This window comes from Motiliproteus sp. MSK22-1 (assembly GCF_001968815.1).
Classification (GTDB): Bacteria; Pseudomonadota; Gammaproteobacteria; order Pseudomonadales; family Balneatricaceae; genus Motiliproteus.
Genome location: NZ_MIEQ01000095.1, coordinates 1 through 57,671, shown reverse-complemented (window position 1 = coordinate 57,671; position 57,671 = coordinate 1). Strand labels below are relative to the sequence as shown.

Below are 57,671 nucleotides of genomic sequence, written 5' to 3'. Positions count from 1 at the left end.
GTCGCTGTGGTTCTTGAAGGGGGAAACCGTAAAATGGAGAAGGCTCAAATAGAATTAAGCCTGGACGTAGGTAAAAAAAAGGCAGCAACCAAAGAATCTCCTCAGCCTTATGGCTTTGAAGGCCGGGTGGAAGGCCCAGCCGGTATAACCTACTGGAAATTTACGGTTACCAGCAAAACAACAGAAGAAGGGAAACGACTCACTGATGCAAGATTGCTGCAGGAAGCCTTTGCTGAGTTCAGCAAAACAACTGAACGAGTGCTTCATGAAGACGCCCAATAGGATATAGCTGTTGGATGACTGAAAACAGACCAGACAGACAACGGCGTAACTGGCGGGAAAACTTTGCTCGCCTATTACGCTTGCGGCTGATTATTCCTTTACTGCGAGAAAAGCACCCACCGGAGTACATTGCCCGGGGGTTGCTGTTGGTAAGGAAAAAGCCCCTCCAGTCCAAGTAAAAGAGCTATCTGACAATGGATGGACTAGCAGATCAATCCGGTTCAGTAACAGATTAGCAGCACCTGCCTAATAAAACAGTCCCACAGATCCTACTGACATACGGTCCTCAGACAGCGAGATTTATATGTATCCGGGTGGCTTTATTGTAGCCTTGCAAAAGACAGCGTTATAAGCTTTGATGAACGGATAATAAACCGCTTTTTAAGTGTCTAATACTTCCCATCAAACCAAAGAGGATTTCGCCCGGTGCTAAAGAGGTGGGTACCAGATATTGTCGTACTATTACTGTGCATAACGCCTGTTTTCAGCACTGAAGGAAGTACTCTGAAAGTCAAAATTGAGGGAGTGAATCAGGCTCAAGAACAAAATATTCTCAGCCTCCTGAGCATTCAGCAACTGCACCAACAGGAAATAACCAACCCGGGTCGAATGCGCTACCTGCACAACAAAGCTAGCGCTGAAATATCCAAAGCTCTTCAGCCCTATGGATTCTACCGCCCAGAAATCATCCCACAGCTAACCAAAAACAACGAGGATTGGCTGGCCCATTACCGAGTAACGCCAGGTCCTGCAATACCTATCGGTTCACTGGATATTCAGGTGCTGGGTGAAGCACAGCAGGATGATCCTTTTAAAAAGTTACTGGCTGCAACGCCCTTGTCTATTGGTGCCCCACTGATCCATGAAGAATATGAAAGCCTGAAGCGTGGATTACTGTCACTGGCGACAGAACGTGGGTATTACCAGGCCAGGTTTATTCAACACTATGTGGAAGTTAATCTTGAACGCTACCAGGCCAATATCAGCTTGCACTTTGACAGCGGCCCTCGTTTTACCGTGGGTGAATTACGATTCACTCCAAACCCACTGACAGAGGATTTTCTGCGACGCTACGTACCCTTTAAAACCGGTGACCCAATGCAGAGCAGTGCACTGATCGACCTGCAATCAAACCTTATCGACAGTGACTATTTTCAACGGGTTGAAGTTCAGCCCCTCTGGAGTCAAGCTGACGGGATTAACGTTCCGATTGAGGTCGCTGTTGAAGCCCATAAGAGAACCAAATATCAGGCTGGTGTCGGTTACGGCACCGATACTGGAGCCCGTGTAAAATTGGGCATGACCCGTCGCTGGGTAAACAACAGAGGACACCAGTTCAATACTCAGCTATTGGCTTCACAGATTCATACCGGGTTGACCGCAGAATATGCGATTCCAGGACTACAACCACAGCATGATCGATACACCGTGCATCTTAAGCTGAATAATGAAAACTCCACGACTGTCGATGCGGATAATTATTCCTTTGGCACCTCCTGGCAACACCAGGGACTACCATGGAAAAGAGTCCTGTCACTGGAATGGCAGCAAGAACGATTCGACTTCGACGGGCCCAGCCAGACCACTCAATTCCTGATCCCGCGAATAAGCCTAACGAGGCTGTCGACCGGAGATCGCCTCAATATTCGCAACGGTCAGCGTTACTCGTTGCAGTTACTGGGTGCCAGTGACGATCTGCTTTCTGATACAAATTTCGTTCAACTGCGGTTAGGGACCAAAGTAGTTCGGAGTCTGACGCCAAACTGGCGTCTACTGGGTCGAGCAGATGCGGGAGTTACGGCTGTAGACAGCTTCGATCAGTTACCTGCCACCCTGCGTTTTTTCGCCGGTGGAGATAACAGTGTTCGAGGTTACGATTATCAATCTCTGGGTCCTCGCAATAACGAAGGAACTCTGATCGGCGGACCCCATCTGCTAACCGCCAGCGCTGAACTGGAATATCGATTGTCTGAAAATTGGGGACTGGCAACCTTCATTGACAGCGGTGATGCCTTTGAAGATACCGATATCCACATGCAGACCGGGATCGGTGTCGGATTACGCTGGTTTTCGCCCATCGGTCCAGTACGCCTGGATCTTGCCTTCCCTCAGAATGATGACGGCGGTTTTCAGCTGCATTTCAGCCTGGGGCCTGATTTATGACCCAGTCCACAACTGAAACAACCGTTGACCCGGCCAATACTGATTCAAAAGAGCCACCGACTTCTGCTCTAACAATCTTCAGACGTGTACTACTTATACTGTTTTTGTCACTATTGTTGCTGATATCCCTTGTTCTAACGACTTCAGCATATTTTTTAGGGACCGAAAACGGTCTTCAGCAGCTGCTCACTCAGAGCCAGCGCTGGCTGCCCGGAAAACTACAGATTGACCGGATGGAGGGCTCCCTGCTTGACACCCTCAGTCTACAGGGTGTCAGCTATCAGCATCAGGACCTGAATATTGAACTGGACAAGTTGTTTCTGGACTGGGAGCCGCTTGCGGTACTTTCGGGGGCTCTGCATATCCGCACTCTGGAAATAGCAGAACCTCAGGTTGAGCTAATTTCCACTCCCCCAGCAACAACAGATAAACCCTTATTTCCCATCCTGATGCCTGAGATCAGGCTACCCGTTAAGCTTAAAATTGACGACCTGCAACTTAGCAACCTACAGCTGCAACATCAGATGACAGATCCTTCAGCCAATCAGCCAGCAATCAACAGCCCCCCGTCGACGCTGATAATCGATAAGGCGCGTTTACAAATTCACAGTGAGCAACAGACACTGGTTCTGGACCATCTGCATCTTATTGCTCCTCAGGGAGAAGCACGAATAAGCGGACAACTGACTCCTGCCGGAGACTACCCACTGCAACTGAATACTCAATGGAAAGCGGTTCTGCCGAACCAACCTCCTCTCAGTGGAGAAGGTCAGGTTTTCGGCGACCTGAGATCTCTCAAGTTGGTGCAAAAGCTTTCCGGTCCTGTCAGTACCAAGGCAACGGGCTCTTTGCAACGGCTTCTCGTCAAACCTCAGGGAACGTTGCGGTTAGATGATCTGTTACTCGATCTGGAACTTATCACACCACAACTCAAGGGCCGTAAACTGAAAGCCAGCCTGGAAGCAACTGGAAATCTACAAGACATTGAACTGAATGGTTTTTTACAGACAAATTTACCTGAAATTGGCAGCAGTGATATGCAAGTACAGTTACGTATTAGCGATCAGCGACTATCTATCGAAAAGATACACCTGCGCCAATCGGCAACGACGGCAGAGCTGCAACTGCAAGGGGAAATATCCGGCGCTGTACAAAACCCAGAGTTTGCCCTTAAGGGCCAATGGAGCGATATCAGCTATCCATTTCAGGTAAACACCGAGCCGGTAGGCACCAAGCCATTTCAGGTAAACTCCGAACCAGTAAGCGCCAAACCATTGCTGAAAAAAGCCAATCAGTCCCGGGCCAGCCTGAGTCCAACAAAAATAAAAGACACCCCATTACCAGCAGAAGCCAGCTTTCGTAGCAGCAAGGGGGAGTTTCAAATCGAAGGTAACTTACAGGACTATCGACTGGGCATGAACGGGGATCTGACAGGCTTAAGGATTCCCAGCGCAGAGTGGCGACTAACAACCCAAGGCAATGAGAGCGAATTAACTTCAGTCAGCATCAGCGCAGACACTCTTGACGGGCAGCTGAATGCTAACGGAAAACTGTCCTGGCTGTCTGATCTGTACTGGCAGATGGAATTTGAAGGTAAACACATCAACCCCGGCAGTTACTGGCCTGAATGGCCGGGTAACCTTGACTTCAAGGGTCATAATACCGGAGCGGTTACTCAGGCTGACAAAACAAACAATAACAGCCCATCGCTGCAGCTGAAGACAACTCTGGATAATCTCAGTGGATCTCTGCGTGGGGAACCCGTGAAAGGACAGGCCAGGGTCAACTTGACTAATGAGGCGATGACTGTTGAGGCCTTACAGCTCAATGTGGCCGGTGCCGGACTGAAAGCTTCCGGTCAACTGGGAGAACAGCTGAACTTTGACTGGAGCCTCGATATTCCGGCTCTCGACCAGCTGCTGACTGATGCTCAAGGAACCCTGAGAGCAAAAGGAACTCTTCGAGGACCCAAAACAGGGCTGCATTTAGTTGCCGACCTACAAGGACAATCACTGCAACTGAAAGATTATCAGGCTGCTGACCTGAAAGCAGATATCAATATGAGTCTCAGTGGCAAACAGGCTTCCGTTATTGACCTTCAGTTAAAGAAAGTTCGCTATGGCGAAACCCTCTGGCAGCAACTGCAACTCAACGGCAGGGGCACTCCCCAGCAGCATCAGCTGGAACTGTCTTTTAATCAAGGTCCAGCAGATCTGGCGTTGGCGCTTCAGGGACAATGGAGCGCACCGCGTTGGCAAGGATCCCTGAGTCGCGCAGATTTGCACAGCCCCTCTGTGGGACACTGGAAACTGAAAAAACCGGTCACAATGGAGGCCACGCAAACCAACGCACAGATTGACGATCTCTGCCTGTTGCTTGCCCCAAAAAAAACAAGCGAACTATGCCTGAACGGTTCCTGGTCAGAAAGCAACGGCATCAGCGGGGAATTGCAAGCCCGGCAACTATCAATCGACACACTATCTCCCTGGCTTCCGGCAGGCACAACAATTCTGGGGCAAATGACGGCTCAGGCACGCTTCGAACAACAACCGAATAAACGCCCTCACTTTCAGGCCAAGGCTAATCTGAGTGGTGCCCAGTTAAGTATTGAGGATACGGAACTCAAATTAATCGCCGGTGACATCAATATTGATTTGCAAGGGGATCAGAAACAGCTTGCCGTTGATATGCAACTTCCTCTGCAGCAGCCAACCGGGTTAATGCAGGCCCGATTGACAGTCAACGATTTGGATCAACAGGCCGAGCTTCAGGGGGAGCTGAATCTGGAGCTGAGCGAATTGGGGGTTATCTCACTGTTTATCCCTCAATTACAGGCCGTCAACGGAAGTCTGACATCTGCCCTGGCGATCGGCGGTTCGATCAACAGCCCCAGGTTAACAGGAGCATTGCAGGTTAATAATGCCAACGCCGAATTACCCGCACTGGGAATAAAACTAAGGGATATAGAACTGAGTTTACGCGATCAACCAAATAGCCCCCGATTGCTGCTCAATGGGTCATTAAAATCCACTGAAGGCAGCCTGATCCTGAAGGGCGAACTTGACCCCTTGAAGCAGACAGGTCATCTGGATATTGCCGGAGAACGCTTCCAGGGTGTCGATACCGCAGAGATTCAGGCCTGGTTCTCACCGGATATTTCTATCGTCGTCAGCCCCAAATTGATCAAACTCGATGGCGAGATAAAGATTCCAGAGGCCAGAATCACTCCACCGAAAATTGCGGCCAGTACCCCCATATCAACCGATGTCGTCATTCTGGACAGTACCCGGACCTCGGCCACCGACCCACCTCCTCTCAAGACACCACTGGATACCCGGCTACGTCTCAGCCTGGGCGATAAAGTGGAAGTTAAGGCATTTGGATTCAAGGGCAAGCTGCAGGGCAGCGTTCTGGTTGAGGATGACGGCAGCCGTGCTACGCGCGCCACGGGTACCCTGAAAGTAGCCTCAGGACAGTACCGGCTTTACGGGCAGGATATCAACATACAGCGTGGTAGCCTGATTTTCAGTGGTGGCCCGGTAGATAACCCTGGGCTGGATCTCAGGGTTTCACGAAAGGTTGATGAAGTCACTGCCGGAGCCAGAGTCGGCGGGACTCTTAAGCAGCCCCGTCTGTCTCTGTTTTCGGTGCCTTCAATGCCTGAGAATAACCTGCTGTCCTACCTGCTATTCGGCCGTCCTCCGGGCTCGGCAACCACCCGCTCAGAACAGGACCTGTTACTAAGAGCCGCCTCATCTCTGGTGATGATGGGCGGAAATATGCTGACTGAAAAGATCTCTGACTCTCCAATGATTGATGAGCTGGGACTGGAAGCCGGAAACTCATTTAATGAAACCTCATTGTTTATCGGAAAATACCTGTCACCCAAGCTTTATGTAAAGTACGGTGTTGGGTTACTGGAACCAACCAGCACCTTCTTCATGCGCTACCGCCTGGCAAAACAATGGAGCCTTGAATCCCAGACCGGAACCAAAGGCAGTGGTGGAGATATAATCTTCACCTTGGAGCGATAAACGGTAACTCGGTAAACGGGTATACCAGCATCAGTTGACGCTGGTATACCCGTTATTTCTCATCTCAAGACACTCTTTCTGCTACTATTTTTAAGCAACTACAATCTAAACCGCTATACTCAACGGACTACCGCAATAAACCAGGAATATCTTCATGAAACTAGCCATTCTCTCGTGCGGCCCCAATTCTTATAGTACCCAGCGATTGAAAGAAGCTGCCGAGTCCCGAGGACATAAGGTCAAAGTGCTAAATACTCTGAAGTTTTCCATTGACTTGGAACGAGGCTCTCCGGACCTTTATTACCGTGGAAAACAGCTCAGTGATTATGATGCAGTTTTACCGCGTATCGGCGCTTCCATCACTTATTTTGGTACTGCCATCGTCAGGCAGTTTCAGGAGATGGATATCTATTGTGCAAATACGGCCCACGGTATCCTAAACTCCCGTGACAAACTCAGAAGTCTTCAGATTCTCAGCCGCCATCATCTTGGCATTCCCAAAACCAACTTTGTTCGAGATAAAAAGGATGTACTGCCTGCCATCAAACGTGTCGGTAATGCCCCCGTTATTATCAAACTGATTGAAGGAACCCAGGGAATTGGTGTGCTGCTGGCGGAATCAACTAAATCCGCCGAAGCAATTATTGAACTGTTACAAAGTCAGAAACAAAATGTTTTGGTTCAGAAATTTGTAGCAGAAAGCAAAGGTAAGGATATACGCGCACTGGTCGTCGGAGACCGGGTGGTTGCAGCAATGCGACGTGTCGCTCAAGGTCAGGAGTTTCGCAGCAATGTCCACCGAGGTGGCGTGGCCGAGCCGGTTGAACTGAGTGAGCAGTATCGTGAGACGGCAGTACGCGCAGCGCAGATACTAGGCTTGCAAGTAGCCGGGGTCGATATGCTGGAAGGTGCTGATGGCCCACAGATTATGGAGGTCAATTCCTCTCCGGGGCTGGAAGGGATCGAAACTTGCACTCATTTGGATATTGCCGGCGCCATTATTGATTTTATCGCCGCTCAGGTGGATTTCCCCGAAATAGACATCCGACAACGCCTGACAGTAAGTACCGGGTACGGTGTCACCGAGATCTATGTACCTGAAGAGTCGGCTTTTGTTGGAAAAACAATTACCGAATCGGGCCTGCCTGATCAGGACATCAACGTATTGACTTTATACCGGGGCAACAAGGTCATCCCCAACCCCAAATATTCCCGTACACTTGAACCTGACGACAAGCTACTCTGTTTCGGAAAACTACAGGCGATGAAAATGCTGGTACCGCTGAGTGCACGACGGAAAAGAAAGCCCAAAGTCAAACCTCTGGAAGAAGACTCCTGAGTTCTTTCTGTTCCACATAACACACTAGCCGGCCTCCATAGACTCATAAAACCATCGAGAGCAATACTACTGGAGGTCGGGCAAGGCTGTTTCTGTAAACAGAGAAGCTAAGAGTCTTGCTGAGATAAGTCAAAGTCTTCCGGGAGCGAGAGAGCCTCAATCTGTTCGTTGATCAATCCAACACGCTTTTCTGCTTTCAAGCTCGCATCAAAACGCGCCAAATGATACAAAGCATCCCCCTCATTGACTAAAGGAATATTATTCTGGCCAATAATAATACCCGAACTCGGAGCATTGACCTCAACTTCCTGATCACCAAAAGGCGAGGCAACGATCCCCATTAGCTGCCCCTTGCTGACCCGCTGCCCCAGATCTACGATGGATCGAAAAACACCATCGGATTGCGACCGAACCCAGGACGATGAATTAGCCACCACTGGTGTCAAGGGAGGCTGCTTACGTTTTGGCGTCGTAAGCATGGATAACGAGCGCATTATATTAATGGCACCACGAACACCACCTTTTATCGCTTGCGGGTCAAACCGCAACGCTTCACCAGCTTCATAGAGAATGAGGGCAATACCGGCTTCATCAGCACACTGACGCAGAGAGCCATCGCGTAATTTAGAGTCAATGATCATCGGGGCACCAAATGCCCTTGCCATTTCACGAGCACTTGGATTATCAAGATTGGCTCTAATCTGGGGCAGATTGCTACGATGAATAGCCCCCGTGTGCAGGTCCAGAACATGGGTGCAATGACAAAGCACCTGAGTACGAAAGATATTAGCAATTCTTCCCCCCAACGATCCTTTTTCACTGCCAGGGAAACAACGATTCAAATCACGTCGATCCGGAAGATAACGGCTACGATGAATAAACCCAAAAATATTGACCACTGGAACAATAATTAATGTACCGGCAATACGCGCTAACGATTTATGTTTTAACAGCTGTCGGCAGATTTCGACGCCGTTCAATTCATCGCCATGAATAGCAGCGCATATCATCAATGTTGGGCCAGGACGCCGACCATGAATGACCTCAATATCCAGATCCAGATGTGTATTGGTATACAACCGGGCCAGATCCAGATGAAGTGTTTTTCTTTCCCCTGGTTGCAGCGTATTGCCGGCAATTGTTATCGGCTTGTTGCGCGGTGACATAAGCTCTACCCCTTGCCTCTTGTTCGGGCACGATTTACTTTGGCATTTACGTTCTTCTCAATAAAGGTAATGATACTTCCGGCAACATTTTTTCCGGTTGCCTTCTCAACACCTTCCAGGCCCGGACTGGAGTTAACTTCCATCACCAGAGGGCCTCGTTCAGACCTCAGTAAATCGACCCCGGCCACATTCAAACCCATGGTCCGGGCAGCCAGTACCGCCGTTGCCCGTTCCTTAGGCGTGATTCTTATCAGAGATGCTGTTCCACCTCGATGTAGATTTGATCGAAACTCTCCCTCCTTACCCTGTCGCTTCATTGCAGCCACAACCTTATCACCAATAACCAGGCAACGAATATCGGCACCATCCGCCTCTTTGATAAACTCCTGGACCATAATATTGGCTTTAAGCCCCATAAATGCTTCCAGCACACTCTCTGCAGCTTTGCGAGTTTCAGCCAGAACAACCCCAATCCCCTGAGTTCCCTCCAGAAGTTTCAACACAACAGGGGCACCACCCACCATATCCAGCAAATCGGGGATATCAGTCGGCTTACTGGCAAATCCGGTAATCGGCATTCCGACCTTCTTGCGTGACAGCAACTGCATTGATCGCAGTTTGTCCCGTGAGCGGCTAATCGCAACCGACTCGTTAAGCGGATAGACACCCATCATTTCAAATTGTCGCAATACAGCAGTACCGTAGAAAGTGACGGATGCACCTATGCGCGGGATCACTGCATCAAACCCAGCGAGATTCTCCCCCTTATAGTGAATACCAGGATCGTCAGAGTTGATGTTCATATAACAGCGCAGGATATCAATGACCCGCACTTCATGTCCGGCCTCTTTTGCCGCCTCCACCAATCGGCGTGTTGAATACAGGGAAGGGTTTCTCGATAGAATAGCTATCTTCATACAGTTGATCCTTCAAAATACATCAGTCTGTTGGTAATTGATTATTGGGAAACCAGGAATGATGCATCCGGATCAACTAAAAAGCGTCCTTCCATTGCGGTTCTTCCTAAAAGCATCCGAAAGCGCATGGTATCACGCGCCGTCAACGTCACCTCAATAGGAAACTGCAGTTCTCCCATCATGGCCGTGGTAGAGATCACATAGCGCATATCCCTGTGACCACCGGAATCAGTCACCTCTCGCTGGTCCAGAAGAGGGGCTTCACAGGATATAACCGTTTCCGTCTCCGATTGATTGGGATGAAGATCAAAACTCACCCAGGGTTTTCCATCTCGTTCAATCTGAGAAACGCGAAACGCATGCAAAGCAGAAGTACGGGCACCGGTATCCACTTTAACTTTCAGGCGTTCTATCCCGAGATCGGGCAACCCGATCCATTCCCGCCAACCGATTGTCTGTTTATTGCTTTTACTCAAGGCGATCCCCTTCTAGCAACTCAAAACGGGTAATAATTGCATTTCCAACAACACCTGATTACTACGTGCAACATCGTTGTTGTCCACATGAGGTACACAACCAACCATAGGTACCAACTAACCATAGGTGCACTTCAAACTATAGACGCCTGCAAACGATAGATGCCATTCAAATAATCGGTGCTGTCCAAATTATCGATATTCTTTAAATTAATAACCTGGTTAAAGTAAGTGGTCTGGACCATCTGCAGAACCGGTTGAAATAATCATGGCACTGTTTATCGTGCAATTCCAGCAACTTGTCAGCTAACAGACTGATTTAGAGTGAGGAAAATAGAAGATTAGAGTTTTAACTCATCCTTTAAAGGACAAACATCCACAAAGCCAGCAATGACAGGTTCTGAGCGACTTTAATCATTGACGCCAAGCCTCCCCTTACGGAAAATACCCGGCGACAGCACTTCCCTAAAAGCGACTGGTTTGTACTCTGTGCTGCATATTCATTAGAAAGTGGCCGCCAACTGTAAATCGTCATCCCAAATAAACCACCGGATAAGGTATATCCATGATGAACCCTGTTGCCATCGAGTCCAGCGCCATTAACGTAGATAGCGTTATTCAGGATATTCGCAGTAACAATCTGCCAGCGTTGCAGCAGTTTATCGCACAAAGTGAAGCCGGGGATATTGCCAACCTGCTCGCAGCGCTGTTACCGGAACAACGATTGATTGTTTGGGGACTGCTAACCGAGCAACAGCAAACAGAAGTCATGCCCCTGCTCCGAGCTGAAGTGCGTCCAGGAATACTGGGCGAAATGAACGATCAGCAACTGATTCATGCCGCCGAGGAGATGGATGTAGATGACCTGGCTGTCATTATTGGTGACATCTCTGATCAGGTAACTGACTCGATCATTGATGCATTGGAACGAGACCATCGCCAACGGCTGGAAACCGTACTCAGTTTCACAGAGGGCACTGCCGGCCGACTGATGCGCACAGAGGTTCTTAGCGTCCGCCAGGGAGTTAATTTTTCTGTGGTGTTACGCTGGTTGAGAATGCATCAGAAATTGCCTCCTCTGACCGATTCACTGATGGTTATCGATGCAGAAGGTCTGTATCTGGGTAAGCTTCCTCTGGCAGATGTGGTGACCGGCGCTGCAGACACTCTGGTTAAGGACGCAATGATCGGCAAAGAAGAAGCTGTTCGCCTTGATGCTCCTGAGCACGAAGTCGCGGTATTATTTGAAAAACGCTCATTAATCTCAATCGCCGTAGTTAACGACGAAGGCAAGCTCTGTGGAAGAATAACCGTCGATGACATAGTTGATGTTATTCGCCATGAAGGGGATCAGGCGCTACTCAAATCAGGGGGTATCTCCACCGAAGAAGACTTGTTCGCTCCAATCGTGCCCAGTGCCAAACGCAGAGGTATCTGGCTCGGGATCAATCTTCTGACCGTTTTTATTGCCGTATGGGTCATCGGCCTCTTTGAAGAAGCACTGGAACAGATTGTCGCTCTGGCTGTACTGATGCCAGTGACGGCCAGCATGGGGGGAATTGCCGGTAGCCAAACCCTGACATTAACTATTCGTGGAATGGCGCTTAATCAGATATCACGCGCCAACACGCCCTGGCTGGTACGCAAGGAGCTGGCGATTGGAGCCTTAAACGGGCTGGTATGGTCTCTGCTGGTAGCCGCAGTTTCACTGATGTGGTTCCACGATCCGAAATTATCGATCATTATCTCGCTAGCGTTAATCCTGAATTTCCTCGCAGCCTCTTTTTCTGGTGTAGTTATTCCTTTGATACTAAAGCGGATAAATATTGATCCGGCTTTATCTGGTGCTGTGATATTGACAACGGTTACCGATGTAATCGGCTTTCTGAGTTTTCTTGGAATGGCATCAATATTTTTACTTCAAAGCTAAAAGCCGGGCAACAGATCGACTCAGTTCAGTTTCTACGCGGTTCACTTTCCGGGCCGCGTGAGCCCACCTAAATTACCATCAATAAGCACCTGCGTGAGCATATCCCGAATAGCGGAGGCCTTATCGAGGACAAGAGCCTGCTGGAGTATGTCCCAGCAGCGCGTCTGAGAAAAAGAACGCACCAACCACTTCACTCGCGGAAGATCACTGGCATTCAGACTCAGACTGGTAACCCCCATCCCCAACAGAAGCAGCGCAACCGCCGGATCACCGGCAGCCTCACCACAGACGCTGACGGGTTTGTTATGTCGCTTACCCGCCTCGACAATCTGAAGCAAGGCAGCAATAACCGACGGATGTAATGGATCAAACCACCTGATGACCCGCTCATTATTACGATCCACAGCGAGCAGGTATTGAATTAAATCATTGGTGCCGACAGACATAAAATCAACGCGCTGGGCAATCGCGTTCGCCAGATAAACGGCAGCAGGAACTTCAATCATCGCTCCGATAGGGGGCAGGGTCACATCGAACCCTTCTTCCTTCAACTGCTCATAGGCTCTATGAACCAGGGCAATGGCCTGATCAAGATCATCGATCGAACTGATCATCGGTAGCAGGATTTTCAAATTTCCCAGGCCAATATCCGCCCTGAGCGCAGCGCGTATCTGAGTGAGAAATATATCAGGATGGTCCAGTGAAATACGTATTCCACGCCATCCAAGAAAGGGATTACTTTCCTGAATGGGAAAATAAGGCAGTGCCTTATCCCCGCCGATATCAAGAGTGCGCAAGGTTACCTGCTGAGGTGCAAGGGGCTCCAGCAGCTTGCGATAAAGGTTGTACTGGTCATCCTCGGTAGGGAAGCTGTTTCGAACCATAAACGGAAATTCTGAGCGGAACAGACCCACACCTTCAGAACCAACGGATTGTGACTGATTGATATCCGATAGCAATCCGATGTTGGTGTTAAGTACCGTTCTGACGCCATCAAGAGAAATTGCCGGTAAGTCTCTTAAGCGCTTAAGCTCATCTGTCAGTTCCCGTTCCTGTCGAATCAGGCGCCCATATTCCTTCCTGACAGCGTTAGTCGGCTCGATATAGATTCGTCCCTGATAGCCATCAATTATCAGCTCCTGACCATCAAGCGCGCTGGTCGGTATGTCCGTGGCAACCCCCATCACCGCAGGCACACCTAAGGAACGGGAAAGTATGGCCAGATGAGACATACTCGAGCCATGGCCGGAAACCACCCCAACCAGCCGCTCCCTTGGAACAGCAGCTAAATCAATTGCACTGATATTATCTCCGATCAATACCGTTTTTTCCGGATAAACCACCTGTGTCTGCTCCTTTTCGAGCAGCTGTGTAAGCAATCGCCTGCCAATATCCCTGATATCATTAGCTCGTTCCTTCAGATAGGGATCTTCCATCGCCTCAAATACCTGGGCATAATCCCTGATCACATCCCTTAAGGCTCCGGGAGCCCAGTTACCCGCTTTAATCCGGGCAATCGTGGACTCAACAATCTCATCGCTACGGGCAATCATTGCGTAAGCCCCGAATAATGCGCGATCCTCAGGGGAAACAAGGCTGCCCAGATTATTGCCAATATCCTCAAACGCTGTTGAGACCTGTTTTACCGCAGATACAAACACCTGCACTTCTCTTTCAATATCCTCAGCGTCTCGATCTGGAACCTGATCCAGCTGCGACGGAGAATAAAGAACAACGCCTGTCCCCAACGCTATACCGGGGGCACCGACGCCCCCTTCGATATAGGGTCGTACTGAAATCTGGGCGGGCCCATCTCCACTGACCGCACTGCGAATCCTGGCAAGAGCAAACCCGCCCGCCAGCTGTGCAGCAAGGGTGGCAAGAAAAGCAACTTCCAACTGCTTAAAACGACGTTGCAGCAGTTGCTGTACAACAAGGATACCAAGCAACTTCCCCTGATGAACGATAGGTACGCCGAGAAAGCCATGGTACAGTTCATCGCCGGAATCAGGGACAAAGTAATTGCGTGGATGGGACGGTGCATCACGAATATTAACCGGCTCCGAACGCTCGCAAACCAGACCGACAAGGCCTTCATTTAAGCCCAGCTTGAGCTGACCGACGACATCCTGACTGAGGCCCTCGCTGGCAATTAACAAATGGAACTCTTGCTCCGAATCGGTCAGATAGACTGAACAGACATCAACCCGCATTGCTTCTCGAACACCTGCAACAATAACCTTTGAAGCCTGTTCTATAGTGGTTGCTTGACTGACGTCCTGAACAATTTTATATAGCCGCGCCAACCGCCGTTGTGAGGTTTTGATATCTTTACTGGCTATATCTGCCTGGAGAATAGAAGCAGTAGGGTCCGACGGCTGTTTCATTTGAAAACCTGTAATTAAATCCTGCCTGTAAAAAGACCAACAAACTAAAGATCATTCGAGCATATAGCAATTGGTTTATCGGCAACTTCAACCCGTTATTGATGCACCATAGACTCAGGATAATCACTTTCATCCACGATAACCACTCGATCTCTCCCTGCTTCTTTGGCACGGTAAAGTGCCAGATCCACCTGCTCGATAAACTTTTCAACAGGAAAACCCAACCCCGGAACAACGGCTCCCACCCCGATGCTAACGGTAATCACCTGGCTGACCTTTGAACTTGGATGAAGAATCGCTTCTTCTTTCACCGCTGTATTAATTTTATGACTGATTGACAGGCATTCCTCCCTACCAGTGTTCGGAAGTAAAATAGCGAATTCCTCTCCTCCATAGCGAGCAACCAGATCACTCCCCCGCCTACTGTAAGTACTAAGAACAGTTGCCAACCGATTGAGACACTTGTCACCAGCTTGATGACCTAATTTATCGTTATATAGCTTAAAATAGTCAACATCGAGCAAAATTAACGCAATCGGTGAACCAGTCCTCATTGCGCGTTTCCATTCACTATTTATGCAATTATCGAAAGCACGACGATTGGCAATCCCGGTCAGTGAATCTTCCATTGATATTATTTCAAGCTCAGAGTTTAATTTGGTCAGGTTGGCATTGGCAGTGGTCAGCTCCAGTGTTTTTTCCCTTACCCTATCTTCGAGTAACTTATTAGCTTCAATCAATTTATCCGCCATCTGGTTAAAAGCGATACTCAAGACACCTATTTCATCTCTTGTGAAGGTTTGTATCCTTCGGGATAAATCACCTTCGGAAATCATGGTAGCCACATAAGCAATATCGATAACAGGCTTGGTAATCGACTGACCAATAATAAAAGCAATGATCATGACCACCAGACTGGACAATAATGCGGATATCAATAAAAAGCTCTTTTGGCTGTCGACAATATGCATGGCTTCTTCAACATCAACCTTGGAAATAAATCCCCAGTTAATTTCTGGCAGAACATGAGTAACCGCCAAAACCTCCTGCCCACGATAATCAATAAGAGGCTGTAAACTGTCGCGCTCCTTTTTTGAAAGTTCAAAGGGATCTATATTTACAGTTTGGCTGACGGAGCCAGCACCTTTCAGCGGCAACAGCGATTGTAGCTTACCCTTCTCGTCTTTGTAGACAATAAGAAGCTCTTCAGAACTGCCTACGTCTTTTTGAGAATTCATCAAGTTCTCAAACATTGACAGGTCTGAGTAAACGATAAGTAACCCAACCCGAATACCGTTGTAGAATAACCACTGGGTAAGCACCAACTGGTTCTTTGAACTACCCATCGACTCAACAGTAGTCGTCACATAAGAATGAGAGTCATTTTTTTGATAGTACTTTTTGGCGACCTCAGTATTGATAGTTTGAGGAGAGGTAGAAACAACTATTTTTCCATTAGAATCGGCAATGGTTAACTTGTTAAAATCGGGAATAGACTGTTTAGCATCAAAAATTATTTTATTTATCCGCTCAAGATGCTCCGTTCCTGGGTCATTTTTATCTTTCTCAGCATACTCCAAAAGTGAAATTCGAAGTTGTGTCCGACTGGAAATAAGGGCTAAACGATCCCGGTTACTCTCTATCGCCTGATGAATTTGAAAAACCTGATGTTTTGACAGCTTTCGTAGATGATCCACAACAACATCGGATAATTCACTTTGAGTTTTGAAAAAATATATTGATCCGATAATAAGAATTGAGGTTAATGTAGTTATTAAAAGAACAATAGCCATTTTGTAACTAATGCTAACACCCTTTATATCCAGGTGAGACTGCTTTTTATTCATTAATTTTTCCTAACATCCGCAACTAATTAATCCCAACGAATAAAAACTCCATATAATCAATAATATTTCCCCAGTAACTAAAAAATTCTTTATTTTACCTCTTAACTCCCCCACCCTGCCAAGGAACCTTATTAACTAGCGTTAAACAACCACTGTAAAACACAGAAATAGCGCCAGCCACATTAATGGTCATGCCCAAAACCAAAGAGTATCCATTAAAGAAAACCAGAAGGAGCAAAATGATCACCGGAAAGGGATTTTTCAGCTTACTCTGATGTGCACACAGTCTTCCCCAGCTTAAGCTGGAAAAAACAGCAGATGGAGATAAGCCTGACAGCGCTAAATCTGTGATTAGCATCGTTCCTATCAACGCGAACCTGCAGGATCCTTGCTAACCCGTCGCGACAAAATTACTGACATTTCCCAGCCAGCAAAAACAGCACCGTTAAATCATATCTAAAACTATAGCATAGACATGGAAGGTCCGGACACCGATATGCCCCCTGTGCGGGCTTCCAGCCAAAAATGTAATCTAAAAAGAGCTGAGGCCCAATGGAATTGTTCTCAGATCCCTTAGACCGACAGGGTAAAAATCAACCACTGGTATCGCGACAAGTTTATAATTTTGAGCAGCTTGAACTCTCTCAAAAACCGACTAATATTTACTTATATTGGCAGGGATGGCCTGTTTTATCGCACCAGCGAGTAGCTCTAATCCCCCCACGTAATTTGAAATCAAGTGCTGTATATCCATAGGTCCTGAGGCCTTAAAGCGTATGGATAGCACCGCAAAAGTCTGCTGGGTGGGTTTTATGATATTAAATACATCCATATTGGTAACAAACGTATCTAATACCAATAAGGTCAGAAAACAGTTAGCCGCTAAGCTTTCAGACCTGGCAATCTATACAGGCCCAAAACTGACAGTTTTGAAACCTCTACCCTCCCTGCCATGTTCATTCCGGGAAAGCAGTGTTGCACACACGGGCACTGGCTGCTCTATAAGGTCAGTCCCCCCCTGATCATCGATTAGCAATACATTCAACTGACAAACTCTCAACAATTTCTAGCAGCGGTATATCACAAAACCAGACAGATCAAAGCTCAATAGTACAAAACGGTATATAGCAGAAGGCAGATTCGATAAATGCAAAACGAAAAGTTCGAAACCTCTCTGGGGCACGTACTGGTAGTTGATGATGATCCCTTTGTTCTAAAAACCCTCTCGTTTTCACTGATGGCTATGGGTTGTCGGTATGTTGTTACTTCCACTGATGTAAGCCAGGCTCTGCTGACAATTCAAAATTCCCAGCCGCCAGTTGAGATAATCCTCAGCGATCTCAATATCCCGGGTATCGATGGCATCGAATTCTTTCGTCGCCTGGTGGAAGCTAACTTTAGCGGCGGTATTATTCTGATCAGTGGCGAAGGTTCCCGAACTCTGTCGGTGGCAGAAAACCTGGCCAGGGTGCGTGGACTGAACGTGCTCGGATCTGTTTCCAAACCTGTCAAAATGCAGACATTACGATCCCTGATCCGCAATAACTTCACCCCTGAATCACGCACAACAGACAGGAATGTACCGGCACCAAGACTGGTATCGGCTGAAGCACTGAAACATGCTATCACAGCAGGGAAGATTGAACCCTGGTTTCAGCCAAAGATCGATCTGTTAACGGCACGCTTAGTCGGTGTCGAAGCCCTTGCCCGCTGGATTGACCCCTCTGAAGGAACGATTTATCCCGATCAGTTTATTCCGGTAGCTGAGCAGCATGATCTGATGGACGAGCTGACTATGCTGATGCTGAATAAGACGCTGGAACACAGAAAGCGGTGGAAACAAGAGGGACTGGAACTGTTCGCCGCGGTCAACGTATCCATGAGCAGCCTTTACGATCTTAACTTTCCAGATCGAGTCGAAGCCGCAATCAAGGCCGCCAATGAGGAAAACTCAAATATTGTACTGGAGGTTACAGAAAGCCAGCTAATGAGAGAGCTGGAAGGACCGATGGATAATCTGGTCCGTCTTCGTCTTAAGATGATTGGCCTCTCCATTGATGATTTCGGTACCGGCCACTCAAACCTCCAGCAACTGCGGGACCTGCCCTTTGATGAATTAAAGCTCGACAGAAGTTTTGTTCATGGAGCAACGGTAAGTGACACTACCAGGACTATTCTGGAAGCCTCTTTTGAACTGGCCAAACGCCTGAACTTAACAGTCGTTGCTGAAGGCGTGGAAAATCAATCGGACTGGAATCGAGTCCTGGAGATGGGTTGTGACCAGGCTCAGGGCTATTTTATCGCACGCCCCATGCCCGGTAGAGAGATCATTGATTGGGCCAAATCCTGGAAGGAAAGAAGCGCGCACCTGATTCACTTTGATTTGGCTCACAGGCTATGAGACTGACACCTGTGACTAAGCTCGGACGCTGGCTACGTAAGAATTCTCCGCTAGCAGGATTTATATTATCAATAGGACTGACCCTGCTGGCATGGAAACTGGCATTACATAATGAAAAACACCACACGAAAAGTGAACTGGAATACCATTCGTCTTATATAGTACTGGCGCTTGAACGGACCCTGGCCGCTTCAGTTGGGGCAGTAAGGACACTCGAGGGGAAAGTTCACTTCAATAGTCTGAGAACCCAGGATGAATTCAAATTCATAACAGAAAGAATATTAAATCGCTATCCGGGTCTGCATGCTATTGCATGGGCTCCCCGGATAAATCCGGACTCCGGACCTTCGAATCAACTTAATACCTCGACAGAACTTAGCACCCCAACAGAACTTAGTGCCTCAATAGATAGCCAGGACAGCGCCGCATTCAAAAGTAAGGATAGCTTTCCCGTTTTTTACACGGTCCCTCATTTAAAGGACAGCAATCTTGTCGGATCAGATCTGGCGTTAAAACCCAGCCACCAGAGAGCAATCGAGCAGGCCCGTGACACCGACTCGCCCATCGCCACAGGCCCGATTGATCTGGACGGGAAAACTAACGGCCAGAAAGCAATTTTATTGTTTGTTCCTGTATACCAGCCTAATCAGACTATTGAAACCATAGATCAGCGACGTCAGCACCTGCTGGGATTTACCCTGGGCGTGTTCCAGCTGGAACGACTCATTGAAACAGCCCTTGCCGGAGATGCCGGAAAGAGTGAAGTTCACCTTAGGATAACCGACAGGGATACCGAAGGGGAACAATTACTGTACAGCACTGATCATCAGGCTCACGGCACAGAGCATGCTGTTCAGCAGAACCAAACCGGGGACGTTTATCACCACCACTTATCCGTTGGCGGTCGAAACTGGGAAATGGAGTTTCACCCTCGAAATCACGAATCCAGTTCACACTGGCTGCAACTTCCCCTTTTGCTGCTGATTGCAGGTCTTCTGGCTTCCTGCGTGATATACCTCTACCTGAGATCCTTGATCAATCGCACAGAAACTTACCAAAAGTACGTCACAGAACAAGCCAGACGTGAAGACAGCGAACTGTTCAGCAGCTCAATTCTGAAGACAGTAAGAGATGGTGTTATCACCGTTGACTCCCGCGGAATCATTCATTCTTGCAATCCGGCAACAGAAAGCATTTTCGGCTATAAGACTGACCAGCTGATTGGCCAGAAAATCAACATACTGATGCCTGAGCGCTACGCGGAACACCATGATGATTATATGAACAGGTACTTACAAACCCCGGGAGCGAAGCTTCTTGGCTCCAGCCGGGAGTTGGAAGCTTTACACCATGATGGCAGTGAATTTCCAATAGAAATACGGTTGACCAAAGTATATATACAAAAAGAGTTGTTTTTTACCGCTGTGGTTCGAGATATTACCGAGCGTAAAAGAGCTGAAAACCTTCTGCTGGAGGAAAAAAACGCATCGGAAGCGGCGAGTCGTGCAAAATCTGCATTCCTGGCAGCGATGAGTCACGAGATTCGAACGCCGATGAATGGTGTTATAGGCATGGTTGAAATGCTGGGAACAACCCAAATGAGTCCTAACCAGAACGAGCTTCTCGCAACCATTCGCTCTTCCAGTTTTGCCCTCCTGCATATTATTGAAGATATTCTCGACTTCTCCAAGATAGAGGCTGGCCGCCTGGAAATGGAGCGAGTTGCTGTCGATCTTATCAGCGTGGTGGAGGAGACCGTCGACACGATGGCTGAGACAGCCCGCAAGAAAGGGGTTGAATTGCTGATGTTTTGCGATCCCGAATTACATGAAGTCTATGCAGATCCGGTACGATTGCGCCAAGTTCTGCTTCATTTAATCAGCAACGGTATTAAATTCAGCTCCAGTGAACAGCAAAAAGAAAGCCGAGTCGTCATATCTGTAGAACTACTGTACCGGAAGTCCGGCAAGCAAGTTGTCATGTTCCGGGTTGAAGATAACGGCGTGGGGATGACGGAAGCCTCACAGAAATTATTATTCCAACCCTTTATGCAAGCTGAAGCATCCACAACCCGTCGTTTTGGTGGTAGTGGTCTGGGACTTACCATCTGCCAACGTCTATTAGATGCAATGGGAGGAACCATCAGTATCGATAGCAGCGAAGGCAACGGGGCGATTTTCAGCTGCCGAATCCCTTTCGAGGAGGTACTGACTGTGGACCAGAAAAACCAGTTTGACCTGAGTGGCCTGAAAGTACTGCTGGCAAGCCAGGATCAGCAGATGGCCAGTTATATGAAACGCTATCTTGAATCAGCTGGGGCACAGGTAAGACTTGTCGCCAAAGAAGAAGATCCTTTGAAACTGGCAGCTATCGACTCAACAGGACCCGTACCTCTGCTGATGGTCGATGATAAAAGTATCGATATTCAGGCAATGAAGAATCACTGCAATAAAGACTCAACCTTAAAGAATCTTCGTTTCATCATTCTGAGCCGAAATACGGAACAAAGAATGCACTTTCAGGACAGATCAGCAACACTGGATATCACCAGCCTGCATCGCAGTGACCTGTTGCACATAACAGGAGTGGTCGCAGGCCGACTGTCATTAAACGCAGACCCCGAGGACAAAAAAACGCTCCTTCAATCAAGTGAACTCCCGGCCCAGCACGCGAGTAACGCCTCTCAGAGGCGAATACTGGTGGCAGAAGACCACAAAACCAATCAGAAGGTAATTCGACATCAGCTTGAGCAACTTGGCTATAACGTAGAGGTGGCAGACAATGGCCGCGAAGCGCTGCTGCGTTGGAAATCCGAGGTATATGACTTGCTGTTAACAGATTGTCATATGCCCGAAATGGATGGTTACGAGCTGGCCCGAACAATTCGCAATGAAGAGAGTGAACGTCAGTTAGTGCCCATACCCATTATCGCTATCACCGCTGATGCCCTGAAAGGCACCGCACAGCTCTGTAACAAGGCAGGAATGGATGATTATCTGACCAAGCCTATTCGAATTAAAGACCTGCAGGTTGTTATGACTCACTGGTTGCCTTTAACCGAAACAGCAGACAAATCCAATACAGCTGATCCATCCGACACAGCCCCCATCAAAACAGCCGATATAATAGACGCCTCTGCGTTAGAGTCGGTACTGGGCACCAGCGACCCTTCGATACTGGCCGAATTTTATCGGGATTTTGTCTGTAACGGTGAAGGTAATCTCAATGAAATTCTGAATGCCTACCAAAAAGGGGATTTTCAAACCTTTGGAAGTCTTTGTCATAAGCTCAAGGGATCTGCTCGTTCAGTGGGTGCCCATGCCTTGGCCTCCTGCTGTCAGGAGCTGGAGTCAGAAAGCGCTGGCAAAGAATCGAGACAGCTTGATGCCTTGGTTAGTCAGCTATCACAGCATTTTGATGCAGTAAAACAGTGGCAGCAGAGAACCAACAGCAGCTGACCCCTAATAGTTACTTCCATTTTATTTATCAAATACAGATAGCGATTTATCAGAACGAGAACAGCTGGCAGCACGTAGATAGATAAATAGATAGTAAATTGATAAGCGACCTTATGATGCAGAAAAGCAATCAAGCTGACAGTTCGGCCAGGGCATTAAACCTGCCAATAACGTCAGACTACTGACAAGAGATCAACTGAATGGTGAACAGCAAAAATATCATTCCAGATCCAGAGAAATTACCGAACTCCGTTTCGGGGCCTTTTTTCGCCACCAGTACTCTGTCATCCCCCACACTGATTCTCCTGCTGGGGTTGATCCTTTCCTTGCTATCTTTCTGGCAACTCTACCAAGCAGAAACAACACTACTGCAAAGAAAGCTCGACACCTTGGCAGCAGAACGGACAAAACTGTTAGATTATCGCTTCGATCTGGTATTGCGTGAACTCAAGTTGCTTTCCAGCAACTCGAAAATCGTCGGTGACTGGGACCAAGCGAAGTTTGAGCAGGTCACCGAGACACTGGTGGCCAATGATCCAGCCGTCTACGCCTTTGAGTGGATCCCCGTGGTACCGGCTTCAAAACGGGCCCTGTTCGAACAATCAGTGAAAGCAGCCGGCTCCCCGGCATTCTATATAGCCGAACCCAATACAGAAGGACAGCTGGTTCCTGCAGCTGACCGCTCAGGATACATGCCCGTCCTTTACTATTGGCCAAAAGAGCGGAACGCATTCGCTCATGGGCTCGACCACGGCTTCTGGGATGATCGACGCCAGGCCATGGAGCTGGCCCGTAACAGCAACCGACCCGCGATAACACCTCGTGTCCCCTGGATCAGGGACGCACAAGTCAACTGGGCCTTGCTCGCCTTTATCCCCATATTCCGCGCAAACGCGGCTATCGAAACCGTCGAACAGCGGATGACAGCACTGACGGGCTATGCCCTTGCTGCACTGGATCCGCAGAAGCTTCTTGAAAGAGCATCTGAAGTGCAAACCCCATCCCCTATCGATTACACACTGTACGATACCAGTGAAAGCAACCAATTCCTTGCGATCTATGGATCTCGACTCAGAAAGGAAACCTTATCTCCCGATAATGACCTTTTGACCGAACCATCAGAAGGGCTGTATTCAATACAAAGCTTCGGTTCTGCCGGTAGACAGTACAGTCTGTTAGCCAGCCCGCTTCCACAATTTGAAGCCGATAACCGTACAGCCTGGCCATGGATAGTCGCCATATTCGGACTGATCCTGACGATATTGATGGTCGCACTACTCAGAAATCATCGTCGTCATAACAATGATCTGGCCCGCGCCGTACGTGAGCGAACACAAGAAGTGGAAGAATCCGCCAGAACTCTGCGTGAAAAGGAGCTGTTCAATCGTCTGTTACTGGAGAACCTTGCGGAGGGTGTAGTCGCCTGTGACGCCCAGGGCCAGCTAAAACTGTTCAACAGAGCCGCTCGGGAATGGCACGGCACCGACCCAAGTCAGACTCCGCCTGAAGACTGGGCCCAGTACTATGACCTCTTTGAAGAAGATGGAACCACTCCCTTGGCAACCGAGCGTATTCCTCTGGTCAGAGCATGGCAGGGAGAGACCGTAACCGACGCTGCAATGAGCATCATTGCAAAAGGACAGCCGCCTCGTACCCTGGTGGCTAACGGCGGCCCTCTGCTGGATGAAAATGGCAATAAGCAAGGCGCCATAGTCACCATGTATGACGTCACCAAGCAAAGAGAAGCCCAGCTTATCGCTGAGCAAATGCAGAACCGTTTTCGGGACCTCTTCGAGTTCGCCCCTGATGCCATGATTATGGTTGATCACCAAGGAGTAATCCGACTGCTGAATCGACGCTGTCAACAACTGTTCGGCTGGTTAAGCGAAGAGTTGGTAGGACAGAAGATAGAAATCTTAATCCCCCAGGAAAATCATAAACAACATATAAAGCAGCGCGAAAATTTCTTAAACACCCCATTAACCCGACCCATGGGAGTAAGTGGCGCCAGCCTCAACGCGGTTCGTAAAGATGGGACATCATTTCCGGTAGAAATCAGCCTTGGCCCCATGGAGACAGAAGAAGGCCCCATGGTAGCCGCTGCGGTACGCGATATCACCGATCGATTGCAGCAAGAAAAAGACCGCCAGGAGTTATTGCTGGCCCAGCAGGCAACAGTTGCCAAATCAGCGTTTCTCGCCACCATGAGTCACGAGATTCGTACTCCAATGAATGGCGTCATCGGTTGCGTAGACCTGCTTGCCCGATCCAGTCTGAAACCTCACCAGGCAGAACTGGTTGAAACCATGCATGATTCAGCCTTCACCCTGCTTCGGGTGATCGATGACATTCTCGATTTCTCAAAGATCGAAGCGGGTCAGCTGGAACTGGAACATCAACCCGTATCATTAGAGCGTATCGTTGAATCGGTCTGTGCCACAATGAAGCAGGTTGCCTTGCGCAAGGGGCTGAAGCTGGATATTTTTACCGATCCGAATCTACCTGGCCAGATCCTTAGCGACAGTGTACGCTTGCGACAGATTCTCAATAACCTCCTCTCCAACGCCATCAAGTTTTCCAGCGGTCAAGGGCACCGTGGCCGGATTCTGGTAAGAGCAGAACTCAAGGCTGAATCACAAGTCTCTCTCTCAGTGGCAGACAATGGCATTGGCATAACGGCAGAGGCTCAGAGCCGTCTTTTCAAACCCTTTGCTCAAGCGGAAGCTTCTACAACAAGGCGCTACGGTGGGACTGGACTTGGCTTGTCGATCTGCAAGCGACTGGTAGAAATGCTCGGAGGAGAGATAGGAGTAATCAGTGAACCCGGCCAGGGCTCTACCTTTACCATTACTCTACCGATCGAGCGAACAGCAACTCCTTGCTTACCGCCTAATGAGATGGATCTGACGGGCCTGAGCTGTCTGGTTATTTTACAGGCCAGATCACAGGCCAAAGACTGGTGTATTTATCTGCAACATGCTCATGCAACGACTGATATTTTGCCGACACGGGAGCTGGCCGAGCAAAAACTGAGTGCCTTACCAGCAGCAGCTACCGTCGTACTGCTGGAAGCTCAAGACTCATCTGTACTGGATTGGTACAACAAGCTGACAATCGATCCGAAACCATCTCTTGTTATTGTCGGCCGTGGTCAACGCCTCGCACCACGTCAGCTCCAACCGGGCATCGTTATGCTCGACAGCGATGCCGTGACCCGTGGAGCACTGCTACAAGCAATTGCAATCGTTACCGGCCGCGCAGAACAGAAGGCCGATGAAAAAACCAACGAGCACCTGACCGCAATGTTAACGCCACCGGATAGAGACTCAGCAATGAAACAGGGGCGCTTAGTCCTCGTTGCAGAAGACAACCATACCAACCAGAAGATGATTCGCTGTCAGTTAGCGCTGCTTGGTTATGCGGCTGATTTTGCCGATAACGGTCAGGATGCGCTCGATATGTGGCATCAAAACTGTCACAGCTTACTGCTGACTGACCTTCAAATGCCTAAAATGGATGGTTATGAGCTGGCACAAGCCATCCGTAGTGCAGAAAACGGCAGCTCCGGTAGACGACCAATCATTGCAATCACGGCTAATGCCCTCAAAGAGGAAGCTGAACGATGCCGGGAGGCTGGCATGGACGACTACCTTTCCAAACCACTTATACTTGATAAGCTTAAAACCAAACTGGCAGAGTGGCTGCCAGAGAAACCTGTTGATGATACCGGGACCAGCCCCGCAGAAACGGATCAGCCTGAGGATATTTCCAATCAAACTGTAGTTGATACCCAGACTGTACTTGACACCCAAGTACTTAAGCAGTTAATCGGAGACGAACCGGAATTGGTTAAAGAGTTTCTGCTCGATTTTCGGCATTCTGCGGAGGAAGCGATCACACAAATACGCAGGGCAATCTCGACCGATAACTGGGAAGCCGCCGGAGCCGCAGCTCACCGATTAAAATCTTCCTCACGGGCGATGGGCGCAATGATCCTGGGGGAATACTGTGAACGAATAGAGAATGCCCAACAACCCGATGACGACAGGCTGCTCAAGGAGTTTGATAGCGCTCTTATGGCTGTATTCTCTGCAATAGATAAGATATGCGGACCCGCATAGTCGCTAAGGGTACGGCTCCATAACCCGCCAGCAGATAACCGGCGTCACCTCCAAATAAACCTTATATTGCGGCTGAACCCGGAGTATTTGGAACTTATTGATAGCGCTTATTCAGAGCTTTCTTGATCCCTGATTTTTTATTCCTCAGTCTACAACAATTTAATTGGTTCTAATTTAGAGATGCACCATAGGAGCGGTTGCAATATGCGACTTCATCAACTATTACAATTAGGACTGTTTCATTCGTTGTGGAGACACTGCCCACCGATGAAAAGAAGATAAAACCTGTATAAAATCGCTGGAGCAGTATCTGTTGTTGATTAACCGTACGGACGGGTGTGGTGTAGTTCGAAGGACAGTGCAACTGCATACAGGGGACGGAAAGGAATCGAGTTATGCAAAACCCGGCACCAATCAAAAATTCAATCCTGACGGCCAGCACCCGCTTTAAACCCGGTTACACACCACTGATTGTACTATTGGTCACCCTGATGTTTACTATTGGCGGCTGGCAGTATGCCAGTGAATATGTCTATCGTACTGCCGAGTTGCGATTCAAGGCCAATACTCACCTCATCGAATCCCAGATCACCAATCAAATGGCAGCCTATGAGCAAGTGCTCCGGGGAGGCAAGGGGTTGTTTGACATCTCCCGGGAGGTGGACCGTCAGGCCTGGAAAAAATACTTTGAAACACTGAAATTAGAAGAAAATTTCCCCGGTATTCAAGGCTTGGGATTTTCTCTCTTTCTCCGCCCTGGCGACCTGGACAATCATATTCAGCAAATCCGTAGTGAGGGGTTTAGCAATTATAATCTCAAGCCTTCGGGTGTTCGTGATGAATACACCTCGATCATCTATCTTGAGCCATTTGATGAACGCAATCGCCAGGCCTTTGGTTATGATATGTTCTCACAGTCTGTGCGTAACGCGGCCATGTCAAAAGCCCGCGATACTGGAGTGGCGGCCTTGTCTGGCAAGGTTGAGCTGGTACAGGAAATAACTGACGATAAGCAAGCCGGTTTTTTACTCTATCTTCCCGTTTACACAACCTCGGAGACACCTGCTTCAGTACCGGAACGCAGGCAGGCATTATACGGCTACGTGTACAGTCCGTTTCGGGCAACAGACCTGATGCAAGGAATTCTCAGGGAACAGACCTCCACGGTCAGCTTTAAAGTTTACGATGGCACTGAGCAAAACCAGAACGCATTGCTTTACGATGGTGATGCAGAACTGGGGCTCACTGCTAAAACCTGGAAACCGGTATTCCGGACCGCCCAAAAGGTTCAGGTTGCGGGTCGATTATGGACAATCAGCTATTACTCAACTCCGATTTTTGAAGCAGGACTCGGCTTCACATTACCAATATGGCTGCTTATCGGAGGTTCTTTGTTCTGCATACTGCTATTTATCATCAGCAATATGTTTACCATAACAAGACTTCGTGCACTGAAACTCGCAGAGCAAACAACTGAACTTGGTGAAACCAACAAACAACTTGAACAAGCGAAAGCGGAAGCGGAGCACGCCAATCGGGCAAAATCATCATTTCTTGCTGCGATGAGTCATGAAATCAGAACACCAATGAATGGCGTTATTGGTATGGTCGATGTCCTGGCCCACAGTCGTATTAGTGAACAACAGGCCGATGCCGTAAAAACCATTCGCGAATCAGCGCTGACACTGTTGGATCTGATTGATGATGTCCTGGATTTCTCCAAAATAGAGGCTGGTCGACTGGAACTTGAGCGAGCCCCGGTATTTGTGGTCGAAATTGTTGAAAATATTTGTATTACCCTGTCGACCGTTGCCGCCAGCAAAGGTACAGATATCAGTCTTTTTACCTCTCCAGAGATACCTGATCAGGTCTGGTCCGACCCGACGCGATTGCGCCAGGTGCTGTACAACCTGATCGGAAACGCTGTCAAATTCAGTGGTAATCAATCCGATAAACGAGGTCAGGTAAAGGTGCGGGTGGAAGTTTCTGACCAATCAGCAGGCACCATCAGATTCAGCGTTGCGGACAACGGTATCGGTATGACAAAAGAAGCTCTGGAGAGTCTATTCACTTCTTTTACACAGGCCGAATCATCCACAACCCGGCGCTTTGGCGGTACAGGGCTTGGCCTGGCCATTGCCGACAGACTGGTTAATCTGATGGAAGGCAGCATAAAAGTAGAAAGCCAGCTTGGCCAGGGCTCGACATTCATCATTACCTTACCTGCGGAACCCGTGGAAACTCAAACAACCTCTCCACAGCAGGGCCTGAGCGGACTGACCTGCATTCTGGTTGAAAGCCCTCACTATGATGCCGACGACCTTACCGTATACCTGCAGCATGCTGGTGCCCAGGTTCAGTCAACCACAGACCCTGAATCAATATTCCTGCAAGCGGCCACTACCGGCAAACCTTTGGTGGCAATCATGGATACAGATCACATTTCTACCTTTGGGAAGCTATGTGACGAAAGCCGGAACAACAACCCGCATATTGGCCAGATCTATATATCGAGGAGCAACAACAATACGGAAGAGGAGACCAGCGGAGACACCACTTCAAATGCCATCATTGTAAACAGCCAAATCATTCGACGACAGGAAATACTCGATGCCGTGGCCGTTGCAGCAGGGCGGGAAACTCCAGTTAAAAAACGCACTGATACCAATGTGGTTCAATTTGAAGATAAGCCCATTACAGTATCGGAAGCCCGTGAAAAAGGCCGCCTGATCCTGGTTGCAGAGGATGATCTGATAAACCAGAAAGTTATTTTACGTCAACTGAGCCTGCTGGGATATGCAGCAGAAATTGCCGGAGACGGAAAGATTGCCTTAGAGATGTGGCGAACGGAAAATTATGCAATGCTTCTCAGTGACCTGCATATGCCCCATATGGACGGCTACGCCCTGGCCAGGAGCATTCGCGCCGAAGAGAGCAATGGAACACGGATACCGATTCTGGCGCTTACGGCTAATGCATTACACGGTGAAGCTCACCGGGCTAAGTCAGCAGGAATGGATGGCTATCTGACCAAACCCGTTCAGCTTCATCTGCTAAAAGACCAGCTGGGAAAATACATGTCGAAGGTCGGCACCCCCTCATCGGACCAGTGGGTCACCGATACTGACGAGGCAGCAGTAACCGCAACTAATGAAACCGAAGTCCTGAACATGGAGGTATTAACAGAAATCGTAGGTGACAATCCAGAGATCATCAATGATTTGCTGATCAGCTATCGGGAGTCGGCTCAACAGCAAGCTAAAGAATTGCGTAAGGCATTTAAACAGAGGGATAGCCGACAGCTCTGCTATATCGCCCACAAACTAAAATCAGCATCCCGTTCAGTTGGGGCTGTTACTCTTGGCGATATCTGTGCTGAGCTGGAAAATGCAGCAACAACGGAGGATCAGGCTGCTATCACCAAGTACTTCGAGAATGTTGAGAACGGACTGAAAACCCTTATGTCTGCTCTGAGCCACAAACTGGATCAGGGGAATTTGTTCTCTGAACGACCTCAACATCAATCACCTCAAACTGAATCGCCTCAAACTGAATTACCTCAAGATTAAAGCTAACCCTTGATTCAGTGTACGGAACAACAAGCCCACTCCTTTCTTGAACCCTTCATCCAGCGACAATTGATATGTAGAACAACCTTTCTATGAAAAATCTGAGCCTTAACCGGAACCTCTAAGAAGAAACTACTCTTTTTTGATAGTTGCTTAAAATTGATATGCCGATAGATAGCCAGTCATTCTGAGATAAAAATAGTGCTGCCGATAGTCAATCTGCTGGTACACTTCAGGGCGTTTAACGGTATGGATTAGCTGTAATCCATCGTCATGATCTAGGAGCTGAGAAACAGATGGATCCACTCTGGTTATTGATTGCTTTGGTGTTAGGACTTGGCGCCCAACAACTGCGCCTGCCACCATTAGTAGGCTTTCTCACGGCAGGTTTCGTTCTTCATGCTATGGGCGTTGAAGGCGGTCCCTTGCTTCAGAATCTGGCCGACCTGGGGGTTACCCTGCTACTGTTCACAATCGGTCTTAAGTTACGACCACAAAACCTATTGGCACCTGAGGTTTGGGGAAGTGCCAGCGTTCATATGATTCTGAGTATTACCCTGGTCTCAAGCCTGTTGATGCTGTTTGGTCTGGCCGGATTCGGAGTTTTTGAATTATTGGATTGGCGCGCAGCAGCCATTATTGCTTTTGCTTTAAGTTTCAGCAGCACTGTGTTTGCAGTGAAAATCCTCGAAGAACGCAGTGAAATGAAAACACGGCATGGTCAAATAGCCATTGGCATACTGATCATCCAGGATTTAATGGCCGTTATATTTCTGACCCTGGCCACCGATAAAGTCCCTACCCTTTGGGCACTGGGACTGCTGGCACTGCCCTTAATTCGACCCATACTTGGAGAGATCCTGCAACGCAGTGGTCATGGAGAGCTGCTGGTATTATATGGATTGTTTGCAGCTATCGCCGGAAGTGAGCTATTTGAATTAGTCGGCATGAAAGGCGATCTGGGAGCGCTGGTGTTCGGCGTTTTACTGAGTCCACACACTAAGTCCACAGAGCTTGCGCGCTCATTACTAAGCTTTAAAGATCTGTTCCTGATCGGTTTTTTTCTTTCCATAGGGATCGATGCACTGCCAGGTATAATGGATCTGGTGGTAGCAGCGGGATTGGCTTTGTTGATATTACCGATTCAGACTCTGCTATATCATGCTTTGCTGGCCGGTTTCAGATTGCGGGCGCGGACAGCGCTGTTAAGCTCTCTGGCTCTGGCCAACTACAGTGAATTTGGCTTAATAGTGACTTCCGTTGGCGTAACCGCTGGTTGGATCAGTCAACAGTGGTTGATGATTATGGCTTTGTCTCTGTCCATCAGCTTTATCCTGGCCTCTGTCCTCAACGCACGGGCGCACTCAATATACCCTGCACTTGAACACATTTTAAGACGTTATCAGACTCGAAAGTGCCTGCCCGGTGATGAACCGGCGGATATAGGCGCTGCTGAAATCCTTGTTATCGGCATGGGACGTGTTGGCAGTGGAGCCTATTTGTCCATGCGGGAAAAGTATGGGGATAAAGTCTGTGGTATTGATGCCGATGCTCTCCAGGTCGCCAGACGCCAGCAAGCAGGATACAACGTCATTGCTGGTGATGCAGAAAACATGGATTTCTGGGAATGTATTGATCCGGCCCAGGTTCGGCTGGTGATGCTGGCCTTGCCAACCTTGGTGGATATGGAGCAAACCGTCGAGCGCCTTCGGGCTATCGGATACAACGGACAGATCGCAGCAGTCGCCAAGCACGAGGATGAACTGGCCAGACTACAAGAAATCGGTGTACATGCAAGATTCAACTTTTATGCGGAAGCGGGAGCAGGTTTTGCTGCGCATGTACAGCAAACTCTTGGAGAACAGAATCCCCCCTTACCCTCCACCCATTCTGAAACTGACAAACACAGCGATGATGTCATTCCGATGCCATAGCAATCTGAAACGGTTGATAGCCTTCTGAGATCAGATTGATAGCCCTCCGAGATCAGCAAAGTTACTGCTATTCGAGATTCCCCTGACAGGCGCACAGCCACAGGAAATACCCTCGGATAGCAGCAATGGCTGCCGTTACTTGGGTATCGACACATAAGAGGGTATTAGAGCGGCAATCCAGCCAGAATAGAATCACCCGAATATAAGGCCAGGTAGCCAGAGCGCTATCTGCGGAAACGCGACCACTAATCCAAGTCCGATCACCTGCAGAATCACAAATGGAATCGCAGCCCAGTATAAATCATAAATAGTGACATTGGCTGGAGCAACCGAGCGCATATAAAACAGGTTATAGCCGAACGGAGGCGTCAAATAGGCCGACTGCATACTAAGGATAAACAATACTGCAAACCAGACGGTATCAAAACCCAACTCCTGAACAATAGGAACGAACAGCGGCACGGTGATAAAGACGATGGCAAAGTCATCCAAAAACATGCCCAGTACAAAGTAGCAGGCCAGCATCGCAATGATGACCATATAGGGGGCCAATGAAGAATCCTCGACCAGCTCAGTAATCAGAGAGCCTGCTCCCAAGCCGATATATATTTTGCTGAAGAAAACCGCAGCAATGGTGATCCACAGCAACATCCCCATCAGTTTAGCGGTTCCCTGTAAGGCTTCTCGGAGCATTTTCATATTGAGCGTGCGATAGATGGCGGCGCAGACGATCGAGCCTGCCGCTCCCACCGCCGACGCTTCTGAAGGAGAGGTGACCCCCATAATGATAAATCCAAGCACTGTTCCTATCAGTATCCCCGGCAAGATCAGCGCCTTCAACGACCCCACCTTACCGAAAAAATCAACCCGCTCCGTTGCAGCTATTGCCGGAGCCAACTGTGGCTGAAGTCTGGCCCGGACAAAGATATAAAGCATGTAAATAGCTGCCAGCATCAACCCTGGCAACAGTCCTGCGGCGAAAAGCTTGCCAACAGATTCGCGCGCCAGAAAGGCATATACAATCATTAATACACTCGGTGGAATCAAGAAGCCAAGCGCCCCGCCAGCCATAATCGTGCCGGTACAAAGTCGTTTATCGTAGCCCCGCTGCAGCATAGACGGCAGCGCAATAATCCCCAGACTCACCGTCGCCGCCCCAGAAACACCGGCCATGGCCGCAATCAGCGCACAAATCACGACCGTCCCCATTCCCAAACCGCCCGGCATTCCCCCCATCAACTTATGGATCATCTCAAACAGGTCATCGGTAATGCCGGAGCGCTGCAGCATCAGCCCCATAAAAATAAACATCGGCAACGCCACCAGTAAAAAGTTATCCATCGCAGCAAAGGCACTGGTTGCCATCAGCTCAAGTCCACTGGGTCCCCACAGGAAATACGCAGCTCCGGTCCCCACCGTCAGCAACGCCCAGGTCAAAGGAGCCCCCATTGCCAACAAAACCAGCATGGAGGAAAACATGCCAAGGGTAATCATCAGGGGATCAAGATCTAACACGACGAACTTCCTTTGTTGATATTCTGAACACGCACTGAATACCCTCGACTAAGCATCAGAGGTCTCTTTAGTTGCTTCGGCGGAATAGAACTGAGGGGGCAAAGACTGCAAATCAAAAATCACCGCTACATTGCGCAGCACATGTACCAGGCTTTGCAACATCATTAATGCAATAGCCAGAGGTAACATAGCCTTAAACGGATACACCGGCGGTGCCCAGGTGCTTTTGGAGGAAACCTCTCTCATTAACCATGAATCCCACGCATAGTTGAAGGTGATCCAAAAAAACACGCCAAACACCAGCAGGCCGATAGACCCGGTCAACAGATCCAGAACAGCCTTCCCTCGTGTGGGGAACAGATTGTAGATCACTTCACTACGGACGTGGCCATGCAGCCTGTGAGTGTAGGCACCCGCCAGAATGCAGAAAGTGCCATAAAGCATGGTGGTACTCTCATGTGCCCAGGCTGTGGGGCTGTTAAACAGGTAACGCGCCGCAACCTCGTAGATCAGAACCAGGATCATGGCAAGGCACAGCCAGGAAATAGCCTTGCCAATTCCCTCGGATATTCTATCGACAGCAGCAAGATATCGAGTCAATAATTCCATCAAGCTCGACCAGTTGCCTTCGCAGCATCAGTCAACGCCTGAATAGCCTTAGCATTACGCTCAGATTTTGACGCCTCCTCTTTCCAGACATCCATTGCCGCAACGGTAAGAGCCTTGGAATCTTCAGCGGGTAACGCACCAAATTCAAAGATTCCTTCACCGTTTACATCAAGGCATCCATTGACGTTCCAGGCATGCATTTCCCGCGAATGTTTGGCAACCGCCAGCTCCAGAATTTTCTGATGCTCAGGAGGCATCGCATCCCACTTGGCTTTGTTGATCAACATGCCATCCGCATAGCCGGGGTTAATCATATTGAGGTAGGTGTAGTGTTTTGCAGCCTCGTGCAGTTTGAGTGCCTTGTATTCCAACGAGCCACCATAGATCACACCATCAATCGCTCCCGTTGAAAGCGCTATATACAGCTCCTGGCTTGGCAGATAAACCGTAGGAATATCAAGTTTCTGCAAAATGGCACCCACGGTCGCAGTTGCCCGAATTTTCATGTTCTTCAAATCAGCCAGGCTATTAACGGGCTCTTTGGTCAATAAATCATAAGGACCGCCAAAAACAGGCCCCAGATAATGAGCCCCTTTCTCGGCATAGGCTTCCCTGATCAAATCACCCAGACCTTTGGCTTTATGGACATACATCGCCTCATCAAAACTGGTCCAGGCACCAGGAATACCACTCTCAATCTTAGCGATATCCAATTGACCGGCCCAATACCCTCCATATCCCTGACACATATCCAAGGTGCCTTTACCGACTGCATCCAGCATCTGGTCGTTAGGTACCAGCTCAGAACCGCGAAAGCGGGTAATTCGCAAACTTTTGTTAGAACTTGTTTTTACATCTTCTGCAAACGACTTATAGAGATCATCGGTCTCCGTACCATAAAGCGTCTGCATCCGCAGTCGAGTAGTACTGGCAGCTTGAACAGAACCGGCCGCTAAAGACAGAGGGGCTGCAACAAATCCAGTGGCAGCAGCTTTGATCAGGTCACGTCTTTTCATCATTAATTCCTTTGTTGTTATTTGCTCTTAAATATCAATCGGGTCGATTCATCAAGATATTGCCCAAACCATTTGTTCGCTATTTTTAACACTATTTTTTATTCTTGAAAAGAAAAACAACCAAAACAAGTCCACAAAATCAAACACAAGATAGCTATAAAGTAGTATTTACAATTTTTTACAGAAAGATAAATACCACCAAAACAAAACCTAATGGTCTGTTTTTATTAAATTTAATTAACAATTAAAATATACTAATATTCTTAAGCTAACTTAATTTTTTTACTTTATACAATTTTACAGTTGATATTGTTCGTTATAACGAACAATATCGCATCTTTACACAGAACTCAGATCAACCACAAACGTTCGATAAAAAGCACAATACTGAATTAGTAATCACACGATGAGGTAATTGCCATGGCCCAGCTTGCCAGCACCTTCTCCCTTACCCGACTCGGCTCCGACTGCAGGAAGCTGCAGTTGATGAAAAATAAACTCAGCTTCATCCGGGTGTTCCATTCATGAAAGGTGCACTGACTGGAATACGAGTACTGGACCTGAGCCGCATCCTGGCTGGTCCCTGGGCTACTCAAATGTTGGCGGACTACGGTGCAGAGGTGATCAAGATCGAACGTCCCGGCAAGGGAGACGATACACGTAACTGGGGGCCTCCATTTGTCAAGAATGCCGAAGGAGAGGACACCCGGGACGCCGCCTATTTTCACGCAGCCAACCGTGGTAAACGATCCTTAGCCATCGATATCACCCATCCTGAAGGACAAACACTGATCCGTACCCTGGCATCCCAGTGCGATGTTGTGATCGAGAACTTCAAGGTTGGCGGATTGAAAAAGTACGGCCTTGATTACACCAGCCTTAAGGCAGTAAACCCCAGACTGGTGTATTGCTCCATTACCGGTTTCGGTCAGGACGGCCCCTATTCTAATCGTGCCGGCTATGATTTTATGATCCAGGCCATGGGCGGGTTGATGAGCGTCACTGGTGAGCCGGATGGAAAGCCGATGAAAGTGGGAGTCGCATTGGTGGATGTCATGACCGGGCTCTACGCCTGCAATGCGATTCAAGCGGCCCTGCTCTACCGTGAACGATACGGTAAAGGGCAACATATTGATCTCGGCCTGCTGGATGTGCAGGTAGCAACGCTGGCCAATCAGGCAATGAACTTTCTGGCCAGTGGCATGCCGCCCGGAAGACTCGGCAATGCCCATCCCAATATCGTTCCTTATCAGGCCTTCGCCACCCGAGACAGTCATATCATTCTGGCGGTGGGTAATGATAGTCAGTTTGCCAGGTTCTGTGAATTAGCGGGCCAGGCCAGCCTTGCCCACCATAAGGATTTCGCCAGTAATCGAGCCCGTGTGATCAATCGTAAAGACCTGGTACCCATTATTGAACAGTTGATGAGCACACAGACAAGTCACTGGTGGCTGGAGAAGCTTTCCGAGCATGGTATCCCCTGTGGTCCGATCAACAATCTGGAGCAGGTATTTTCCGACCCTCAGGTAAAACACCGACAAATGCAGATTGACCTTAATCATCCTGAGGCAGGTATCAGTCCATCGGTTGCCAATCCGGTTAAGTTTTCTGAGACTCCGGTTCGCTATCAAAATGCCCCTCCCACTCTGGGACAGCACAGTCAGCAGATATTGCGGGAGCTACTGGATTTACCCATCAGCTCAATCAACAAACTGAAGGCCCGTGGCATCGTAGAGTAGCCGTCCAGATTGATAGCACTGTTCAGATTTACAAGGCCCGTTAGATTTACAGAAAGATTTCAGGTTTATAGAGAGGAAAGAGCCATGCAGTTGAACGACCAGAGCCTGCTTAAGCAGCGAGCTTATATTGACGGTGAGTGGGTGGATGCAGCCGATAGCTCCACCTTGCAAGTGACTGACCCGGCCACCGGTGAAACTATCGCAACAATTGCTGATATCGACGCTGCCGGCACCCGCACAGCCATAGCTGCTGCAGAAAAAGCACTACCGGCCTGGAAAGCAAAGACGGCAAAGGAGCGGGCCGCCCTGTTGCGCCGCTGGTACGAACTGACCCTGGCCGCTAAAGATGATTTAGCAGTGATAATGACCAGCGAACAGGGTAAACCTCTGTTTGAGTCAGCTGGAGAAGTTCTTTATGGCGCCTCCTTTATTGAGTGGTTTGCCGAAGAGGGCAAGCGTGTCTACGGTGACATTATCCCAACCCACGCCCATGATAAACGGATTCTGGTAACCAAGGAGCCCGTCGGAGTCGTGGCGGCAATCACTCCCTGGAACTTTCCCAATGCGATGATCGCCCGTAAGGCTGCTCCTGCATTAGCGGCCGGTTGTACCATCGTCATAAAACCAGCCAAAGAAACACCGCTATCTGCATTAGCAATGGCCGAACTGGCTCACCGGGCAGGTATACCCGCCGGTGTCATCAACGTTGTTGTCGGCTCCAGTTCCAGTGCCATCGGTGCTGAATTAACCGCCAACCCGGCTGTACGCAAGCTCAGTTTTACCGGCTCTACCGCTGTCGGCAAGATGCTGCTTAAGCAATGTGCCGATACGGTTAAGAAAACCTCCATGGAACTGGGCGGCAATGCTCCTTTCATCGTTTTCGATGATGCTGATCTGGATAAGGCAGTCGAAGGGGCTCTGGTATCCAAATACCGCAATGCCGGCCAAACCTGCGTCTGTGCCAACCGCATTCTGGTTCAGGAAAATATCTATCAGCAGTTTATCGACAAGTTCACCGCTAAAGTCGCTGAATTCAAAATAGGCCATGGTTTGAACGCCAGCACAGTTATTGGCCCGATGATCAATAGCGGTGCAGTCGCTGACGTCCATGCAATGGTAAAGGATGCTCTCGACAAGGGGGCCAAGGTGACTCTGGGCGGACAACCTTCAGATCAGGGTGAATGCTTCTACCAGCCAACAATCCTGACCCAGGTCAGCAGGGAAATGCGCGTCTATAAAGAAGAAATTTTTGGCCCTGTTGCGCCGGTGTTTTCATTCAAGGATGAAGCAGAGGCCATTCAGATGGCCAACGACACTGAATACGGTCTGGCGGCCTACTTCTATGCCCGCGATCTGGGACGTGTATGGCGTGTAATGGAAGGACTGGAATACGGCATGGTAGCCATAAATGAGGGTGTACTTTCCACCGAGCTTGCACCTTTTGGTGGCGTAAAGGAATCAGGCTCAGGCCGGGAAGGCTCCAAGTACGGCATTGAAGACTATATCGAAATCAAATATGCGCTGATCGGCGGCGTAAATGACTGATCTGGAGACAGTAGCCATGAAAACCAACCAAGAACTTCAAGCCCGCAGAGAAGCCTCCGTTCCCCGCGGCGCTGCCAATGTGACCCGGTTTTATGCCGAACGAGCCGAAAACGCTCAGGTTTGGGATGTTGAAGGCAACCGTTACATCGACTTTGCCGGCGGTATTGGAGTGCTTAATACCGGTCATCTGCACCCCAAGGTGGTAACAGCTGTTGAACGGCAAATGCAGAAAATGATGCACACCTGCTTCCATGTAATGCCTTACGAACCCTACATTGAACTGGCTGAAAAGCTCAATGAGATCACCCCCGGCGACCATGCTAAAAAGACCCTGCTATTGAATACCGGTGCAGAAGCGGTGGAAAACGCCATTAAGGTTGCCCGCGCTGCAACCGGTCGCTCAGCCGTTATTGCGTTCAATGGCGCCTTCCACGGCCGAACCCTGATGGGTATGGCACTGACCGGTAAAGTGGTTCCCTACAAAAAAGGCTTCGGCCCCTTCCCTGCTGAGGTCTATCATGCTCCCTATCCCAACAGCTATCACGGCATCAGCCTCCAGGATTCCCTCACTGCTCTGGATAACCTGCTGAAGAGCGATGTTGATCCAGACCGTGTCGCAGCAATCATCCTTGAACCGATTCAGGGTGAAGGTGGTTTCTATCAGGCCCCTGTTGAATTCCTGCAGGCTATCCGTGAACTCTGCGATAAGAACGGTATTCTGATGATCGTCGACGAGGTGCAATCAGGCTTCGCCCGTACCGGGAAAATGTTCGCGATTGAACATAGTGGCGTCGTCCCTGACATGATCACCATGGCTAAAAGTCTGGCCGGCGGCATGACCCTTTCCGCCCTTACCGGTCGGGCAGAAATAATGGATGCTCCTGATCCTGGTAGTGTCGGAAGTACTTACGGTGGCAGCCCTATGGCCTGTTCCGCAGCGTTGGCCGTGCTCGAAGTCATCGAAGAAGAACAGCTCTGTTGCCGCGCCGATCAGATTGGTCAACGCATCACCAAAGGCTTTCTGGATCTGGCCGAGAATAGCTTTGATTGCGTTGCTAATATCCGGGCAGCAGGTGCGATGGTTGCCTTCGAGCTGGTCAGCAACCCTTCGCAACGAACCCCCGACCCGGACCTGGCCAAAGCACTTGTCGCTAAAGCACAGAGTAAAGGCTTATTGCTACTGTCTTGCGGTGTCTTTGCCAACACCATCCGGGTGTTGGTACCTCTTACTGCTGAAGACAGCCTTATCGACGAAGGACTGGCTATCATCGAGGCAAGCTTGAAGGAAGTACTGGCCTAAGGAGCCAACCGACAGATCTCACCCGGGCAGCGGGTGAAATCTGTCCTGTTTGGGTTATACTCGTTCAGAAATAAAAACAGGGGAATCTTTTTGTGGATGTAGGTGAACGTCTTAAAATCTTGCGTAAAATAAAGGGGATATCACAGCGAGAGCTCGCCAAGCGTGCCGGTGTCACCAACAGCACTATATCAATGATTGAAAAGAACGGTGTCAGCCCTTCCGTTAGTTCACTTAAAAAAGTGCTGGCCGGAATTCCAATCTCGATTGGCGATTTTTTCACCATTGACCTCGACAATATCCAGCCTGATCAGGTCATTTTTCGCCCGTCAGAACAGCCGGAAATCGGCTCTAACAACGTCAGCCTTAAACTGATCGGTGCGACGGTGAAAGGACGTAGCATGGACATTCTGCGCGAAGTTTACGCCCCCGGTGCCGATACAGGCACGGAGATGCTACAACATGAAGGTGAAGAAGGTGGCATTGTCATCCGCGGTGAAATTGAAATTACCGTCGGGCTGGAGGTCTATCATCTCAAAGCGGGTGACGGCTACTACTTCAATAGCAATCGCCCCCATCGGTTCCGCAACATAGGCACAGTGGAATGTGAAATCGTCAGTTCCAACCCTTCTGCCTGATAGACAGTTAAAACCTCCCCTCCGATCCTTCATCAGCGTACTCCATCGCAGATCTATCTGATCAAAATCCGACCATTGTTCGGTTTTGCTTATGAATTGCATTAAAAACATCCATTTTACTAAATAAAAAATCAGGGCGACTATACGCACTCACTGTTCTCAACTGAATTTCTCAACTGAAATAGTGTTTGGAAGTTGAAGGATTGATCGACCACGAATCAGACATTCACTGATTCAGTGGCTGGAGATCAGTTCCAACTGCCGATGTATCGCTTAAGTAGGTGGAAAAAGATGATTTCTTCCAATCAAACCCTGTTGGCTAACCGAATTTCGGCACTGCGTGAACAGATAATAGAAATTCTCCCTGGATTTATTCTTTGTCTGGTGGTGGGTATGGCGTCCAAGTTCGTGTCTGAACATTATGGCGGCCCAACAATTCTCTATGCAGTATTAATGGGAATGGCCTTGAACTACCTTTCACTCGAAGGCCGCTGCGTTGCGGGTATTGTCTTCTCCGCCAAAGCGGTCTTACGTTTCGGCATTGCCCTGTTAGGTGCAAGAATCACCATTGAACAATTGCTCGGTCTCGGTATGACCCCCATTGCCATTGTTCTGGTCGGCGTACCGGCAACAATCGGTTTTGGCTACCTTTGCGGAAGATGGCTAAAGATGAGCAGATCCCAGAGTGTTCTGTCCGGGGCATCAGTCGGTATCTGTGGCGCTTCAGCAGCGTTGGCAGTCTCTGCGGTATTACCGGAGAACAAGGAATCAGAAAAAAACCTTATTTTTACCGTCATTTCAGTAACAGCCCTCAGCACGCTTGCCATGATCGCCTACCCGCTGATCGTTAATATGCTTGGTTTTAACGAATCAGAAAGCGGAATTTTTCTCGGTGCCACCATTCATGACGTTGCCCAGGTAGTGGGGGCCGGATATATGGTATCGGACAACGTCGGCGATATAGCCACCTTCTCCAAGTTGTTACGAGTAGCAATGCTTGTGCCTGTTGTGGTCGTGATTTCTGTTATTGTGGCACGAGCAGGGGCGGCGAAAAAAAATCAAACCGCTTCAAAACTGCCACTCCCCGGATTTCTTATCGCCTTTGTCATCATCGTTGTTATCAACAGCAGCGGTTACGTACCGGTGATCATCACTGATGCCATGACAGAGCTTTCGCGCTGGTGTCTGATCATTGCGATGGTCGGTTTGGGTATGAAGGCTTCCTTTAAGGAACTGGCAGAAATGGGCTGGCGTCCGATGTTTTTAATGGTTGCAAATACGATTTTTCTGGCGCTGCTCGTTGCCATTTGGTTGTTTCTCGCACGCTAGCCATAAACCGCAGATTTGTCTCCGTAAATAAAGATCCGACCGCTCAATAACGCAGATTAAACGGATAATGAGTCCAACATACGGGATAATTTCTGACGAAATACAGCAGCGCTTGCACAGGTTCGGATAAATAGTCATCTGAATCTTATCCTCCACACGCAGCCCATCTGATCCTGCCCTATACTGACCTGAGGTAATCTGCGAATAAGTCGATGGTGGTCTCAGCCTGACGCCCGGGAGACTTGTCCGTGGGTTCTCTCATACCAGGGAGGAGGGTTTATCATGGCAATGAACAAGTTTACTCAAGCATACGATAAATTACGGGCAGAAGTGGTGACTGATGCCAAATATGAAAAAGATTGGCAGAAATTTCTTAAAACGGAAATATCACCCTTGCTTGCTGCCGATGGACCCAACAGCGCACATGCGGCCGGTCTGGACAAACTGCGGGAGAAGCTGGCAGAAAATAACCGTGGCGCATTTGCATCATTTTTTCTCGGTAGCGGCGTGGAAAAAACCATTGTGGAAGCGGCCAGCAATGACAGCTCCAAGGCTAAACTGGCAGATCGCTGCGCCGCCATTAAGATGCTCAAACACTTCTACCGGGCAGAGAAGACAGGCGCACAAAGTGTCTGGATTCTGGCAACACCCAAAGCCTACTCCAAGTGGGTTTTCGATGAAATAAGCGGAGCGGAAAAGGATATCAAGGCTAAGTTAAAGAGCGAAAAGGAAGTCTATACAGAAAACAATCGCAAAACCATGTGCACCGCACTGCATCAGGCCAAGGCCAGTTGTCAGTTTGCTGCCAGCAAACTGGGAAAACCCGATGACACCACCACTGCAACATTTAAAAAATGGTTTGATGACGGTAACACGACCGATGCCGTAATGAAGGCTAAAATGGCAACCATGGGGACCGGCTTCACAAAAATAGCCGCCATGCTCGGTTCCACTAAGCTGGTGTTGTCCGATGAACCCACGGACCGTACTTCAGGCGGCTGGAAGGACTGGGGATTTGTCTATTCAACCGAACGTATGAATGTGGTTTATATTCAAAACGCTTTTCTCAAAGCCAGCAGCAACTCAGGTAAGCTATGGCAATGTGTATTAACACTGGTACATGAAGTATCGCATCGGGAGATCAAAACCGACGATAACCGTTACGACGACGGCTCTTCTGCGGATGTAGCCGGTATTGGTCTTAAGCCGGACAGCACATTTACATTTGCCAAAGCCACCAATAATGCCGATAGCTGGGCCTATTTCTGCGTCGATCTGAAGGGTATGCTTTCTGCCAACGACCGCAAAAAAGCATTGGCTGGAAAAATGTAGTCAGCCACAATAGCAGGCCATCTGAATGGATCAAGGGATTAGTGGCTAACAGGCAGGAGGACAGATCATGGCCATTCACAAGAAACGCAAAGCGCCGGATCCGGTAAAACCGGTCAGTAAAGCAGGCATCAGGTACGAAGCACTGGTATGGGGCCGAGAAAGAGATCTGGGCCAGAACGGTGGCTATATTATCGCCTTCGACGAAAACTCCGGAGATGAACTCTGGATATTGAAAATCTATAACGTCGACTATGATAATGATATGGAGCAGGACAAACAGGATGTCTTTATAACCAAGCTGTCTCTGAGCTGGATTAGCAATCAACTCAAGGTAAAAAATGAGCGAGGTGAACAATACCGGGTAGATTTAAAGACCCGGGAGGTAACTCAGAAATGAGTCACTCGAAGACAGACCGACCCTCCCCCTTGAACAGCCGTATCACTGCGATATCTAAAAAACACCCGTCGTTCTCTCTTGTCTTGCTCGCTCTGATCACCACATTCTCTTTGCCATCGCCCGCGTGGGCGCAAACAACTCCAGTCGATGCCTCCAGCACAGCCGCAACAGCGGAGGAAAAACCCAGTAAAAAACGGTATCTGGAACCAGCCCCCTTGCCATCGGTAACAGTGGATGGAATCCAGTATCGGGCATTGCGCTGGGGTAAAGAGCGAAACCTTGGTCAGAATGGTGGCTATATCCTCGCTATTCAGGAATCCAGTGGTGAGGAGCTATGGCTTCAGAAAATTTATGATGTTCAATACAACAAGGAAATGGAAGCAGACAAACAGGACGTATTTATAACCAAAATCTGCTCCAGCTGGTTCAGCAATCGACTGAAGATTGAAAATGAGCGAGGACAACGATTCGAACTGGATTTAGACAGTCGGGAAGTAGAGACTATTGAAGACTGATTCCCTGATAGGAGCGACTCCCGTTCCTCTGAAGGTTGCTAAGAGACAAAACGAAAAAGATACCGGATATCCATACGGCGGGGCTGCTATTATCATCGGATCATCCTGCTGCATATTCCGTCGTAAGGCACTGTCAAAAAAGAATAGCGAGCAGCCAAACGAAGGAACCCACGAACAAGAAAGAATCAGAGTTGCCCCCAACTCAACAATTGCTCGGGCTGCTCATCAAGTGCGATGATTTTCCGACGTAACTGCTCGGCAAATTCTTGAGTGATGCGGGACCTGACGCTGTTAGCGGGAAACAAAATACCTATCTTAAGTAGAACCTCAGGAGTAAAAGGGCGAAATACGACCTTGCCTGGCTGTGCATATGAGCAGTAACTGGCCACCGAAATGGGGTCCATAACACAGACACCCATACGGCGTTCCACAAGCCGTAATGCGGGGATAAAGAAGCGTGTCTGTAGCCGAACATTCATCAAATGACCGGTTGATTCGAACAACTGCTGCAAGGCACGAAAGATCATATGGTCCGGGTGAAGGGTAATCATGGGTTCAGCATCAAGTAGAGAGGGTGTGATAACCGCTTCGTTAGCAAGAGGATGGTCCGCCGGTAGAGCACACAGACAAGGAAGCGCGAACAGCTCCTTATCAATGGCCGGATCAAGTTCGGTTATTTCTGAGAGACCGATATCATATTGCCCTGAGGCTACCCATTCTCGCACTGAATTCGAAGTACGAGTCTGCAACGAAGCCTGAATTTTTGGATGTTCCTCAAGAAAATCTGCTACAAGATCTGGCATAAAAAAATTGGACGGCCCAGGCATGCAACCAATGCGCAGAAAGCCATACTGCTTATTCTGAATATCCTGTAACGTCTGGCTGACATCGTTGATACGAGAGAAAATTTCCTCAATCTCTGCATACAAATACTTGGCTTCGGGTGTTGCATAAAGTCTTTTTTTGCGGCGCTCGAACAACTGAAAACCGATCTGCTCCTCCAGTGAACTAATCACCATGCTTACCGCGGGTTGGGTCCGGAACAGCTGTTTGGCAGCTTGCGATACCGAACCAGTCAGCATCACCGCACGAAATGCTTCCATTTGACGGAGGTTCATTATTACACCTTTATGTTAACTACACCTTTATATTAATTTATCTGATGAACCTTTAAAAAAAACGCTCACAAATTATGTTCGTAAGCATAAACATTGATCATATCAATACTCAAATAAAAAATACTGGAAGGTAAATTCAAGGTATCGACCTAGCGACAACCTCAACAGGAAGGTAACCTCATCCTCAATTCAGCGGATAAATGCAGCAATAGGCTTATCCATCAGAAAACAAAAAAACCCTGTAAAACCCAGCCAGTCCAAATACTTTAGCCAGATTTTACAGAGTGATGGACAAAGCGGTTAGGAGAACCTACTTATCTGCAAGATTATCAATATCAAACATCGTCAAATATCGTGTTTATATACTATTTCTTAATTTTGCCAGCCGCATCTTTCATAACCTCATAAGTAACTTTCATGTCCGCAACCCAGTCACTACCATGACGGAAATCTACAACCGCACCGATATTTTCATAGGCCTTGAGAACCTGTTGTTTTTTCATGATTTTGATCGTTGCAGCAGTCAGCTTTTCAACCACTTCCTGAGGCACACCCTTAGGGGCAAAGATACCAGACCAGCCTTCAAAACTACCCTTGATGCCGTAGGATTCGAAAGTTGGAACACCTGGAAACTGATCCATTTTCTGGTTCATCACGAGTGCAACAGCACGGCCGGATTTAACATGTGGTCCAAAGGCTGGAGGAAATGAAACCGCCGAATCGATATGACCGCCAACGACTGACACCATGGAAGCTGCCGTGGTATTGGAGTGAACATACTTTGGCTGGTAACCCATCTGATCTGCGATAATGTTCGCCAGAATCGTACCCGATGAAGAGGCACCCCAGGAGCCCTGGGTGATGCGCTTTTCTTTTGCAGCAAGCACGAACTGATCAAAGTTTTTGTACGGGCTGTCTTTTGATACAACCACCGCCAATGGGACGGCCGTCATCTTTACAACCGGCTCAAAGCTATCAAAATCGTAAGGTGTTTTACTGAAGTTAGGCGTTACCAGCATGTTACCTAGTCCAGCATTTATAAGTGTATAACCGTCTTTTTTGGAATTAGCTACGAAAGAGGTTCCGACAACACCGCCGCCGCCCGCTTTGTTGATGACCACAACGGGAACACCCAACTCCTCTTCTACCGCATCGGCCCAGATTCGAGTGGTCAGGTCAGAGTCACCACCTGCACCATAAGGTACGATGACATTGATCGGCTTTTCAGGATATGCAGCAAGCGCTGACCCCGCAGAAAAACTGACTGCCAATGCTCCAATAAAAGTTAATAGTGATTTGGTTGGCTTGTTCATATTAAATTCCTAAGAGTTATTTTTAGCTAGGTTTTATGATCTGCACAGTGTTGTAGAGCTGTTTCAACATTTTTGAGACCGAAATGTTGAGACAAGATCGACCGCCCTGTGAAGAGGGGTTCTTTATCATTTGGGTATTTGAACGGCTTCCCCTGAGGTCGTTGCTGACGGATTCTTGGTTATTCCATCTGCGGCATTATTTGCCGCTTTCTTTCGCATGCGGATGCTGGAATAAACAAAGAATATCGACAGGGCGATAAACACCCATGAAAAAGGTGAAGCAAAGAAAAGATGGTAGTCAGTACCGACAATCGATATCGCTTGGTCGAGGTTCTGCTCAAGAAACGGCGTTAGGATAAAGCCAATGATGAATACCGCAGGATTAAGACCAACGAGGCGCATTGAGTAGCCCAATACCGTAAAGACAATCAGTACCAGAATGTCGTCCATATTTTGGCCGGCAGTGAAAGCACCGGCAAAAGCAAATACGGTCACACAAGGGAATATGTAGTAGCGACGCAGCGAGGCAATTTTAACAAAGGATTTAAAGCCCGCTTTGGCAATGCCCAGCAAGAACAGATCGGTGATCAGGAAGCCGGCAAAAATGGCGTAAATCGTGTCTGGATGCTCGAAAAAGATCATAGGCCCTGGAGTTAAACCATGGATGAGAAAGGCCCCCATCAACAAGGCCGCTACATCATCCCCTGGAATACTCAGGGTTAACATCGGAATTAGACTCGACCCGCAAACCGCATTGTTAGCTGATTCTGCTGCAGCAATGCCTTCCACAGATCCTTTGCCGTATTCCTCCGGCTTTTTAGTGGTCCGTTTTGCCTCTCCATAGGCAATAAAAGCAGCTGTACTTGAACCCAGGCCAGGTAAAGCACCGATAAAGGTCCCAATTCCGCTGGATTTCAGAACAGTACCAAAGACTGAACGAAACTCTTTCCAACTGATTCGATTATCAGCGGGATTGGGAGACCGGGTTATCGCCATCTCATGATGTGGGACTTTCCTGCGCCTAATGGTATTAATAACTTCAGGCATCACTAATATACCAATCAGCATAGGAGTAAAGGTGAATCCCGCCATGAGCTCGGTATAACCAAAAGTGAAACGAGAGGCCCCGGTAATTGTCGACATGCCTACCATAGCGAACAGCATACCCAGACAGCACGAGAGCAAGCCACGAGGTATAGACTCACCCGCCAGCGAACCAATCACAGTGAAAGCAAACAGCAGCAGAAAAACCTTTTCAACAGGCCCAGCTTGTAAAGAAATAGCCGAGATGGGAGCGGCAACAAAGATAAGCACAAGAGTGGCAAGCATTTCGCCGGAAATTGACGAATACAAAGAGATATCGAGTGCTTTCCCGGCCTTACCTGCCTTTGTCAGCGCATGTCCGTCAACAGCGGTAAGGAAGGATGCAGCAGCACCTGGAGTATTGATCAGAATGGCTGATATGGAGCCCCCATATATACCAGCTTTATACACCGCCAAAAGCATGGTTATACCAATGATGGGATCCACGTAAAATGTGAGCGGCAAAATAATTGCTATCGCCATGATGGCCGAAATACCAGGGATAGCCCCAAAGATAATGCCGATCATAACGCCGGCAATAATGCCTAAAATGGGACCTACAGCAAAGATTGAAGCAAAACCACCTAGAATATTATCAAGCATGTCATTTCCCCCTCAGGATAGCGTCCAAGTGGGCAGAAAAACCCGCAGAAAATGACTGGAACCGTAGAAAACCAGAACCGGCGTAACAACGGACAAGGCTATCAATGGCACCCAATTACGTCCGCCGAGGAGCAGCGCAACGCTGAACATGACAAAAGGGGTGGTCATTAGAAAACCGGCATGGGGTACGATCAGCCAATAGGCGATAAAAATCCCGATATAGATAAAAATACCTGAGAATCCATCCGTAACAATTCGTTCTAAACTATCAATTTCAGTTCGCTTAAGAAGCCTGCGAAGAGACTGGATACCGATGGTTGCTGAGAAAATGATAATTAAACCCGCGGCAATCCTGGGCAAAAACATAGATCCAAGATCAGACTCTGCCCCCCCTTCTACTAAGGTGTCATCGGTCAATATGATCAGTGAGGCAATGATTAAGATGGTCGATAGAACGACATCAAGTTTTCTTCTATCCATTGTTCCTCCTAAATTATTTTTATTCTTACTTTGCCAGTGCTTTAAGCTTTCATTGGCATTGTTCAGGGCAACGATAGCGGTCAGCTTATGATCAATTCATGATTGAACCGATGATGTTAAGGATGCCTGGTTTTATTCAGTGTAAATCAGCCAAACATATATGCAATTCGAAAAAATTTCTGATTTCATAAGTTTTTCTTATGTTTTTAGTGCCGCTTATAGAAACGGATTTCTCCGTGCAGACACCGACTCAAACATAGAAATCAAAAAGTTGGGGCGGCTTTATTTCCGCCTTAGGGCACAGACAAGAGACTCATCCTCGATGGATCGGGATAGGCAGAGTTGCTATTCCGATCTGATCATCATATTGACTATCTTCTGAGTCTTGGAAGTCGGGTTGACGGAATGGAAAACCTAGTCGCTTAGTTGAACTTCACGAAAGATTTTCATTTGCTTCAGTTTGATATCTGTCTTGCCAGATCCCTACTTATATAAAAATAACTGATGACTTGGTAAGAAAATTCGATTTGCGATTATGTTTGCAGAGGAAATAATAGTTTTATCAAAACTCGACCAGAACCACCTTACGAAGCAGTCGCCTATAACAACAACATGAGACCCACCACGTAACCTGACTATGCAGAACTCACATATTGGAATAATCGGTGCCGGTGTCGTCGGCCTCTCGACCGCGCTTTGCCTGCTACGAGCGGGCTATCAGGTCACCCTCATCGATAAAGCAGATCCTGGAATGGGGGCCTCTTTCGGTAATGCCGGCTTATTTGCTGACTATGCTCGATTGCCTTTTGCCCGTTTTGCCATGATGCGCAAAATGCCAGGAATGCTGCTGGATAACACCAGCCCGTTATCGATGCAGGCAAGTTATATCCCTTCGCTGATGCCCTATGGCTGGCGTTTTTTCAAAGCCTGCTTTCCAACTAATTATGAACGTGGCAAAGGGGCATTAACCGCTTTGCAACACAATACACAACAGGCAGATCGGTTACTGCTGCAGGAAACTGGATCACAGGATCTGGTTAAATCTCAAGGCTGCCTTGGCTTATTCGCTACAGAAACGGGCTTCAGTGACGCGCGGGCAGGAGATCTCCATGAACGTCAGCAGCAAGGAGTTAACCTACAGTTTCTCAGTGCTGACGAAGTGAAAGAGCTTGAGCCTGATCTGGCGGAATTCCACGCAGGAGGTGTGTTCTATCCGGATACCCGATTTACTGTGAGCCCGGTATCCCTTAGCCGTCAGTATGCCAGCCACTTTTCAAAAAATGGCGGCATACTACTTCAAGATGAAGTACAAGCCATTAAGCCGAACGGAACCAGTGTTGTCTTAACGTTATCAGATCAAGAAATCAGCTTTGACAAACTGGTAGTCTGTGCCGGAGTGGAATCGAAAATGCTACTTAAAGCACTGAGGGTTAATATTCCTCTGGTCAGTGAACGTGGCTATCATCTGACATTGAATGCCGGTGACAAGAAGCTTAACCGACCGGTTGGCTGGCTTGATAAAGCGGTATTTATGACACCGATGTCTGATGGCATGCGACTGGCAGGAACTGCTGAATTCGCCGCTGCTGACGCACCACTGAATCCTGAGTGCACTACGACCATGCTGGAGCACGCTAGAGTGATGCTGGGCCAAGACCCTGAGATCAAATCAACCTGGGTCGGAAGTCGGCCATCGACACCGGATTCATTACCCGTCATCGGTCCACTGGAAGACTATCCCCAGATTAGCCTGGCATTTGGTCATGGCCACCTGGGTCTGACACTGGGCGCAATAACCGGCCAGTTAATCAGTGAAAGCATACAAGGTATCACTACTTCGGTCGATCTGGCGCCATTTGCTCCAGCTCGTTTTAATTAGGGAACCTACGAACAAGTCCCTTCGGCCTCTGGCTTTCAGAGCGATTAGAGATCAAGGCAACGATTACAGGCATACTGGTTATCTGTCGAAAATCATTAACGCTGATATCTTGTTGCTCTGAAAGCCCCAAAGGGTGGGCTCTAGAATGATCACCTGCGGTGTCAGACAGCTTGAAAAGGACTCGTCATTTCGCTGCGCAGCCTTCCTAGCATCTGACCGTTCTAGAGCCCCAGAGAACACAATGGACTTATTCATAGGTTCCTTAGATGACAAGCAGATGACTGCGCGCTAAATCGGCGGCCTGTACATTAGATGAGAGCGCATTAGGTGAGTGTATGATTTTACAAGGTGGTATCAATATCTGTGGTGTTCCGCTCGGCGTGATTTCACTGGAATCCTATTTTCCGAAACCGGATGGTCATATCAAATATCCGGCCAGCTTTGATTTTCCTGTTCTGTATAAAACAGTTCAGGGAGCAACGATTGATCGTCTTATCCGCGAACGGGATCCGGAGTTGCTCAAACCATTTATTGAAGCGGCACAAGAACTGGAGCGGGAAGGTGTAAAAGCAGTCACGGGGAGCTGCGGTTTTTTGGCATTACATCAAAAGGCCCTGGCAGATGCGGTCAGTATTCCGGTTTTTATGTCTAGTCTGATCCAGGTGCCACTGGTATCGCGAATGCTCAAGTCCAGTCAGAAAGTTGGTGTAGTGGTTGCCAACAGTGAAGCCCTAACCCTGGATCACCTGACCGGAGTCGGTATTGCTGATGAACCGATGGTGATCACAGGTATGCAGGACCAGTCACAGTTCGTTGATGTGATCCTCAAGGGAAATAATAACGACCTGGACATGGAACTGTTCGAAAGAGAGTTAAGTCAGGTGGTGGCTAAAATGCTGGAGACCAACCCAGAGGTCGGCGCACTGGTACTCGAATGCACCGATCTTTCACATTTTGCACCACAGCTACATAAGCAATTTAGGGTGCCGGTGTTTGATTTGACCAGTTTGACACGAATGGTCGCTGCTACCGTTAATCGCACGCAAGCTTAAGTCATATTGATTTAACTGATGGCCATTGAATGACAAAAACAAGAAAGCCAGAGCCAGACTCTGGCTTTCTTGGTAACTCATTGTCTAGCAATAAAAACGAACTGTTAAGAAGTGAAAACTAACTATCGGTATCTAGTATCTATACTGACAATCAACAGTCTGTGGTTTTGCGCATAAGTTGTCCTGCAGGTAACGCTACTATGCGGCCTGCAGGGTACCCTTTTGCACATAAGTTGCCGTCCCAGCAACGACGAGGGGGGGGCAGGCTTTCCCTGAGGCGCCTCCGAATACTTCGTCATTCCCAAACAATGCCTTCTGCGCCAGATTGGCATCGGGGACATTTGCGCTGGAAGATATCTGAACCATTGGCTCCATACTCATGCCCACATCCATCTTGCTCACAGATCATTTTATATGCCAACTGCATATGATCAGTACCGGCAAGCCCTATGGTCCCATGGTTTCGCTGCTTGTTTCGGTTAAGGTAGCCAACTTGAGTTGTAGTTGCGCTGCCTGATCTTAGCTCCGTCAAAACATTTCCTCCTTCAGATCTCATTCCTTGGGGCGGAAAAGCCATTGGGTACCGCCTTTGGCCACCTCTTCCTTCAGCTCAAACACTTCCGATGATTCGATCAACCCCTTAAGATTAGCGAGCTTTTCAGTTCCCCTTTCTTCACAGATCTTATCGATCTGTTCAGGCGGCTGCCGAGCAACCCACTGGCCGGCTGCGTGCAATGGTGCCCAACCATCGGCCCTTGCTGCTAACGAGGCGATTGATCTTAGAAAACCATCCAAACGACTTTCTCCTGGAAGTAACCCTTCGACAATCAGCCTGTGCCCATCCTCCGAGTGCATGAATTCAGACATGATCCTTCTGCCTTCATCAAGAGAGCGGGCCATAGCTTTGAGATTATTCAGCTCAGGAAGGAGCTTCTCTCGTTGCTGCTCTAGCTCTATATCAAGTGCTAGACAGTTTTCAAGTGACTCAGGGTTGTACTTAGGCAGAAAGTGGTGGATCAGATCATTTCGCTCCGAAACAAGTTCAGCCATTACCTGCTTCTGAGTCTCGTAATAATCCACTTCGCACTCAACTCTAAAGCTAAAGCTGAAATACGCCTTATCAATTACTTCTTCAGAGTTGGCATCCTGTTCATCAGCATAGGTGCTGTCGACAAACTCCCCAACAAGCTGTCCCATCGTTCGTCGTTTGATATCTTCGACTCGAGACTCTTTTTTGGCCTTCAGGTCCTCTACTGTCCCGGCAATAGAACCATTAGCGATCAAATATTTCAGTAGACCTTCTATCTGCTGAAAAAGCAGCATGTTGCGGCCTATCTTACGCATGACCTCGTTGTTAGCGGACTGTAGCGCTGTTTCTTTTTCCATTACATCATTGTCATCGGTCTATTGTTGAGAGGAAGTTTACTGCGGCTTCCATTAAGTCATCCATTAACGTAATCCGTTACGAAATCCCTAAAGTCGACCAGCCCATGGCATTTCGGATAGTTCGTGCAGCCGAAAAATGAAAAGGATCTCGCCCCCCTCTTTTTTCTTGCCTTCATATCCGAGCTACAATCGGGGCAGCGGATCTGCAAAACAGCTTTCAAGTCGTTCGCGACGGCATCTGTAATGAATGTTCTCTCACCACAGTTTGAACAACGGAGTACACAGCAATATCGCGTATTGTCATAAACGAGATCCTTGTTACTTCCACATCTGCCGCAACTAAGAACATGTGTGTTACGCCGGTCTGGCTCGGCTGTATCAACCAAGTGTCCAACTGAGATTTTTTTCAGGACTTCAGCGGCCATTCGCTGACTAAATGAAAGATCACCTCGTATCGATTTGAGAACAATCTGCTCCCCCCATATCAGGAAGTCTGGGAACTTGGTGCTGTTTACTGTTCGACCTGTAACCCCTTGGGTTAGAGGGATCTGAAATGTCGAAACATACACCTTCTTCTCGGCCTTGCTTTGAGCCATTGCCTCCAAATAGTTATGCCGTCCTTCTATGTCCACAGCCAGAGCAGACTTCTCCTCGCCGAAAGTCAGAGAGAAGTTTTCGAGACTATCGAGGAACAGATTCAGATTTTTTGTGGAAAAGTGGCTCTCAATTTTAGAATAGAATTGCTTCCAAAACGAAGACGTTGCAGCCATCTCACGAATGGAGTGTTGATTCCCGATAATCACCAGCTTCTTAATAGCCCTCGACATCGCGACATTGACAAGGTTGGGCGTAGAGCTGGAAGTAAACATTTTGGCGAGTTCGAATTTGCTCGACTTCGCATGCGTGGTGAGGTCAAAGACAACAACATCGGCTTCAGCCCCCTGTGCTCTGTGAACGGTTAGCGATGAAGCGCTATTCAACTTTTCATCAATAAAGCTGTAGCTGATCAGATTTTGCTGGGCCCTGTAAGGTGAGATAAAAAGAAGACGAGATCCACCAGTCGCCCAGTCCTTCAGATTGGACTTGATAATGCCAAGGCTTATCGGGTTGTAATAGCTTCTATACTCTACGCTGTAATACGAATCTGCATAGCCAGAGGCTTTGTTAACGTCGATAAATTCTAACGAACCTTCATCACCAGCCGTTCTTCCGCACTTTAGCAATCCGTTGTAGAACAAGTCACTAACTACCTCAGAGATAGCAGGACTCATACGATACTGAGTGTCCAACATCGCCATATATGGCACGACTTGCCCAGCATCAATTGCCGAAGGAACATCCAGGTAATCAAAAATATTCTCTCCCATCACGCTTCCATCTACATGAGAAATGGGAGGAAGCTGTCGAAAGTCCCCCGAGAAGATGATGTTGCGTTGAGCTAACGAAGCAGCCACCAATGCGTATGGCATTGAAACCATAGAAGCTTCATCGACAACAACCAGATCTATGCCTGCACCTCTTAGCTGATCGCCCTTTAGCACGGCTGTCGCCAAGGTTGAAAAGATTATCGAGAAGCCCGTAAACTCTGGTCGTTCTTGTATATACCGGTGGCAAACTTCGTTATCCGTATATCCTAGTCGGACTATATATCGCTGCTCATCAGCGTAAATATGTTTATCCAAATACAAGAGAACTTGGTCGATAGCGACATTTGATGTGGATAGTACTAAGACAGTATCATCACGTAGATAGGCTCGGTAGATCGCATGAGCAAGGGTATGCGTTTTACCCGTTCCTGGGGGTCCCCAAACTAGGCTTAACTGCTTTTTCTCAGCAAGCAAAATAGCTTGCTGTTGTGCCGTATTCAGTTCTTCTACGAAGTCTGAATCATCGTCAATCGCTAAATCTAAGTTATCACCCAGTCCGGCACACAGGCTCTTCAGTATCTTACTGTTACCTGACGCGGCATTCGCGAGGGCTTCACCGAGCGCCCTTAGTATGAACCCTGAATTGAAGTTCCAACTAATGTTGTAAACATCCTGGGTAAGCTTCTGAGGTAGTCGGGCGCTGAAGCATTGAGCGTCTTCTACAGAAATCACAGTCGCAGTTAAGGTCTGCAGTGGTGCTTTCAGAGTAACTTCGGCATCTTCGCGAAGCTTTAGGTCGTCCGAAACCCATATGCGATAAATCTGATACTCACCAACTTGTTTAAGCCACTCGTAATAATCAACTTTACATCTTCTTGTGGATGCTCCTGTAGACTGGGCTTGTAGCTCCGCATCCACTGCTTTCAATGCTGCATTCAACGCTTGCATCTATTATCCCTCGCATCCTTGCATCTGTTTTGAACCGCCCCGGGAATGCCGGGGGGTTCAGTTTCGCAGACAACAAAGCTAAGTAAACAAGTGAAGCTCATGTTCTTGATAATACAGCTCATGTTCTTGATAATACAGCTGATGACCTTTAGGGCAACGCCACTCAGAGGTCCAAGAACTCCAGTTTCCAACACTCTGATGATCACAATCATCAATGCAAATGTGCTGATGATGCTCTAAGCAATCAGGGCACCAGAAAGTCGTCCAACCTCGATGCACCAGATCTAAGACATAGTGGTCCAATACATCTACAAAATATGGAGGAAGGTAAGAAGGCTGCGGATTCTCGAGATCAGCGCCTCGAATCCAAAGGGGTAGAGAAAGGCGTGCTGCTTGGTGCTCGCTGCCTACGCTCCAGACATTTTTGGCATGCATTTCAACCCATGAAAGGATTTGGGCAGCATCCGCCCAAACTTCTCCCCGGTAGTGTGAGCCATCATAACGGGGGCTAGCCACCACTACATTGCGGGTACAGCGAGGTAGCTCCAGCAAGTACTCACCGACTCGTTGCTCTATGTTAAGAGGCGGAGGATAGCTTCGTGCACGCCAGCAATTTAGAAGCTTCAGCATACGTCCTTGTACCTTTCATGATGTAGACCCATTGCTTGAACAAATGGCTCTTAACTTGATGATAGCTTTATAACTTGCTGAAATCTAAGGCTGGAAACCTAGGGCAAAGCAACATATGATCCTGCCCCAGCGAACAAAACACCATTATTATCATGCAGTTACATTAGCATGATGTTAATGTCATCCACGATATATAGGATTAAAAAAGCTTTGCTGCTTTTTTGAGGCCAATTTTCAGACAGGGAATAATGGATAAATGAAAGTTTTCTACCACAAAGGCGACAAGTGGCGTTGGACACCAACCAGGCTTGAGACTGAACAAAATATGCTCGCCCTGTCGTTTAATAACTGGGATGACTATGGAATTGGCACCACTTTAAATGCGGTTTTATATATTGACGGCAAAAACTTTCTTGAATTTGCACTTAAGCTTCTTATTGAGGACGACAAATATTCTCCTAAAAAACTAAACCAGCTTAGAGATGAAGGCTGGGATGGTTTCTTTCCTATCCCCAATACAAACTATGTATCTGTTCCTAGCGACATTGACTTTTACCAAACGATTATCGTAAAGCTAGGTATTGATGATGCCAAACAAGTATTAGTGGATATCAAAGATGCTGGATACCTTACTAATATCGTAAACGACTCTGACGCTAATAAACTTGTTGGACACAATGACTTTGATACATCTCCTCTAAGAGAAGCAGGTGCAAGAAAAGCCTATAGTGATGGGTGGAGAATTTTTGAGCAGCAAGAGTCCTCGATAAATAACTTCACACTATTCACTAGAAAGTACAATGGCTCTTCGGAACCTATAAACTTTAAATTCAACTCAAATAGCCTTCCTTATGATATCAATATTTTAATTGGACCTAACGGTATAGGAAAATCATACACGCTAAAATCCTTGGTAGAATATTGGCTAGGAGTGGACAGCGGAAGTAAAACAACACTTGAAGAACAAGAGCACACACCTTTTGACACTGACCTTTCCCCCATATAGATCACCCATAATTAGTTACCAGGTCCTAGGGGAACTTCCTGGAGAACTAAAGAGCTTGGTTGAAAATCATTTGGAAGGGATTGGCTTTTTAAGTCGTTACAAAGCTTTTTTCAAAACGAAATTGACCTTTCCCCTGTCTTAGTACCAATCCTTCGATGAGATTATTCATCCTAAGCCGCCTGGTTCTTAAATGCTACTGGAGCAATATATCCAAGTGAGCTGTGGGGGCGGATATGGTTGTAATGGTGCCGCCATTGACTGATTTCCCAGTCTGCTTCTTTCATGCTTCTGAACCAATGTTGATTCAGGCACTCATTTCTGAACTTCCCATTTAGGCTCTCTACAAAAGCATTCTGCGTTGGTTTTCCTGGCTGAATAAAGCTAAGTCTGGTGCCATTTTCTTTACTCCAAAAGAACATGGCCTTACTGGTAAATTCCGTGCCGTTATCGCAGACAATACTTTTAGGCAATCCTCGATTGTCTCTAAGTTCATCAAGAAAACGTGCAACTCGAGCGCCTGAAATGGAAACGGATACCAGCTGTCCTACTATTTCTCGTGAGTAGTCATCCACAATATTCAGGACACGAAAACGGCGGCCGGTGCTCAGCTGGTCGGATACAAAGTCCATTGACCATCTCTGATTGACTGCCGAAGGCATTTCCATCGGCATTCTCGGCCTTTGTAACTTCTTTCGCTTTTTTGTACGAACTTGTAACTCTTCCTCCGTATATACACGGTACGTTCGCTTCTTGTTCGCAACTAAGCCTTCAGCCTTGAGCAGACCATGTAACATCAGGTAGCCGTACCTAGTGTACTCTGCGGCTAGCTCTTTGAGACGGACTCTTAGTG

39 protein-coding genes and 1 pseudogene (1 of these 40 running past the window's edge) are annotated in these 57,671 nt (G+C 48.2%); 23 read left to right on the top strand and 17 right to left on the bottom strand.

What is annotated here, in order from left to right; all coding sequences use genetic code 11:
• The 6 genes and pseudogenes from BGP75_RS23695 to BGP75_RS27530 all read left to right on the top strand — a co-directional run.
• Positions 1–282, top strand: the 3' end of a protein-coding gene (locus BGP75_RS23695) for a hypothetical protein (protein WP_076721393.1). Its footprint begins 306 nt before the window's first position; only the last 282 of its 588 coding nucleotides appear in the window; the start codon falls outside the window, past its left edge; the stop codon is at positions 280–282.
• A 14-nt stretch (positions 283–296) separates the two neighbouring features.
• Positions 297–461: a hypothetical protein gene (locus BGP75_RS27115; protein ID WP_158070167.1), complete on the top strand. Its 165-nt coding sequence runs from the start codon at positions 297–299 to the stop codon at positions 459–461.
• 247 nt (positions 462–708) lie between these two features.
• Positions 709–2,445: an autotransporter assembly complex family protein gene (locus BGP75_RS23690; protein WP_083705016.1), complete on the top strand. Its 1,737-nt coding sequence runs from the start codon at positions 709–711 to the stop codon at positions 2,443–2,445.
• Positions 2,442–6,479, top strand: coding sequence for a translocation/assembly module TamB domain-containing protein (locus BGP75_RS23685; RefSeq protein ID WP_076721392.1), 4,038 nt, complete (start codon positions 2,442–2,444; stop codon positions 6,477–6,479). The genes BGP75_RS23690 and BGP75_RS23685 overlap by 4 nt, the downstream gene beginning before the upstream one ends.
• A gap of 154 nt (positions 6,480–6,633) precedes the next feature.
• Positions 6,634–7,491, top strand: a pseudogene (locus BGP75_RS23680) (RimK family alpha-L-glutamate ligase); the annotation flags it as partial.
• A 9-nt stretch (positions 7,492–7,500) separates the two neighbouring features.
• Entirely contained in the window at positions 7,501–7,818 is a 318-nt protein-coding gene (locus BGP75_RS27530) for a cation:proton antiporter regulatory subunit (RefSeq protein ID WP_233153017.1), read from the top strand.
• Between the two features lie 107 nt (positions 7,819–7,925).
• On the opposite strand, the gene BGP75_RS23675 is transcribed toward BGP75_RS27530, so the two are convergent.
• From BGP75_RS23675 to BGP75_RS23665, 3 genes are read right to left on the bottom strand one after another with little or no spacing between them, the layout of a single operon-like run.
• Positions 7,926–8,984 carry a succinylglutamate desuccinylase/aspartoacylase family protein gene (locus BGP75_RS23675; RefSeq protein ID WP_076721390.1) on the bottom strand — a complete coding sequence of 353 codons (1,059 nt, stop codon included), beginning with the start codon at positions 8,982–8,984 and terminating at the stop codon, positions 7,926–7,928.
• A 5-nt stretch (positions 8,985–8,989) separates the two neighbouring features.
• The gene (gene rimK, locus BGP75_RS23670; protein ID WP_076721389.1) at positions 8,990–9,901 is read right to left on the bottom strand and encodes a 30S ribosomal protein S6--L-glutamate ligase; all 912 of its coding nucleotides are present in this window, start codon (positions 9,899–9,901) and stop codon (positions 8,990–8,992) included.
• A 41-nt stretch (positions 9,902–9,942) separates the two neighbouring features.
• The gene (locus BGP75_RS23665; protein ID WP_369832157.1) at positions 9,943–10,377 is read right to left on the bottom strand and encodes an ATP-dependent zinc protease; all 435 of its coding nucleotides are present in this window, start codon (positions 10,375–10,377) and stop codon (positions 9,943–9,945) included.
• Positions 10,378–10,942: 565 nt separating this feature from the next.
• On the opposite strand from BGP75_RS23665, the gene mgtE reads away from it, so the two are divergent.
• Positions 10,943–12,307 (top strand): magnesium transporter, encoded by a 1,365-nt coding sequence (gene mgtE / locus BGP75_RS23660; RefSeq protein WP_076721387.1) that lies wholly within the window; start codon positions 10,943–10,945, stop codon positions 12,305–12,307.
• Positions 12,308–12,348: 41 nt separating this feature from the next.
• Here the strand turns inward: mgtE and ptsP are convergent, their stop codons facing one another.
• Positions 12,349–14,694: a phosphoenolpyruvate--protein phosphotransferase gene (gene ptsP, locus BGP75_RS23655; RefSeq protein ID WP_083705015.1), complete on the bottom strand. Its 2,346-nt coding sequence runs from the start codon at positions 14,692–14,694 to the stop codon at positions 12,349–12,351.
• Positions 14,695–14,789: 95 nt separating this feature from the next.
• Positions 14,790–16,541 carry a diguanylate cyclase gene (locus BGP75_RS23650; RefSeq protein ID WP_076721386.1) on the bottom strand — a complete coding sequence of 584 codons (1,752 nt, stop codon included), beginning with the start codon at positions 16,539–16,541 and terminating at the stop codon, positions 14,790–14,792.
• A 1,147-nt stretch (positions 16,542–17,688) separates the two neighbouring features.
• Here BGP75_RS23650 and BGP75_RS23640 point away from each other — a divergent pair.
• The 5 genes from BGP75_RS23640 (at position 17,689) to BGP75_RS23620 (ending at position 32,024) form a co-directional block, all read left to right on the top strand.
• Positions 17,689–18,942 (top strand): EAL domain-containing protein, encoded by a 1,254-nt coding sequence (locus BGP75_RS23640; protein WP_076721384.1) that lies wholly within the window; start codon positions 17,689–17,691, stop codon positions 18,940–18,942.
• The gene (locus BGP75_RS23635) at positions 18,939–22,400 is read left to right on the top strand and encodes a CHASE domain-containing protein (RefSeq protein WP_076721383.1); all 3,462 of its coding nucleotides are present in this window, start codon (positions 18,939–18,941) and stop codon (positions 22,398–22,400) included. The genes BGP75_RS23640 and BGP75_RS23635 overlap by 4 nt, the downstream gene beginning before the upstream one ends.
• 200 nt (positions 22,401–22,600) lie before the next feature.
• A complete protein-coding gene (locus tag BGP75_RS23630; protein WP_076721382.1) occupies positions 22,601–26,521 on the top strand; it encodes a CHASE domain-containing protein in 3,921 nt (1,306 codons plus the stop codon).
• 395 nt (positions 26,522–26,916) lie between these two features.
• Positions 26,917–30,090: a CHASE domain-containing protein gene (locus BGP75_RS23625; protein WP_076721381.1), complete on the top strand. Its 3,174-nt coding sequence runs from the start codon at positions 26,917–26,919 to the stop codon at positions 30,088–30,090.
• A gap of 296 nt (positions 30,091–30,386) precedes the next feature.
• Entirely contained in the window at positions 30,387–32,024 is a 1,638-nt protein-coding gene (locus tag BGP75_RS23620) for a cation:proton antiporter (RefSeq protein WP_076721380.1), read from the top strand.
• Between the two features lie 192 nt (positions 32,025–32,216).
• On the opposite strand, the gene BGP75_RS23615 is transcribed toward BGP75_RS23620, so the two are convergent.
• Genes BGP75_RS23615 through dctP form a run of 3 tightly spaced genes read right to left on the bottom strand, consistent with a single transcriptional unit; the run spans position 32,217 to position 35,167 of the window.
• Positions 32,217–33,539: a TRAP transporter large permease subunit gene (locus BGP75_RS23615; protein ID WP_076721379.1), complete on the bottom strand. Its 1,323-nt coding sequence runs from the start codon at positions 33,537–33,539 to the stop codon at positions 32,217–32,219.
• Between the two features lie 48 nt (positions 33,540–33,587).
• Positions 33,588–34,148 carry a TRAP transporter small permease subunit gene (locus BGP75_RS23610; RefSeq protein ID WP_076721378.1) on the bottom strand — a complete coding sequence of 187 codons (561 nt, stop codon included), beginning with the start codon at positions 34,146–34,148 and terminating at the stop codon, positions 33,588–33,590.
• Entirely contained in the window at positions 34,148–35,167 is a 1,020-nt protein-coding gene (dctP, locus tag BGP75_RS23605) for a TRAP transporter substrate-binding protein DctP (RefSeq protein WP_233153016.1), read from the bottom strand. The genes BGP75_RS23610 and dctP overlap by 1 nt, the downstream gene beginning before the upstream one ends.
• A gap of 521 nt (positions 35,168–35,688) precedes the next feature.
• On the opposite strand from dctP, the gene BGP75_RS23600 reads away from it, so the two are divergent.
• The 8 genes from BGP75_RS23600 (at position 35,689) to BGP75_RS27290 (ending at position 43,956) form a co-directional block, all read left to right on the top strand.
• Positions 35,689–36,903 carry a CaiB/BaiF CoA-transferase family protein gene (locus BGP75_RS23600; RefSeq protein ID WP_076721376.1) on the top strand — a complete coding sequence of 405 codons (1,215 nt, stop codon included), beginning with the start codon at positions 35,689–35,691 and terminating at the stop codon, positions 36,901–36,903.
• An 84-nt stretch (positions 36,904–36,987) separates the two neighbouring features.
• A complete protein-coding gene (locus BGP75_RS23595; protein WP_076721375.1) occupies positions 36,988–38,448 on the top strand; it encodes an NAD-dependent succinate-semialdehyde dehydrogenase in 1,461 nt (486 codons plus the stop codon).
• A gap of 16 nt (positions 38,449–38,464) precedes the next feature.
• Complete coding sequence (gabT, locus tag BGP75_RS23590; RefSeq protein ID WP_076721404.1) at positions 38,465–39,748, top strand: 4-aminobutyrate--2-oxoglutarate transaminase; 1,284 nt, start codon at positions 38,465–38,467, stop codon at positions 39,746–39,748.
• 92 nt (positions 39,749–39,840) lie between these two features.
• Positions 39,841–40,383: a cupin domain-containing protein gene (locus BGP75_RS23585; protein ID WP_076721374.1), complete on the top strand. Its 543-nt coding sequence runs from the start codon at positions 39,841–39,843 to the stop codon at positions 40,381–40,383.
• A gap of 291 nt (positions 40,384–40,674) precedes the next feature.
• Positions 40,675–41,712, top strand: a complete 1,038-nt coding sequence (locus BGP75_RS23580) for a YeiH family protein (protein ID WP_076721373.1) — start codon at positions 40,675–40,677, stop codon at positions 41,710–41,712.
• A 282-nt stretch (positions 41,713–41,994) separates the two neighbouring features.
• The gene (locus tag BGP75_RS23575) at positions 41,995–43,044 is read left to right on the top strand and encodes a M35 family metallo-endopeptidase (RefSeq protein WP_076721372.1); all 1,050 of its coding nucleotides are present in this window, start codon (positions 41,995–41,997) and stop codon (positions 43,042–43,044) included.
• Positions 43,045–43,111: 67 nt separating this feature from the next.
• The gene (locus tag BGP75_RS23570) at positions 43,112–43,441 is read left to right on the top strand and encodes a hypothetical protein (protein WP_076721371.1); all 330 of its coding nucleotides are present in this window, start codon (positions 43,112–43,114) and stop codon (positions 43,439–43,441) included.
• Positions 43,438–43,956 (top strand): hypothetical protein, encoded by a 519-nt coding sequence (locus BGP75_RS27290; RefSeq protein WP_198939526.1) that lies wholly within the window; start codon positions 43,438–43,440, stop codon positions 43,954–43,956. The genes BGP75_RS23570 and BGP75_RS27290 overlap by 4 nt, the downstream gene beginning before the upstream one ends.
• Before the next feature lie 185 nt (positions 43,957–44,141).
• Here the strand turns inward: BGP75_RS27290 and BGP75_RS23560 are convergent, their stop codons facing one another.
• The 4 genes from BGP75_RS23560 to BGP75_RS23545 all read right to left on the bottom strand — a co-directional run bounded on the left by BGP75_RS23560 (position 44,142) and on the right by BGP75_RS23545 (position 48,553).
• Positions 44,142–45,074 (bottom strand): LysR family transcriptional regulator, encoded by a 933-nt coding sequence (locus BGP75_RS23560; RefSeq protein WP_076721370.1) that lies wholly within the window; start codon positions 45,072–45,074, stop codon positions 44,142–44,144.
• Between the two features lie 365 nt (positions 45,075–45,439).
• Positions 45,440–46,387 (bottom strand): tripartite tricarboxylate transporter substrate binding protein, encoded by a 948-nt coding sequence (locus BGP75_RS23555; protein ID WP_076721369.1) that lies wholly within the window; start codon positions 46,385–46,387, stop codon positions 45,440–45,442.
• Between the two features lie 126 nt (positions 46,388–46,513).
• Positions 46,514–48,073 (bottom strand): tripartite tricarboxylate transporter permease, encoded by a 1,560-nt coding sequence (locus BGP75_RS23550; RefSeq protein ID WP_083705014.1) that lies wholly within the window; start codon positions 48,071–48,073, stop codon positions 46,514–46,516.
• A gap of 12 nt (positions 48,074–48,085) precedes the next feature.
• On the bottom strand, positions 48,086–48,553 hold the full coding sequence (locus BGP75_RS23545; protein ID WP_076721368.1) for a tripartite tricarboxylate transporter TctB family protein: 468 nt from the start codon (positions 48,551–48,553) through the stop codon (positions 48,086–48,088).
• Between the two features lie 637 nt (positions 48,554–49,190).
• Between BGP75_RS23545 and BGP75_RS23540 the strand changes: the two genes are divergently transcribed.
• Entirely contained in the window at positions 49,191–50,432 is a 1,242-nt protein-coding gene (locus BGP75_RS23540) for an FAD-binding oxidoreductase (protein WP_076721367.1), read from the top strand.
• 335 nt (positions 50,433–50,767) lie between these two features.
• Positions 50,768–51,484, top strand: a complete 717-nt coding sequence (locus BGP75_RS23535) for a hypothetical protein (RefSeq protein ID WP_076721366.1) — start codon at positions 50,768–50,770, stop codon at positions 51,482–51,484.
• A 198-nt stretch (positions 51,485–51,682) separates the two neighbouring features.
• On the opposite strand, the gene BGP75_RS27110 is transcribed toward BGP75_RS23535, so the two are convergent.
• The 4 genes from BGP75_RS27110 to BGP75_RS23515 form a co-directional block, all read right to left on the bottom strand.
• The gene (locus BGP75_RS27110) at positions 51,683–51,865 is read right to left on the bottom strand and encodes a hypothetical protein (RefSeq protein WP_158070166.1); all 183 of its coding nucleotides are present in this window, start codon (positions 51,863–51,865) and stop codon (positions 51,683–51,685) included.
• A 171-nt stretch (positions 51,866–52,036) separates the two neighbouring features.
• Positions 52,037–52,870, bottom strand: a complete 834-nt coding sequence (locus BGP75_RS23525; protein WP_076721364.1) for a hypothetical protein — start codon at positions 52,868–52,870, stop codon at positions 52,037–52,039.
• 56 nt (positions 52,871–52,926) lie between these two features.
• Positions 52,927–55,185: a DEAD/DEAH box helicase gene (locus tag BGP75_RS23520; protein ID WP_076721363.1), complete on the bottom strand. Its 2,259-nt coding sequence runs from the start codon at positions 55,183–55,185 to the stop codon at positions 52,927–52,929.
• A gap of 78 nt (positions 55,186–55,263) precedes the next feature.
• Positions 55,264–55,815: a hypothetical protein gene (locus tag BGP75_RS23515; protein WP_076721362.1), complete on the bottom strand. Its 552-nt coding sequence runs from the start codon at positions 55,813–55,815 to the stop codon at positions 55,264–55,266.
• A 256-nt stretch (positions 55,816–56,071) separates the two neighbouring features.
• On the opposite strand from BGP75_RS23515, the gene BGP75_RS23510 reads away from it, so the two are divergent.
• Positions 56,072–56,821, top strand: coding sequence for an ABC transporter ATP-binding protein (locus BGP75_RS23510; protein ID WP_076721361.1), 750 nt, complete (start codon positions 56,072–56,074; stop codon positions 56,819–56,821).
• A 170-nt stretch (positions 56,822–56,991) separates the two neighbouring features.
• Here BGP75_RS23510 and BGP75_RS23505 read toward each other — a convergent pair.
• Positions 56,992–57,671, bottom strand: a 680-nt coding sequence (locus tag BGP75_RS23505) for an IS3 family transposase (protein ID WP_076721360.1), incomplete at its 5' end; no start/stop codon positions are given.

What these genes read in the sequence shown, in the direction of transcription:
- BGP75_RS23545 (WP_076721368.1), bottom strand. Translation starts at nt 48,553, where the DNA reads ATGGATAGAAGAAAACTTGATGTCGTTCTATCGACCATCTTAATCATT.
- BGP75_RS23600 (WP_076721376.1), top strand. Translation starts at nt 35,689, where the DNA reads ATGAAAGGTGCACTGACTGGAATACGAGTACTGGACCTGAGCCGCATC.
- BGP75_RS27115 (WP_158070167.1), top strand. Translation starts at nt 297, where the DNA reads ATGACTGAAAACAGACCAGACAGACAACGGCGTAACTGGCGGGAAAAC.
- BGP75_RS23535 (WP_076721366.1), top strand. Translation starts at nt 50,768, where the DNA reads ATGATTTTACAAGGTGGTATCAATATCTGTGGTGTTCCGCTCGGCGTG.
- rimK (WP_076721389.1), bottom strand. Translation starts at nt 9,901, where the DNA reads ATGAAGATAGCTATTCTATCGAGAAACCCTTCCCTGTATTCAACACGC.
- BGP75_RS23560 (WP_076721370.1), bottom strand. Translation starts at nt 45,074, where the DNA reads ATGAACCTCCGTCAAATGGAAGCATTTCGTGCGGTGATGCTGACTGGT.
- BGP75_RS23685 (WP_076721392.1), top strand. Translation starts at nt 2,442, where the DNA reads ATGACCCAGTCCACAACTGAAACAACCGTTGACCCGGCCAATACTGAT.
- BGP75_RS23570 (WP_076721371.1), top strand. Translation starts at nt 43,112, where the DNA reads ATGGCCATTCACAAGAAACGCAAAGCGCCGGATCCGGTAAAACCGGTC.
- BGP75_RS23630 (WP_076721382.1), top strand. Translation starts at nt 22,601, where the DNA reads ATGGTGAACAGCAAAAATATCATTCCAGATCCAGAGAAATTACCGAAC.
- BGP75_RS27110 (WP_158070166.1), bottom strand. Translation starts at nt 51,865, where the DNA reads ATGAGTATGGAGCCAATGGTTCAGATATCTTCCAGCGCAAATGTCCCC.
- BGP75_RS23640 (WP_076721384.1), top strand. Translation starts at nt 17,689, where the DNA reads ATGCAAAACGAAAAGTTCGAAACCTCTCTGGGGCACGTACTGGTAGTT.
- BGP75_RS23595 (WP_076721375.1), top strand. Translation starts at nt 36,988, where the DNA reads ATGCAGTTGAACGACCAGAGCCTGCTTAAGCAGCGAGCTTATATTGAC.
- ptsP (WP_083705015.1), bottom strand. Translation starts at nt 14,694, where the DNA reads ATGAAACAGCCGTCGGACCCTACTGCTTCTATTCTCCAGGCAGATATA.
- mgtE (WP_076721387.1), top strand. Translation starts at nt 10,943, where the DNA reads ATGATGAACCCTGTTGCCATCGAGTCCAGCGCCATTAACGTAGATAGC.
- BGP75_RS23580 (WP_076721373.1), top strand. Translation starts at nt 40,675, where the DNA reads ATGATTTCTTCCAATCAAACCCTGTTGGCTAACCGAATTTCGGCACTG.
- BGP75_RS23610 (WP_076721378.1), bottom strand. Translation starts at nt 34,148, where the DNA reads ATGGAATTATTGACTCGATATCTTGCTGCTGTCGATAGAATATCCGAG.
- BGP75_RS23675 (WP_076721390.1), bottom strand. Translation starts at nt 8,984, where the DNA reads ATGTCACCGCGCAACAAGCCGATAACAATTGCCGGCAATACGCTGCAA.
- BGP75_RS23625 (WP_076721381.1), top strand. Translation starts at nt 26,917, where the DNA reads ATGCAAAACCCGGCACCAATCAAAAATTCAATCCTGACGGCCAGCACC.
- gabT (WP_076721404.1), top strand. Translation starts at nt 38,465, where the DNA reads ATGAAAACCAACCAAGAACTTCAAGCCCGCAGAGAAGCCTCCGTTCCC.
- BGP75_RS23520 (WP_076721363.1), bottom strand. Translation starts at nt 55,185, where the DNA reads ATGCAAGCGTTGAATGCAGCATTGAAAGCAGTGGATGCGGAGCTACAA.
- BGP75_RS23650 (WP_076721386.1), bottom strand. Translation starts at nt 16,541, where the DNA reads ATGAATAAAAAGCAGTCTCACCTGGATATAAAGGGTGTTAGCATTAGT.
- BGP75_RS23620 (WP_076721380.1), top strand. Translation starts at nt 30,387, where the DNA reads ATGGATCCACTCTGGTTATTGATTGCTTTGGTGTTAGGACTTGGCGCC.
- BGP75_RS23550 (WP_083705014.1), bottom strand. Translation starts at nt 48,073, where the DNA reads ATGCTTGATAATATTCTAGGTGGTTTTGCTTCAATCTTTGCTGTAGGT.
- BGP75_RS23575 (WP_076721372.1), top strand. Translation starts at nt 41,995, where the DNA reads ATGGCAATGAACAAGTTTACTCAAGCATACGATAAATTACGGGCAGAA.
- BGP75_RS23510 (WP_076721361.1), top strand. Translation starts at nt 56,072, where the DNA reads ATGAAAGTTTTCTACCACAAAGGCGACAAGTGGCGTTGGACACCAACC.
- BGP75_RS23555 (WP_076721369.1), bottom strand. Translation starts at nt 46,387, where the DNA reads ATGAACAAGCCAACCAAATCACTATTAACTTTTATTGGAGCATTGGCA.
- BGP75_RS23525 (WP_076721364.1), bottom strand. Translation starts at nt 52,870, where the DNA reads ATGGAAAAAGAAACAGCGCTACAGTCCGCTAACAACGAGGTCATGCGT.
- BGP75_RS27290 (WP_198939526.1), top strand. Translation starts at nt 43,438, where the DNA reads ATGAGTCACTCGAAGACAGACCGACCCTCCCCCTTGAACAGCCGTATC.
- BGP75_RS23635 (WP_076721383.1), top strand. Translation starts at nt 18,939, where the DNA reads ATGAGACTGACACCTGTGACTAAGCTCGGACGCTGGCTACGTAAGAAT.
- BGP75_RS23540 (WP_076721367.1), top strand. Translation starts at nt 49,191, where the DNA reads ATGCAGAACTCACATATTGGAATAATCGGTGCCGGTGTCGTCGGCCTC.
- BGP75_RS23515 (WP_076721362.1), bottom strand. Translation starts at nt 55,815, where the DNA reads ATGCTGAAGCTTCTAAATTGCTGGCGTGCACGAAGCTATCCTCCGCCT.
- dctP (WP_233153016.1), bottom strand. Translation starts at nt 35,167, where the DNA reads ATGATGAAAAGACGTGACCTGATCAAAGCTGCTGCCACTGGATTTGTT.